This is a genomic window from Actinomadura macra NBRC 14102, from assembly GCF_001552215.1.
Taxonomy (GTDB): domain Bacteria; phylum Actinomycetota; class Actinomycetes; order Streptosporangiales; family Streptosporangiaceae; genus Spirillospora; species Spirillospora macra.
In genome coordinates this window covers 396204-453874 of record NZ_BCQT01000009.1, presented here as the reverse complement: position 1 = coordinate 453874, position 57671 = coordinate 396204, and the positions used below count along the sequence as shown (strand labels likewise).

The window sequence follows — 57671 nt, the reverse complement described above, 5'->3', positions numbered from 1 at the left end:
GCGGCGGCGGCGCGTCCGGGCGTCGCGGCCGTCGTCTCCCGAGGCGGGCGGCCGGATCTGGCGGGCCCTTCCCTGGCGCGGGTGCGGGCGCCGGTCCTGCTCATCGTGGGCGGGCGCGACACCGAGGTACTGGAACTGAACGAGCAGGCCAGGCGACGGCTGGACGGCCGCGCCGAACTCCACGTGATCTCCGGTGCGACCCACCTGTTCGAGGAGCCGGGCGCGCTGGAGGAGGTCACCATGCAGGCCGCCGAGTGGTTCAACCGGCACCTGCGGCAGGCGGCCCTGCGCTGACGAGGTTCGGAACCGTCCGCCTGGGCACCATGGGTCCATGACGGACGTCATCGTGGTGGGCGCGGGGCCGGCGGGCTCCGCCGTGGCTTGTCATCTCGCGCGCTCCGGCCTGGACGTGCTGATCTTGGAGAAGACGGCGTTCCCCCGCGAGAAGGTCTGCGGGGACGGCCTCACGCCGCGAGCCGTCCAGGAACTGGTGACGCTGGGCGTGGACGTCGAGGAGCCGGGCTGGTTCCGCACGTCCGGCCTCCGGCTGGTCGGCGCTGGCCGCCGCCTGGAGATCCCCTGGCCGGACGGCTCGCTCCCCTCCTACGGCCTGACCAGGACCCGCCGCGACCTCGACGAGCTGCTCGTCCGGCGGGCGGTGAAGGCCGGCGCCACGCTCCAGGAGGGCACCAAGGTCACCGGGCCCCTCCTGAACCGGGCGGGCCAGGTCGTGGGCGTCACCACCGCGGCAGGGGAGCAGCACGCCCGGCTGGTCGTCGCCGCGGACGGCGCGTCGTCCCGGCTGTCGGTGGCGCTCGGCCTGTACCCGCGCCGCGACCGTCCGATCGGCGTCGCGGCCCGCCGCTACTACCGCAGCCCCCGCCACGACGACGACCTCCTGGGGGTGTGGCTCGACCCGGCCCCCGCCGGCTACGGCTGGGTCTTCGGGATGGGGGACGGCACGTGCAACGTCGGTGTCGCCCTCCTCCGGACACCCCACGCCGACTACCGGCGGCTTCTCAGCCGCTGGCTGACGACGCTCCCGCCCGAGTGGGGTCTCACCGAGGAGAACGCGACGACGCCCGTCCGGGGCGCGGCGCTGCCCATGGGCTTCAGCCGCCAGCCGCACTACGTCCCCGGCCTGGTGCTGGTGGGCGACTCCGGCGGCATGGTCAACCCGTCCAGCGGCGAGGGCATCGCCTACGCCCTGGAGGCGGCGCGGCTGGCCGCCGAGACGATCGAGACCGCTCTGGCGCGCCCGACCGCCGGGCAGCGCGAGCGGGCCTTCCAGCGCTACCCGGCCGCGCTCAAGACCGCGAACGGCGGCCACTTCACGCTCGGCCGCGCCTTCGCGCGGGCCGTCGAGCATCCGCACGTCATGCGGCTGGCGACCCGGCACGGCCTGTCCCACCCCGCCCTGATGCGCGTCGCGATCAAGATCCTGGGCAACATCACCGACCCGGGGGGCCACCGCGCCCCCGACCGGCTGGCCGCCGCCCTCTCCAAGATCACCCCCGTCTCCTAGGCGGCGGGCCTCAGCCGAGGAGCTCCGCGGCCTTCTCCCCGATCATGATCGCCGGCGCGTTGGTGTTGCCGGTCGTCACCGTGGGCATGATCGAGGCGTCCGCGACCCGCAGCCCGTCCACACCGTGGACGCGCAGCTCCGGGTCGACCACCGCGTCGTCATCGACGCCCATCTTGCAGGTGCCGGCCTGATGGTGGTACGTGAGCACGGTCCGCCGGACGTAGTCGCGTAGACCCTCGTCCGTCGCGGCCAGCGGTCCGGGGTAGAGCTCCCGTGCGCCCCACGCGTTCTGCAGTGCCGTCCCCGCCACGATCTCCTGGCACAGCCGGACGGCCGCGCACAGCGCGTCGAGATCGGCCTCATGGGACAGCACCCGCGGGTCGATCAGCGGCTCGCTCTCCGGGGAGCGGCCGGACAGCCGGATCTCGCCCGTGGACTCCGGCCGTACCAGCCCGGCCATGAGCGAGAAACCGTGCGGGGGACCGTCCATCCACGGTTCGTAGAGCGGCACGCCGAAGTGCAGCGGCTGAAGGTCGGGCACCGGCAGCTCGGGCCGGCTCCGCCAGAACAGGTGGCTCTGGGTGTGGGGCAGGCCCCGCGACAGGGTGGGCGGACGGTTCGTCGAGGCGATCACCGGCACCAGCCAGTGGTCCTGGAGATTGCGGCCCACCCCCGGCAGATGGATGGCGTCGCCGCCGAGCGCGTCGGCATCCCCGATCCCCGAGCGCAGCAGCAGCGCCGGCGACCCGATGGCGCCCGCGCACAACACCACCAGGTCGGCGCGCGCGCTCTCCACCACCCCGTCGCGGTCCCACTCGACGCCCACGCACCGACGCCCCTCCAACAGCAGCCGCCTGACCTGCACGTCCGGGACGAGCGTCACCCCGCGCTCCAGCACCGGCGCCAGGTACGCGCGGGCCGTCGTGAGCCGCTGGTGGTCACGAATGGTGAACTGCATGAACGACACGCCGTCCTGGACGGTGCCGTTGTAGTCGGGGTTGAACGGCAGCCCCGCCTGCTGCGCCGCCTCCACGATCGAGCACTGGACCGGGTCCGCCTTGAAGCCCGCGAGGATGTCGAGCGTCCCGGGTTCGTCCGTCCCGAGCCCGTCGATCCTCTCGAAGAGCGGCCGCACGTCCCGCCAGGACCAGCCGGGGTTGCCGAGCGACGCCCAGTGATCGTAGTCGGCCGGATTGCCCCGGACCCAGATCATGGCGTTGAGGGCATGCGACCCGCCGACGACGCGGCCGCGCGGCAGGTGCAGCGTCCGGTCCTGCGCGTGAGACTGGGGAACGGTGCGGTACCCCCAGTCCAGGGGCGAGTCCCAGAGCTCGTGCATGCGCGCCGGATCGTCCACCGCCGGGACGTCGCGGTACGGCCCGGCCTCGACGACCAGCACCTTGTGACCGGCGTCCGCCAACCGCCGCGCGACGACCGAGCCGGCCGAGCCCGCGCCGACCACGATCACGTCCGCCTGCTGGTCGCTCATCCAAGGGCCTCCCGCTCTGATCCGCTGATTGGCGGTCAGCGTAGGCACGGACGCCCGGGATCCGGCCGGGCCGCCGCGTGTCGTGCCGCCACAGACAAGCATTGTTCAGACAGAGCCAAGAGAGCATGTCCAACCGATGATGTGCTCGACTGGCAAGCGACCGGCTCCCGGGGGCGAGGTGTCCCAGGAGCGATCCGAACCGACGAGAGGGCAACCATGAGCGAGGCGTCCGACATCATCAAGGCCCACTACGCGGCCTCCGACCGGGGCGACCTGGACGGCATGGTCGAGGCGTTCGCCGACGGCATCGAGTGGACCGAGATGGCCGGATTCCCCTATGCGGGCACCTACGTCGGCACCGACGCGATCAAGGCCGGCGTGTTCGGCCGCCTGGGCCAGGACTGGAAGGGCTTCCGCGCCGACGCCGAGGAGATCGTCGACGGCGAGGGCGGCACCGTGGTCGGGATCGGCCACTACTCGGGCACCTACCGTGAGACCGGACGGTCCATGCGCGTCCGCTTCGTCCACGTGTGGCGGGTCCAGGACGGCAAGGTCATCGGGTTCGAGCAGTTCTGCGACACGCACCTTGTCCGTGCGGCGATGGACTGAGACCCCTGGTGCGACCGGCCTCCGGCAGTGCAGTATGTGTGCGGGAGGCCGGGGATCTCACCTGGGAAAACACGCATGTCCATGCTCATCCGCACTACCGATCTGCCCGTCCGTGAACGCTTTGAGTTCTGGCGCAGCTCGGTCTCGGAAATGTTCGTTCCACTGCGCTCGGACACGTCCCGTCCGGACCGCTTCGACGGCCGCATGCGCGGCTGCGAACTGGGGGCACTGAAAGTGGCCGAGGTCGCGGCCACCTCCCACGTGGTGCGCCGGACCGGCGCCCAGATCGCCCAGTCCGATCCCGGCTACTACAAGCTCGGCGTCCAGCTCAGCGGCTACTGCCTGCTCACCCAGGACGGCCGCGAGGCCGCGCTCGTCCCCGGCGACTTCACGATCTACGACACGACCCGCCCCTACACGCTGGCGTTCGACGACTCCTACCGCCAGCTCGTCCTGATGGTCCCGCGCCGTCTCCTGCACCTTCCCGAGGAGGCCATCGCCGGGATCACGGCCACCCGGATCTCCGGCCGCCAGGGCGTGGGGGCGCTGCTGTCGCCGTTCCTCGTCCAACTCGCCCGGACCCTCGACGAGCTGGACGAACAGGGCGGCGTGCGCCTCGGCGACAACATCGTGGACCTGCTCGTGACGTTGCTCGCCGAGCGCCTGGACGTCTCGACCCCCACCCCCGACGCGAGCCGCCGCGCCCTGCTGATCCGCGTCCGCGCCTACATCGAGCGCCATCTCGACGACCCGGACCTGTCCCCGGACGGCATCGCCGCCGCGCATTTCGTCTCCTCGCGGCACCTGTACAAGCTCTTCCGCGAGGAGGGCACCACGGTCTCGATGTGGATCAAGCAGCGCCGGCTGGAGCACTGCCGCCGCGACCTGCGCGACCCCCTCCAGCTCAACCGCCCGGTCAGCGCGATAGGCGCCCGCTGGGGCTTCGTCGACGCCGCGCACTTCAGCCGCCTGTTCAAGGCCGCCTACGGCGCCAGCCCCCGCGAGTACCGGGTGACGATCACGGGGGAATGATCAGGCTCAGTCAACACCCGTACAGAGACAGACAAGACTCCCCAAGCCGGGCCCGCGAAGCTGGTGCCGCAGGCTAAAGGGAGGCCACCATGAGCACGAAAGCCCAGCTCTTCATCAACGGAGAGTGGACCGGGGCCGCCGACGGCGCCGAGTTCACCACGTCCGACCCCGCCACCGGGAAGATGCTCGGAGTCTGCGCCGAGGCCGGGCCACAGGACGTCGACAAGGCGGTCGATGCGGCCCGCGCAGCTTTGAACGACGCCTCCTGGGCTGCCATCCCGCCAAGCGCGCGCGCCCGCCTCCTCTGGCGAGTCGCCGACCTGATCGAGGAGCACGAGGCCGAGCTGGCCGAGTTGGAGACCCGCGACCAGGGCCAGCCCCTCGGCGTCGCGCACTCGGTGAGCGTCACCGGCGCCGCCGAGCATTTCCGCTACTTCGCCGGCTGGTGCACCAAGATCGAGGGCTCGGTGTCCCCGATCTCCTTCCCGGACACCCTGCACTACACCCGCCGCGAGCCGGTCGGCGTCTGCGCGTTGATCACCCCGTGGAACTTCCCGCTGATGATCGCCGCCTGGAAACTGGCCCCCGCCCTCGCCTGCGGCAACACGGTGATCATCAAGCCGGCCGAGCAGACCCCCCTCACCACCGTCAGGCTCGTCGAACTCTGCGAGCGTGCGGGCTTCCCGCCCGGCGTGGTCAACCTGCTCACCGGCGGCCCGTCCGCGGGCAAGGCCCTGGTCGCGCACCCCCACGTCGACAAGGTCTCCTTCACCGGCTCCAGCTCCGTCGGACGCGAGATCGTCAAGGCGTCCGCCGGCAACCTCAAGCGCGTCACCCTCGAACTCGGCGGCAAGGCCCCCAGCGTCATCGCCCGCGACGCCGACATCGACCTCGCCGTCGCAGGCAACCTGCAAGGCGCCCTCCTCAACAGCGGCCAGGTCTGCGCCGCCTACACCCGCCTCTACGTCGACCGCCGCCGCGCCGACGAGTTCACCGAGAAGCTCGCCGAGGCCGCCTCCGGCCTCCGCCTCGGCCCCGGCCTGGACCCCGAGACCCAGATCGGCCCCCTCGTATCCCTGGACCACCTCTCCCAGGTCGACTCCTACGTCCGCACCGGCGAGAAGCAGGGCGCCCAACTGGTCACCGGAGGCGAACGCGCCGACGGCCCCCTCGCCGACGGCTACTTCTACCGCCCCACCGTCTTCGGCGGCGTCACCGACGACATGACCATCGCCCGCGAGGAGATCTTCGGCCCCGTCCTGCCCGTCCTGGCCTACGACGACCCCGAGGAACTCGCCGCCCGCGCCAACGACACCGACTTCGGCCTGGCCGCCTCCCTCTGGACCAGCGACCTCGCCACCGCCCACCACCTGGCCGCCGAAATCCGCGCCGGCGCCGTCTTCGTCAACATGCTCCCCATCCCCGACGCCGCCGCCCCCTGGGGCGGCTATAAGTCCAGCGGCTGGGGCCGCGAGATGGGCCCCTACGCCATCGACGCCTACACCGAGGTCAAGGGAGTCTGGGTCCACCTGGGCACCTCCTGACGGGTCGCCCCCGTACCCGGTTCGCGCCCTCCGCACCGTTTCGCACTACCCACCGCGAACCGGGTACGCTTTCCCGGTCACGAGCACGCGGGCGCGTAGCTCAGGGGTAGAGCACTCGCCTTACAAGCGAGAAGTCGGCGGTTCGAAACCGTCCGCGCCCACCTGCGAAAGACCCCGTTCCCCGGTGTAGGGAGCGGGGTCTCTGTGTGTCTGGGGCGCCATGAGCTCGTGAGCGCGATGCCTTCGGCCGCCCGTCATCGTCGTGCGGGGCGGGGTTGTTGATGAGGAGATCCAGGTCCGGCTGAGCCTGTGGCGTGGTGCGCTGGGCGACGTTGCTGACGGTTGGTGAGGGATTACTCTGGCATATGCAGGTAAATACCTGCATAATGGACCCTGTGACCGCACAGCAGGACGTCCTCGATCTGGTGTTCAAGGCGTTGGCCGATCCGACCCGGCGCCTGCTCCTCGACCGGCTCCGTCAGCGGAACGGGCAGACGCTCACCGAGCTCTGCCGCAGCCTTGAGATGGCGCGCCAGTCGGCGACCCAGCACCTCGACCTGCTGGCGCAGGCCAACCTCGTCGTCGTTGTACGGCGAGGGCGGGAGCGCCTGCACTACCTCAATCCCGCCCCGATCCACGAGATCGGGGAGCGCTGGATCGCGGCGTACGACGCGCCGCGACTGGCAGCCCTGAGCACCATCCGAGACCGAGCAGAGGAGTACGCAATGAGCGAGACGACCACGACCATTCCGACGTACGTCTACGTCACCTACATCAAGGCGACCGCCGAGCAGGTGTGGAAGGCGCTCACCGACGCGGACCTGACCTCGCAGTACTGGCACCACGCCAACGTGTCCGACTGGCAGGTCGGCTCGTCCTGGGAGCACCGCCGTGTCGACGGTTCCGGCGCCATCGACGTTGTCGGCACCGTGCTTGAGGTGCAGGCACCGACCCGGCTCACCGTCACCTTCGAGGACTCCCCGCGCGAGGAGCGGGTCGACGGGCCATCGGTCGTCACCTTCCTGATCGAACCGTACGGTGACATCGTCCGGCTGACCGTGACCCACGAGAACCTGCCCAACGAGGAGATGCTGAACGGCATCTCGAGCGGCTGGCCGGCGGTGCTCGCCAACCTCAAGACGCTGCTGGAGACCGGGGCGGTCCTGCCGGTGGCGCCCTGGGAGGCGCCGGAGCAGTCATGAGCCGTGCCATCAGGACGGGTGCTCACGGGGGAGCGCTGAGTCGGGGCGAGACGAATCTTGCTTTGGCCACGCTGTTCTTGGGGATGTTCGTGCTGGGCAGCAGCGAACTGCTCGTGGTCGGGCTGCTCAACCTGATCGCCGCGGACCTTGAGGTCTCCATCCCCACGGCCGGTGTGCTGGTGACCGCGTACGCGTTGGGCCTGGCCATCGGCGGCCCGATCCTGACCGCACTGACGATCAAGGTGAACAAGCGGACGATCCTGGTCGGCACGGTCGTCCTGGTCATCCTCCTCACGCTGGTCCCGGTGCTGACCAGCAGCTTCGGCCTGTTCGTCGTGGTGCGTACCAGCATCGGGGCGCTGCACGGGCTGTTCGTCGCCGTCGGGTTCGTCCTGGCGATGTCGATCGTTCCGCCGGAGCGGATGGGGCGGGCGATCTCCGTGGTCGTCTCCGGCCTCTTCGTGTCGACCGCGTTCGGTGTGCCACTGGGCACGCTGGTCGGGCAGGTGCTGGGCTGGCGCGGCTCGTTCACCGCGGTCGCCGTGCTCGGTGTGGTGGCACTGATCGCCACGCTGGCCCTGATCCCGTCCATGCCCAGCACCGGCGGCGGCGCGGGGAGCCAGGCCAGGTACGCGTTCGCGCCGCGGGTGCTCGCCGCACTGGCCGTGAACGTCGTGGCGTTCGCGGCGGTCTACTCGGCGCTGACGTACATCGTGCCGTTTCTGGAGGACGTCACGGGCATCTCCGGCGCGCTGATCAGCTTGTTCCTCCTGGCCTACGGTGTGGCCACCGCGGTGGGCTCGTTCGCCGGTGGCCGGTTCGCCGATCAGAATGCCGCGCGCACCCTGATCGTCGGTGCCGTCGGCGTGGCGGTCTCCCTGCTGGTGCTCTACCTTGCCGGGACGATCGCCGTACTCGTGGCGCTGGCGCTGCTGGCTTTCGGCCTGTTCGCCATGGGCATGGTGCCCTCGATGCAGTACCGCGTGGTGAGCCTGGCCGGTCCGGGCGGGCAGCTGGCGTCCTCGCTGCCCGCCTCCGCGGCCAACGTGGGCATCGCGTTGGGCGCGTACTCCGGTGGTGTGGCGCTCGGCGCCTTCACCGCCTCGTCCGCGGTGATCACCGGTCTGGTCATCGCGGTGATCGCCATCCCGGTCGCCTGGGCGGCCAGCCTCCTGACGCCTCCGGTCATCGGGGAGGCGGCGGAGTCCGCGGTGGCGGATGCGATCCCCGAACGTACGTAATCATGAATCGATCACATGGAGAAAGCAAATGAGTGGCTTGCTGCTGGAGAATAAGAACGCCGTCATCTATGGCGGCGGGGGCGCTATCGGTGGCGCCATCGCGCGGGTGTTCGCGCGGGAAGGCGCGAGGGTCTTCATCGCCGGGCGGACGCAGGCGAAGCTGGACGCCGTGGCGCGTGATATCGCCGCCGCAAGTGGAACGGTCGAAACAGAGCTCGTCGACGTCTTCGATCAGCAGGCGGTCGAAAAGCACGCCGATGCGATCGCGGCGACGGCCGGCAGCATCGACATCGCTCTCAACGCCGTGAGCGTCGTACACGACCAGGGGACGGTGCTGGCGGACCTCTCGCTGGACGAGTTCATGCGGCCGATCGACGGTTTTCTGCGGACGCTTTTCATTACGAGCAAGGCTGTCGCACGGCACATGGGGCGCGGTCGTCCTGGCGTCATCCTGACCTTGTCCGAGCCGGGCGCCAAACTGGCTGTCGGCGGCATCTTGGGGCACGGCGTGAGCGCGGCCGGCAAGGAGGCGTTCTCGCGCCTTCTGGCCGCGGAACTGGCACCCGACGGCATCCGGGTCGTCGACATCCGTCCGCACGCTGTTGTCGATGCGCCGGCAGAGGGTTCCTACACCAAGGACGTCTTCCAACAGTTCGCGACAGCGGCCGGACAGTCGGTTCAGGAATTCCTCGACGAAGGGGGAATGGCGCAGGGGACACTTCTCAAGAGGCTGCCGACGCTCTCCGAGGTAGCGGAGACGGCCGCCTTCCTGGCTTCGGATCGTGCCGGAGCCATGACCGGGACAGTTGCCAATCTGTCCGGCGGCGCGCTTGTGGACTGAGTTTCGGGCCCTCCGTTCGCGAGCCTGAGTGGTCACTGGAGGGAGGCGATCGATGTGTCGGTTGCGATCGGTCGCTCCCCGCCGTGGCCTCGTTGTTCGCTCGGTACGCGCTTCGGCCGGTTTCCGTAGGATGGGAGCCCAGTGTTCGCGTGCCAATGCGGGAAGTGAGACGACTGTGCCGCCGCGCAACCAAGCGACGCCCCGCCCGGCCGGTCCCAGGGGCGGCTACCACGTGGAGGCACTGGCGAAGGGGCTGCGAATCCTCGGGCTCTTCTCCGAGCAGCGCCCCGCCATGAAGCTGACCGACATGGCCGCCGAGGCGGGGCTGCCGCTGCCGACCGCCTTCCGGATGGCGTCGACCTTGGCGACCGAGGGGTTCCTGGAGCTGTTGCCGGACGGTGCCTACCGGCCGGCGCCGAAGGTGCTGACGCTGGGCTTCTCCGCGTTGCGCGGCCTCGACATGGTGCAGCTCGCGGACGGCCCGTTGCGCAGGCTGGTCGGGACGACCGGGCAGACCGTGAACCTCGGCGTGCTGTCCGGCGACCATGTGCTCTACCTGGTCAGGCTGCGCAACAACGACCTGGTGACGGCCAACATCCAGGTGGGATCGCGGCTTCCGGCCGTCCGTACCTCGATGGGCAAGATGCTGCTCGCCCACCTGGACGGCGGTGAGCTCGAACGGCTCGTGACGGGCGAGTCGTTCGCCGGCTCGGCCGGGCCCAATGCGGTCATGTCATTGGACGAGCTGCGTCCCGCGCTGGCCGAGACACGCGGGCGGGGCTGGGCGGTGCAGGACGAGGAGCTGGCCTACGGGTTGCGGTCGGTGGCCGGGCCCGTCCGGGACGCGTCGGGGGCGGTGGTGGCCGCGGTGAACGTGGCCGTTCCCGCGACGCAGGTGCCCATGTCGCGGCTGCTGGGGGAGATACGGCCGCTCGTCCTGGAGACGTGCGGGGAGATCTCGCGGCTGCTCGGCCGGGGTTGAGCTCAGCGGGTTCTCTTGTGCAGGTTTCCACCCTGCATGATCACGGTCAGGTTCGCCGCGTCCTGGAGGAGGGCGATGTTCTGGGTGGGATCGCCGTGGACGACCAGCACATCGGCGAGGAACCCGGGGGCGAGGACGCCTAGTTCGTCGGCCATGTCCATGACCTCACCGCCCCGTTTGGTGGCGGCGACGAGCGCCTCGGCCGGGGTGTAGCCGAACAGGTCCACGAAGAGCTGCAGGTCGCGGGCGTTGCGACCGATGGGGGTCTGCGGGAAGCCGTAGTCGCCGCCGGGCAGGACGCGGATGCCCCGCCGCCGCATCTCGGGGTAGAGGGCGATCTGCGCCTCCAGCTGGGCGACCGATCCCATGCGCTCGGCGGTCGCGTGGTCGATGCCGAACTCGTGGGCCTCGTGCACGTTGGCCCACATGATTCCCACCGCGGGTGCGGTGAACAGTTCGTCCCGGTGCTCCTCCAGGAGGTCGAGCGCCTCCTCGTCGGCGTAGGAGCAGTGGTAGACCGAACGGAACCCGTTGCGGACGGCGAGCTTGATCGATTCGGGGTTCTGGGCGTGGCAGTTGAGCCAGACGCCGGCCTCCCGCGCCGCCGCGCCCGCCGCCGCGGCCTCCTCGGCGGTGTACTGGGTCTGCATCGACCCGCCGGGGACGAACACGTCGTCATTGCTCAACAGCAGCTTGACCGCGTCGAATCCGAGCGCGGCCTGCTCGGCGATGAAGCGCCGCAGACCGGTCGGGGTGATGTTCTCGGCGCCGTGCCGCACGGGGTTGTTGTCCCGCTCGAAGCTCGCGGCGCGCAGCCGAGGACCGGGGACCTTCCCGGACGCGATCGCGTCGCGGAGCTGGACCTCGACGTTGCCCGGGGTGAGCGAGCCGGCCGAGTAGGCGCTGGTGAAGCCGGCATCGAGGAGGATGCGGGCGTTGCGCTCGGCGAGCGCGAGATGCTCGTGCGCGGAGGGCGGACGCTGGAAGAACGACACGTCCACGGGTGGGTTGAAGCCGGGCTCCAGGTGCCCGACGGCCGAGGGGAACGTCAGGTGCGCATGCCCCTCGACCAGCCCCGGCATGACGGTGGACCCGGAGCAGTCGATGACCGTGGCGTCCTCGTCCCCGGGCGCGAGGGAGTGGCCGGGACGGACGGCGGCGATGCGGTCGCCGCGCACGACCACCTCGCCCGGGAAGGCGGGTCCGCCCGTCCCGTCGAACACCGACCCGCCGGTGAAGACGATCTCGCCCATGCCGCTGCTCCTTCGCTGACTTTGCTGCCGGACGCGGTTCGCGAACTGGAGCGACCGCGCGACCGGACGCGGACCTGCGCGGTCATGGCGCGTCCCCGGCGACGAACCGCTGGATGATGCGGCCGACGCCCTCCAGTTCGCTGACCAGGACCTCGCCCGGCCGGACGAACCGCTTGGGTGTGCGGGCGTTGCCGACCCCCGGGGGCGTGCCGGTGAAGATCAGGTCACCGGGGAACAGGCGGCAGACACGCGACAGTCGGACGAGGAGCTCGGGAACGTCGTAGATCATCGCGCTGGTGCGTGCGCTCTGCATCGTCTCGCCGGACAGGCTGCACGAGATCGCCAGGTCGGCAGGGTCGTCGAATTCGTCGGGAGTCACCAGCCACGGCCCGGTCGGGCCGAAACCGGGGAACGACTTGGCCAGGCTGAACTGCGGCTTGGAGCCGGCGAGCTGCGATGTCCGTTCGGACAGGTCCTGCCCCAGGGTGATGCCCGCGACGTGGTCCCAGGCGTTCTCGCGCCGGACGCGGCGGGTCTCCCGCGCGACCGCGACCACCGCCTCGACCTCCCAGTCCACGGTGTCGGACGGCAGTTCCACGTCGCTGACCGGCCCGGCCAGGCAGCTCGGGAACTTGGTGAACGTCACCGGCGCGGAGTCCGGCGGGTACCCCGCCTCGCGGGCGTGCTCGGTGTAGTTGATGCCGATCGCGAACACCTGGGCCGGACGCGGGACGGGCGGGCCGAGATCCTCGACGGCGAACGGCGTGCCGGTCGTGGCGTCCTGCGTTGCCGCCCAGCCGCGGAAGGCGTCCCATTCGCTGAAGACGGCCTGCGGGTCGGCCGGGAACCGGCCGCCGCTCGCCTCGGCGACGTCGACGGCCATCTCACCGTCGACCAGGACGAGCCGTCCTCTCAGGTTGGCGGTCCTCACCAGCCGACCCTTTCCGGCGCGGGTTCACCGTACGCGTCCGCCCAGGACACGACGGGGTTGCGCAGTGTGCCGACGCCCTCGATCTCGGCCTCCACGACGTCTCCGGGACGCAGATAGAAGTCGAAGGGGTCCGGCTGGACGGCCGCGACACCCGAGACGGTGCCGGTGGTGATGATGTCGCCCGCGCTGTAGGTCTGCGGCGAGTGGTAGGCGACCAGGTGGGGGATCGACACCCGCATCTGGCTCGTGTGCCCGGTCTGCCGGACCTCACCGTTCACCCGCAGCCGCATCGCCAGGTCCTGCATGTCGTCGATCTCGTCGGCGGTGACGATCCACGGGCCGATCGGGCAGAACGTGTCGATGGCCTTGCTGAAGGAGAAGACGCCGGACTCCATCTCGCGGCGCTGGATGTCGCGCGCGGTGACGTCGTTGAAGACGGTGAAGCCGGCGATGTGCTCCCGTGCCTCGTCCGGGCCGAAGAACTTGCCGGGCCTGCCGATGATGACGGCGAGCTCCAGTTCGTAGTCCAACTCCTGGGTGAGGTGCTCGGGGTGGACGATCGGGTCGTCCGGACCGATGATCGCGTCGACGTTCTGGAAGAACACGATGCCCTTGTGCACCGGGTGCGACCAGTTGACGGCCTGGAGTTCGTCGTGGTGGTCGGCGAAGTTGCCGGCGGTGTGGAAGAACTTCCTCGGCTGGATCGGCGCGCGCAGCCGGACGTCCGCCAGCCGCAGCCGCTCGCCGGTCTCGCCGGCCCGGCCCCCGCGCTCGAAGAAGGCCCGCGTGGACGGGACGTCCAGTTCGATGACGTCGTCCCCGTCGAGCCGGCCGACGCGGCCCGCGTCGAAGGTGATCAGCTTCACGGGTCAGGCCCCCACCATGTTGAAGCCGCCGTCGGCGAGCATGTAGGCGCCCGTGATGTGCGAGGCGTCCTCGGTGGCGAGGAACAGCGCGGTGCCCGCGACGGCCTCGGGCGGCGGGATGGTGCCGAGCGGCGTCTGCGCGATGAGCTTCTCGCGCCGCCCGGACCTCCAGTCCGCGCGCTCCAGCGTCGCGCCGGTCTCCATGAAACCGGGCGCGAACGTATTGACCCGGACGGTCGGCGCGAACGCGGCGGCGTAGGACTTGGTGATGCCGAGCAGCCCGTACTTGGCGGCGGCGTACTGTGGCGCCCGCGCGCTGCCGCGCACCACCACGGTCGAGCCGATGTTCACGATCGAGCCGTGCCCCTGCTCCAGCATCCGGGAGCCGAACTCGTGCGTCATCAGCAGGGTGCCCTTGACGTCCACGTCGATGACGCGGTCGAGTGACTCCTGGGTCAGCTCCCGCCACGACATCTGGTCGCTCGCCACGTCCCCGACATTGTTGACCAGCACGTCCAGCGCACCGGCGCGCTCGAACGCCTCGTCGGCCAGCCCGCGGATCGCGTCCCAGGACGAGATGTCGGCCTGGACGACGAACGCCTCGCCGCCCGCCTCGCGGACCCGTTCGGCGGTCCGTTCGGCGCCCTGCTTGGAGCTGTTGTAGTGCACGCCGACCCGGGCCCCCCTCCTGCGCGGCGCGGACGGCGATCTCGGCACCGAACCCGGTGCCGGCCCCCGTCACCAGCACCGTCCTGCCCGCGAACCGGGGAAAGATCCTCGGCTCGGTGTTCTGGCCCATGGGTTGTCTCCGATCGTTCAGACGAGCGTGCGGCCGCCGTCCACGTACATGATGTGGCCGGTCATGAACGCCGCGTGCGGCGAGGACAGGAACAGGATCGGGCCGACGACCTCCGCCGCCGTGCCCAGCCGTCCGGCGGGCACCTGCCGCACCAGCTCGTCGTGGACCCCGGGCTGCGCCAGGTAGGCCGCGGTGAGCGGCGTCTCGACGTATCCGGGCGCGACGGCGTTCACGGTGACGCCGTGGCAGGCCCACTCGGCGGCCATGACCCGCATCAGCTGGTTCATACCGCCCTTGGACGCGGCGTACGGGCCGTGCTTCCGGTGCGCCAGGTGCCCCGACACCGACGACAGGAAGACGATACGGCCGCGGCCGGCGCCGATCATGTGACGGCCGGCCTCCCGCGCCGCGCCGAACGCGGTGAACAGGTTGGTGCGCAGGACCCGTTCCCAGTCGGCCTCGGTGAACTCCAGCACGGGGCGCCGGTCGTTGACGCCGATGCAGTGCAGCAGGACGTCGAGCCCGCCCATCGTCTCGACGGCCTTCCGGACGACCGCGGGGCCGGTGTCCGGCTCGGTGAGGTCGGCGGTGATCGTGTGCGGTGGCGTGCCGTCCAGGCCCGAGGGCAGCGCGTCCAGCCGGTCGGGGTCCCGGTCCACGGCCGTGACGACCGCGCCTGCGCCGAGGTAGCCGCGGACGCACTCCGCGCCGATCCCGCCCGCTCCGAGTACGAGCACCCGGGCACCGTCCAGGCCCAGCCATGTGGCGCTTCCGTTGGGCCCCGCAGCGGTCGCCCGCGTCGGCTCCGTCACTATGCGGCCCTCGCCTCCTCGCAGTACTTTCACTAGATGAAAGCTGCTTTCAATAATGTCGGACCCGATCCGGGGCGTCAACCGAGCAGGCATCCTTCCGAGGACGTGGTGACCCGGCGCACGTCTTCACGCCCGATGAACTGGACGGTGACCGGCTGGCCGTCCACCGGTCGTTTGCTTCGTGCTGACCGTGGGCGTGGAGGTCGTTGTGACCAACATCTCACCAAATGTGGGCAGGTCAGCGGGCGTTTTACATGCCGTTCACATTTGGGCAACAGGTCGGAAACGGCCTGTTGGCAGCTTCTGGGGGAACCCACAAGGCCCTCCGGAGGGATCGACGTTGAGTTACAAGGCCGAGTACATCTGGATCGACGGCACCGAGCCCACCGCGCGGCTGCGGTCGAAGACGAGGATCCTGGCGGACGGCGCCGACCTGCCGGACTGGGGTTTCGACGGCTCCAGCACCAACCAGGCGCCGGGCGACAACTCGGACTGCGTGCTCAAGCCCGTGTTCTCGTGTCCCGACCCGATCCGGGGCGGTGACCACAAGCTGGTGCTGTGCGAGGTGTTCCTGGTGGACGGGACGCCCCACGAGACCAACAAGCGGGCCGAACTCCGTCCGATCGCCGAGAAGTACGAGGCGCAGGACTCCTGGTACGGGATCGAGCAGGAGTACACCTTCTTCAAGGACGGCCGCCCGCTGGGCTTCCCGGAGCGCGGCTTCCCGGCCCCGCAGGGCTTCTACTACTGCGGCGTGGGCGCCGATGAGGTCTTCGGACGCGAGATCGTCGAAGCGCACCTGGACGCCTGCGTCGAGGCCGGGCTGAAGATCTCCGGCATCAACGCCGAGGTCATGCCCGGACAGTGGGAGTTCCAGATCGGCCCCGCCGGGCCCCTGGAGGTCGGCGACCACATGTGGGTCGCGCGCTGGCTGCTCTACCGCATCGCCGAGGACTACGACGTCTCCGCCACCCTCGACCCCAAGCCGGTCGAGGGCGACTGGAACGGCGCGGGCGCGCACACCAACTTCTCCACCAAGGCGATGCGCGAGGGATACGACGCGATCATCACCGCGTGCGAGGCGCTCGCTTCGAAGGCGCAGGAGCACGTGGCGGGGTACGGCGCCGACATCGAGCGCCGGTTGACCGGCATGCACGAGACGGCGCCGTGGAGCGAGTTCAGCTACGGCGTGTCCGACCGCGGTGCCTCGGTGCGGATCCCCTGGCAGGTCGAGGTGGACAAGAAGGGCTACATCGAGGACCGCCGTCCGAACGCCAACGTCGACCCGTACGTGGTGGCCCGCCTGATCACGGACACCTGCTGCGAGGCGCTGGAGAAGGCCGGCCAGGTCTGACTCGCGCCGCGGGACCCCGGGGGTTTGTGGGACCCCGGGGTCCTTCGTGGCTGCGGGGGCGCACTGCGACGGACGTGGCCAAAGCTCAGCAAATCTTTCAGGTTGGGGGAGTTCCGCCCATCGGTGCCGGGTAGCACCTACTCGTTCGCACCGGGGGAGGGAACATGCCCGATACGCCATTCGGGCGGTACTCCGGCGGCCTGCCCGGCAGGCACGCCAGCCGCCCTGCGCCACGGCCCTTTGAGCGTTCGTTCCGGTGCCCCTCCACGGCGCGGCGGCGCCCGGTAGAGGCTCCGGCCAAGCGGTACCAGGACTTCGTCGCGCTGCACGAGGAGATTTCCGGAAGATCGGATCCGGCGCTGCGTCCGCTGTGGTGGACGGGCATGGCCTGCGCGCTGGTCGCGGCGGGCCTGGCGTTCGCCGTCGTGCTGGGAACACGCGGCCTGCTCGGCGCGCAGATCCCCGTGTTCGCCGGACGGCACACCGGCACGGGGGCCGCGGCGACGAGTTACGCGCTGTGCGCGATGGCGGGCACGATCCAGGCGACGGCGCTGATGCACCTGCTGCTGGCGACCGCGGCGCGGCCGGTCCGCGCGTTCGGCTGGATCGGCGGGACGGCGGTGGTGCTGGTCGCGGTGCTGCCCCTGACCCTGCACGGCCCGCCGGCCGCGGCGCTCGGCACGGCGGCGCTCAACCTGGCCGGTGGTGCGGGTGTGATCGCCCTGCTGGCCGCGGTGGTGGCCGCGTCGGGCGGCGGTCCGCGCGGCTGGCCGGAGGGACGGGTCAGGCGCGGCCGACCGTGATCGTCAGCGGGTCCGGGGCGGTCGTGGACACCACGCGGACGTGCCGGAGCCGCCGCCGCACGTGCACGTCCACCGGGTCGTGCGGGGCCAGCACGCGCAGCTCGCGGTGCATCCCGGAGAAGCCCAGGCAGAGGGAGACGTCCCAGGTGCCGCGGGGGAGCGGGTCGTCGATGAACGCCCGCGTCACCGGCACCCGGGCGGTGTAGCACAGGCCGCTGGGCCGCTCCTCCAGCATGGCGATGACCTGGTACGACTCGCGGGTGTGCCGTTCCAGGAGGTTCAGCGTCCCGGAGATCGGCATGGTGATCTGCTGGGCGTCGATGTGTCCTCTGACGGCGACCTCCTCCTCCCGCTCGTCCCAGCCGAGCCGGTCGGCGGTGGTGCACCCGCCGGCGTGGGGACGGCCGCCGACGTCGATCTCCAGGCCGCCCTCGACGCCGAAGTAGGCGGCGACGGTGATGGAGCCCGGCAGGAACCGGCGCTGCGGCGAGGTGTCCAGGTGCGGTGCGCGCTCACGGCCGAACGGCAGGACGGTGGCGCCCAGCGGATGCAGAATCGCCACGGACACGTCCCAGAGCCCGCCGGTCAGCGGATGCCCGTCTTCGAGGGACGCGACATCCACGAGCGTCTCGAACGCGACCGTTCCGTCTCCGGCGGTGACCGCCGCGGGCAGGCGCAGCAGGCCGCCGTTCTCGCGCTCGCGCAGGCGGAACTCGATCTGGGGGACGGTGCCGTCGCGGGTGATCCGGCCCGCCAGCCAGAGGGCGGACCCCGCCCAGCCCATCTCCGTCAGATAGGGATCTGGCATCGCATCCCCGTCTCGTCATCCCCGCCGTCAAAGGATCATTTCCCCGGGACGCGGTGATCGAACCGGCGGGGCTCAGGGCACCACGGTCACCGGCCAGCGGCCGGACCGGACGAGCCGGACCGCGACCGAGCCGATCAGGCGGTGCCCGGCCTGCGCGGACGCGCCGACGACGACGGCGTCCGCGCGGGTGTCGTCGGCGACGCGGGCGAGGACGGTGTACGGGTCGCCCGGCTCGGCCACCAGCTCGTACTCGACGGAGCCGCGCTCGGCGGCGGCCGCCTCCAGCAGGCGCCGCAGGTCGCCGGTGACCTCGTCGGCGGCCTCGCGCATGGCCGCGGCGCCGCCGGGGGTGAGCGCCGACAGCGCGGCGATCGGTGACACGTGGACGAGCACCAGCCGCGCGCCGCCGCGCCGGGCGAGGCCCCACGCGTAGGCGCCGGCGCGCATGGACGTCTCCGACCCGTCCACACCGGCGACGATCACCTTCGGCCCGTCGACGCCGTACTCGAACGTCATGGGGTCAGCGTAGCCAGGCCGTCAGGGATGGACGAAGCGGGCGACAAGGTCGTCCAGACCCAGCGAGCCGGTGGTGAGCGCACCGTACATCTCGTCGATCTCGCCGTAGCCGAGGGCGCGGGCGACGGCGAGGGAGTCGCCGCACGCCTCGACGGCGAGCAGGTCGACGCGCCGTCCGGCGAGGGCCTGGACGAGGCGGCGCCGCCCGGCCTCGGCAGCCTCCTCGGCGCGCCGCAGGGACAGGCACTGCTGGATGCGGACGCGCGCGGGCACGGTCACCGCGAACTCCAGCCAGTCCTCGGACGGGCGGCCCGCCGGGTCGGTGAGGATCTCCACGACGTTGCCGCTGCGGACCTGCACCGACATCGGTGCGAGGCGGCCGTTGACGACGGCGCCGATGCAGCGGTCGCCGAGGAACGGTTCGAGCGCGTACGCGAAGTCGAGCGCGGTCGCCCCGGCGGGCAACGCGACCGCCTCGCCGCGCGGGGTGAACGCGGCGATGTTCCCGGCGGCCAGATCGGCGCGCAGGCTCTCCAGGAAGTCCGCGGACGGCGCGTCGGACTGCCAGGCGAGCAGCCGGCTCAGCCAGACCAGGTCGCGGCGGCCCGCCACGGCGTCGACGGTGGCGGCGTCGTCGCCGGCGTCGCGGATGTGGGCGACGATGCCGTACTCGGCGACCGGGTGCATCGCGCGGCTGCGGACGATGACCTCGAACGGGTCGCCGTCCGGGCTGATCACCCGGGTGTGCAGCGACCGGTACATGTTGTCCTTGGGGGTGGCGATGAAGTCGCGGACCTGACCGGCGACGGGGTGCAGCGCGGCGTGCACCGCGCCGAGCGCGATGTAGCAGTCGCGTTCGGCGCCGTCGACGACCAGCAGGAGGCGCGCCGCCTCGCACGGCCGCAGCCCGGCGAGCCTCCCGCCGAACGACTGGTGCACCGCGTACAGGTGGGACGGCCTGATCCGCATCGTCGCCTGGACGCCGTGCTCGGCGAGGGAGCGGCGGAGCCGGAGCATGGCGGGGCCGAACGCGCGGCGGGCGTCGCGCAGCGCGGCCCGGACGGCGGACCCGGTGGCGGCGTGCGCGTCGGGAGAGCGCGCGGCGAAGGCCAGGTCGTCCATCTCCCGTTTGAGGACGTGGATGCCGAGCCGCTCGGCGAACGGGACGAGCAGCTCGTGCGACGCCTTGGCGTAGCGGGCCCATTTGTGGGGCGGCTGGTACCGCAGCGTGCGCAGGTTGTGCAGCCGGTCCGCGAGCTTGATCACCAGGACGCGCAGATCGTCGGCGGCCGACAGCACGATCTTGCGGAAGGTCTCGGCCTCGGCGCGTTCGCCCCAGCGGCCCCCGTCGAGCTTGGTCACACCGTCCACGAGTACGGCGATCTCCTCGCCGAAGTCGGCGCGGACCTCGCCGAGGGTGTAGGGGGTGTCCTCGACGGTGTCGTGCAGCAGGGCGGCGACGAGGGTCGTGGTGTCCATGCCCATGCCGGCGAGGATCATCGCGACGGCGAGCGGATGGGTGATGTAGGGGGCGCCGGACTTGCGGAGCTCGCCCCGGTGGAGCCGCTCGGCGACGGTGTACCCGCGCAGCAGTTCGGCCTGGTCGGCGCCCGGGTAGGCGGCGCGGTGCGCGGCCAGCAGCGGGGCGAGGGCGGCGCGGACGGGGTCGCGGCCGGCGGCGGTGCTCCGGCGGCGCAGCGGCAGCCGGAAGCGGCCGGGCGCCGGGGCCGTCGCGGCACCGCGGATCGCGGCGCCGGTGAGGGCGCCGGAGGCCGAGCCTGTGGAGTTCACCGGATCGAGGGTCGCCATCACGCACCCGCCTGACCACTTGCCCCGTCACGCCCGATGCTACGGGGTGTAGCTGACATTATGCGCGATGTCGTCGTCGCGATGTGAGAGCAGGGCGGGAACCGTGCGGAACGGATGCCGTGCGGTGTGCCGCGCCGGGGTCTTCCCCGTGTCAAGGGAAGTCCCAGACTCCTTTGAGGTCCCGTTCCCGTCGCGCTCACGGGTGTGTCGCCCCCGTGATCGATACGTCGCCGACCGTAATGTGGCGCACCGTCGAGCCAGGGTTTCAAGCCGCGCCGTCGGGGGCGGGCCGCGCGGGACGTCGGGGGGCAGTGCATGGCGGCGGACAGGGACGAGGGCCGGGACGGGACGGGGCGGCCGCGGCCGGGCCCGGTCCCGGGAGGCCGTCCCGGGACCGAGATCATCGGGGTCGGCCCATTCGGCCGTCCGGCGTCCCGGTTGGCCGTCGCGGTCGCCCGGGCGGGCGGGCTCGGGGTGCTCGACCTCGGCACCGACCGCGCGGCGGCGCTCGCCGCCCTCGCCGACGTCCGCCGCTGGTGGAAGGGGCCGTTCGGCGTTCGTGTTCCGGCGGGCTGCCGGGTCCGTCCGGCCGAGCTCCCGGACGCGGCGGGCACCGTGCTGGTCGACGCGCCCGCGCTGCGTTCCGACGACTCGCTGGACGTCGCCGGGTTCGCCCGGGGCCGCCGCCTGCTGATCGAGGTGGTCGGCCCGGACGAGGCGGCAGCGGTTCTGCCCGTCGCACAGGGCTTGGCCGGGGCGGGCAACATCGGGCTGATCGCGCGCGGCGGTGAGGCCGGCGGGCGGGTCGGGGAGATGTCGACGTTCGTGCTGCTCCAGCAACTGGCCGCCGATCCGGCCGTGGACGTCCCGGTATACGCGGCCGGGGGGATCGGCCCGGCCACCGCCGCCGCGGCGGTGGCCGGGGGCGCGGCGGGGGTCGTGCTGGACGTCCAGCTCGCGCTCGTCCGGGAGATGGACCTGCCCGCCGCCGTCGTCGCAGCGCTCACCACGATGGACGGGAGCGAGACGGCGGTCGTCGAGGGGCACCGCGTGTATGCGCGCCCAGACCTGCCGGGCACCGCGCCGGTGGAGACCCCGGCGGGGGCCCTGCCGGTGGCGGGCCTGCCGGTGGGGCAGGACGGCCCGCTCGCGGCGCTGCTCGCGGGCCGCCACAAGACCGCGGGCGGTGTGGTCCAGGCCGTCCGCGGGCAGATCGCCGAGCACATCAGGGCCGCCGTCCGCGCCGCGCCGCTCGCCCCACCCGGCGGTACCGCGGACGGGCCGTCCGGTGCCGGGCATCCGGTCGTGCAGGGGCCGATGACGCAGGTCAGCGATCGGCCGGAGTTCGCCACGGCGGTCGCGCGGGAGGGCGGGCTGCCGTTCCTGGCGCTCGCGCTCAAGGACGGCGACCAGGTGCGCGAGCTGCTGCGCGCGACGGCCGACCGGCTCGGCGAGCGACCCTTTGGCGTCGGCGTGCTCGGGTTCGCGCCGCCGGAGGTCCGCGAGGCGCAACTGGCCGCCGTGTGCGCGGCCGCACCCCCGTTCGCGGTGGTCGCGGGGGGCCGCCCGGCGCAGGCCGCGCCGCTGGAGGCGGCCGGGATCAGCACGTTCCTGCACGTCCCCTCGCCGGAGCTGCTGGAGCGATTCCTGGCCGAGGGCGCGCGCAAGTTCGTCTTCGAGGGCGCCGAGTGCGGCGGGCATGCCGGGCCGCGCGCGAGCTTCCCGCTGTGGGAGGCGCAGGTCGGGCGGCTGGCGGCGTTCGGCGGCGACCCGTCCGAGCTGGAGGTGATGTTCGCGGGAGGGATCCACGACGCGCGGTCCGCCGCGATGGTCGCGGCGCTCGCGGGACCGCTGGCCGAGCGCGGCGCCACCGTCCGGGTGCTGATGGGCACCGCGTACCTGTTCACCGCCGAGGCGGTCGAGGCGGGTGCGATCCTGCCGGGCTTCCAGGAGGCCGCGATCGAGTGCGAGGAGACGGCCCTGCTGGAGACGTCCCCGGGGCATGTGACGCGGTGTGCCCGCACCCCGTACGTCGTCGCGTTCGAGGAGGCGCGCCGCGAGCTGGTGGCCGTCGGGATGGCGCGGCGGGAGGTGTGGCGGCGGCTGGAGGAGCTCAACCTCGGGCGGCTGCGCATCGCCAGCAAGGGCCTGCGCCGCCGCCCGTCGAGCGCGGAGCCGCAGCCGGTGGAACCCGCTGTGCAGCGGGCCGAGGGGCTGTTCATGATGGGCCAGGCGGCGGCGTTGCGCTCGGCGCCGACCCGGGTCGCGGACCTGCACGAGGAGGTCACCGCCGGGGCGACCGCGCTGCTGGCGGCACGCGCCGCCGAGCTCGGCATCGCCGCCGACCGCCCGCCGCTCCCGGACGCGGCACGCCCCGCCGACATCGCGATCATCGGGATGGGCTGCGTGTTCCCGGGTGCCCGCGACGCCGGCGCGTTCTGGACCAACATCGTCCGCGGCGTCGACTCCGTCACCGAGGTCCCCGCGAGCCGCTGGGACACCGATCTCTACTTCGGCCCGGCCGCGGACGGCAGGACGCCGTCCAAGTGGGGCGGGTTCATCCCGGACGTCCCGTTCGACGCCCTCGCCTACGGCATCCCGCCGAACACGCTCGGCAGCGTCGAACCGGTCCAGCTCCTCGCACTGGAGGTCGCCTCGCGCGCACTGCGGGACGCCGGGTACGCCGACCGCCCGTTCGACCGCTCCCGGACCTCGGTGTTCTTCGGTGCCGAGGGCGGCGGCGAGCTCGCCGCCGCGTACGGCATCCGCGCGACCCTGCCGGCCTACCTCGGTGAGGTCCCGCCCGGACTGGACGAGCAGCTCCCGAGGCCCACCGAGGACACCTTCCCCGGCGTCCTCACCAACGTGATCGCCGGGCGGATCGCCAACCGGCTCGACCTCGGCGGCGCCGGCTACACCGTGGACGCCGCCTGCGCCGCGTCCCTCGCCGCGCTCGACGCCGCCTGCAAGGACCTCGCCGCGGGCGCGAGCGACATGGTGCTGTGCGGCGGCGCCGACCTGCACAACGGCATCCGGGACTACCTGATGTTCTCCTCCGTCCGCGCGCTGTCGCCGTCCGGCCGCTGCGCCGCGTTCGATGCGTCCGCCGACGGCATCGCGCTGGGCGAGGGCGTCGCGTGCGTCGCGCTCAAGCGCCTCGCGGACGCCGAGCGCGACGGCGACCGGATCTACGCGGTCGTCAAGTCCGTCGCCGGCTCCAGTGACGGCCGCTCCCTCGGTCTCACCGCCCCCCGCGCCGAGGGCCAGCGCCTCGCGCTGGACCGCGCGTACGAGCGGGCGGGGGTGTCCCCGTCCCGGGTCGGGCTGGTCGAGGCGCACGGTACCGGTACCGAGGTCGGCGACCGCACGGAACTGGCCACGCTCGCCTCGGTGTTCGCCGGCGCCGCGCCCGGCAGTGTCACCCTCGGCTCGGTCAAGTCGCAGATCGGGCACACCAAGTGCGCCGCCGGGCTCGCGGGCCTCATCAAGACCGCCTACGCCCTGCACACCGGCGTCCTGCCGGGCACGCTTCACCTGGACGACCCGAACCCGGCATGGGACCCCGCCGGCCCGTTCGCCTTCGGCCGGACGGCCCGCCCCTGGGCCGCCGCGCCCGGTGACCGGTACGCGGGGATCAGCGGCTTCGGCTTCGGCGGCGCGAACTTCCACGCCGTCCTGTCCGGGTACGACGGGGCGCCCGAGCCGCTCTCGGGATTGACCGACTGGCCCGCCGAGCTCTTCCTCATCCGCGGCGAGGACCAGGCCGCCGCCCGGACGGAGCTCGACCGGCTCCGCGACCTGTGGAACGGGCGGCGGGGCGACCTGCGCGCGGTGGCCCGCGCCTGCGCCTCCCATGAGGGTCCCGTGCAGGTCGCCTTCGTCGCCACCGGCCCGGACGACCTGGAGGACAGGTTCGACGCCGCCGCGGCGTTCCGTCCGGCGCCGGGGGTGTTCGTGGCTCCCGGCGAGACCGGACAGGCCGCCGGCGGCGCCGGGCAGGTCGCCTTCCTCTACCCGGGCCAGGGCAGCCAGCGGCCGGGGATGCTCGCCGACCTCTTCGTCGCCTTTCCCCGCCTCCAACGCCTCCTGCGGCTCGCGGGCGGCAGGCACGCCCCGGTGATGTTCCCGCCCGCCGCGTTCACCCCCGAGGAGTCGCGCCGGCAGCGGGACGCGCTGACCGACACCCGCGCCGCGCAGCCCGCCCTCGGGATCGCCGGGCTGGCCGTCCACCGGCTGCTCACCGCCGTCGGCGTCCATCCCGACCTCGCCGCGGGCCACAGCTACGGCGAGCTGACCGCCCTGTGCGCCGCCGGCGTCTTCGACGAGGCGGACCTGGTGGAGCTGAGCACCGTCCGCGCCGAGGCGATCCTGTCGGCGGCGGGCCCGGAACCGGGCGCGATGGCGGCCGTCACCGCGTCGCTGCGGGAGGTCCGCGAGGTGCTCTCGGGTATCTCGGAGGTCGCCATCGCCAACCACAACGCGCCCCGCCAGGTGGTCGTCTCCGGTACCGCCGCCGGTCTCGACCGCGCCGTGGCCGTCCTGGCCGAGCGCGGCCTGACCGCCGAGCGTCTCCCGGTCGCCTGCGCGTTCCACAGCCCCCTCGTCGCAGCGGCCTCCGCGGGTCTGCGCACCGCTCTCACGGGCCGCGACCTGCGTTCGCCCGCCTACCCCGTCTGGTCGAACACGACCGCCGCGCCGTACGAGACGGACCCCGCCGAACTGGTCGACGGTCTCGCCGGGCAGCTCGCGGCGCCCGTCCGTTTCGTCGAGCAGATCGAGGCGATGTACGCCGCCGGCGCCCGCATCTTCGTCGAGGCCGGCCCCGGCCGCGTGCTGACCGGGCTCGTCGGCGCGATCCTCGGCGACCGCCCGCACACGGCCGTGAGCTGTGACGTCCCTGGCGAGGACGGGCTGTCACGCTTCCTGCTCGCCCTGGCCGAGCTGGCCGCCGCCGGGGTCCCGGTCGACCCGCTGCCCCTGTTCGCGGGCCGCGACACCGCAGCCGCGTCGCCGGCCCCCGGCTGGCTGGTGAACGGCCATCTCGTCCGCACCGCCGACGGCGGCTACCCGGCGGGCGCGCTGCGGCCCGCCCGGCGCGTCACAGGAGGAACGATGAGCGACCGTCCCCGCGGCTCCGAGGCCGCGGTGCTGGAGTACCTGCGCGCGGGGCGCGAGCTGATCGCCGCGCAGCGGGAGGTGATCCTCCGCCATCTCGGCACGGCGGGCACGGGGCCGTCCCGCCCGTCCATCGCACCGGGGCCGCCGATCCCGCCCGTCCCCTCCCCGCGTCCGGTCCTCAAGGGGGAGACGGTGGAGGCACTGCCCGACCGGGATCCCAAGCCCGAGCCGGTGCCCGCACCGGAGGCGGTTCCCGTACCGGAGGCGGTGCCCGATCCTCGGCCCGTGGCCGACGTCCGCGCGTGCGTCCTCGCGGTGATCAGCACCCGCACCGGTTACCCGGAGGCCATGCTGAAGGACGACCTGGACCTGGAGGCCGATCTCTCCATCGACTCCATCAAGCGCACCATCATCACCGGGGAGCTGGCCGACCGCGTCGGCCTCAGGATCGAGGACACCGTTCTGGAACGGCTCGCCCGCCTCACCACCGTCGGCGAGATCGTCACCTGGCTCCGCGACCGCCTGACCTCCCGCCCGGCTCTCCACCAGGCTCCACCGGAGGCGCCCCCCGCCCCCCGCGCGCCCGTCCCGTCGCGTCCGGTCAGCAGCCCCGGGACCCACGTGGGCACCTCAGCTCTCTCGGGGGCCGGCCCGGCGGCGTTCCCCCCGCACCTCCAGGCGCCCGTGCTGCGGCAGGTCGTGCGCGCCGTGCCGCTGGACGTGCTGCCGGTACCCGGCGAGTCCGGTACGGCGTTCGCCGGGTACCGGTTCCTGATCGTGGACGACGGCTGCGGCATCGCGCTGGAGCTGGCCGACATGCTGGAACGGCACGGAGCGCAGGTGCGGACGCCGCTGGACGTGGACGGATCGTGCGACGGGCTCGTCCACCTGGCGGCGCTGCGGCCCGGCGCCGCGCCGGTCCTGCCCGAGGCGTACGGGGGGATCCGGAACGCGCTGGCCGGGGGGTTGCGCCTGCTGGTCGTCGCGACCGGGTCCGGCGGTGACTTCGGACGGCGGTTCGGCGGCGGGGGCATCGGCGACCCGGCGCCGGGCGCCGGGCTCCGGGGGCTGGCGCGGACGGTGGCGCAGGAGTGTCCTGACGTGCTCGTCCGGGCGATCGACGTCGACACCAAGGACACGCCGCGGGCGATAGCGCAGCGCATCCTGGCGGAGATGCTGCACCCGGAGGCCCCGGTTGCGGTGGGCCACGAGGGCGACCTGCGCAGGAGCCTGTCGGTGGTGTCGTCCGAACTCACCGGAGAACCCGCCGTGGACCTCGGACGGGACGCGGTGGTGCTCCTCACCGGAGGAGCCCGGGGAATCACGGCACGGGTGGCGCGCGCGCTGGCCAAGACGAACGGCTGCCACATCGAGGTCATGGGGCGTACACCGGAGCCGGAAGGCGAGCCGTCCTTCCCTGATGCCGAGGGCGAGGCCGGGCTGCGCAGAGCTCTCGTCGCGCAGGGCGGCCGGCCCCCGTCCGAGATCGAGGCGACGATCCGGCGTCTGCTGGCGGAGCGGGAGGTCCGGCGGAACCTGGAGGCGCTGCGCGAGGACGCGGCATCCGTGCGCTACCACGCGGGCGACGTCCGGGACGGGCAGGCGGTCCGGGACGTGGTCGAACGCGTGTACCGGCGGCACGGCCGCCTGGACGGGGTCGTGCACGGCGCGGGCCTCATCGAGGACCGGCTCGTCAGGGACAAGGACCCCGAGTCGTTCGAGCGGGTGTACCGGACGAAGGTGGACGGCGCGTGTGCGCTCGCGACCGCCGTCCGCCCCGATCTGAAGTTCTTCGTCGTGTTCGGCAGCGTCGCGGGTGTGCACGGCAACCGCGGGCAGGCCGACTACGCGGCGGCCAACGACGCCTGCGACACGCTGGCCCGGGTATGGCGGACGCGGCTGAAAGGGCGGGTCCTGGTCGCCGACTGGGGGCCGTGGGCGGGCGGCGGGATGGTGTCGCCCGAGCTGGCGCGTGAGTACGCGCGGCGCGGCATCGGGCTGATCGAGCCGGACGCCGGCGTGGCGGCGCTGCTGCGGGAGCTCGCGCACGGCGACGAGACGCAGGTCGTGTTCACCGGGACGGTCCGGTGACCGACGCCGCAGAGCCGATCGCGATCGTCGGCGCCGGCGCGGTGTTCCCCGGCGCCGGGTCCGCGGCCGAGCTGTGGCGCAACGTCCTGGACGGGTTCGACGCGATCACCGAGGTGCCCCCCGGGCGATGGGACCCCGCGCTCTACTACGATCCCGGCGCGTATGGGCGGGCACCGGAGAGCGACCGGTTCTACTGCCGGCGCGGCGGGTTCGTCGACGGGCTGGCCACGTTCGATCCGGCGAGGTTCGGCATCATGCCGGCGTCGGTGCCGGGGATGGAGCCCGACCAGCTCCTCGCGCTGCGGACGGCCGGGGAGGCCATCGAGGACGCGGGCGGCGAGGAGCGGCTGCCCGACCGGTCGAGGATCGGCGTGGTGATCGGCCGCGGCGGCTACATCACGCCGGGCGTCGCGCGGTTCGACCAGCGGGTCCGGACGTCCCACCAGCTCGCGGGGCTGCTCGCCGAGCTGGTGCCCGACCTTGACCGGGACCGGCTGGAGGAGATCCGGCGCGCGTTCTGCGAACGGCTCGGACCGGACGGGCCGGACGCCTCGATCGGCCTGGTCCCGAGCTTCGCCGCGTCCCGGATCGCCAACCGTTTCGATCTGCGCGGCCCTGCCTACACGGTGGACGCGGCGTGCGCGTCCTCGCTGCTGGCGGTCGAGCACGCGGTGCGGGCGCTGCGGAGCGGGCAGGCGGACGCGATGCTGGCGGGGGCCGTCCACCACGCCCACCACGCGACGGTCTGGAGCGTGTTCAGCCAGCTGCGGGCGCTGAGCCCGACCGAGACGATCCGGCCGTTCGACCGGCGGGCGGACGGGACGCTGCTGGCGGAGGGCACGGGAGTCGTGCTGCTCAAGCGGCTGTCCGACGCGCTGCGGGCCGGGGACCGGATCCACGCGGTGGTCCTCGGCGCCGGGTCCTCCAGCGACGGCCGCGCCGCCGGGATCATGAGCCCGCTGGTGGACGGGCAGGTACTGGCGGTCGAGCGGGCGTGGCGCGACGCGGGCCTGGACCCGGCGGCGCCGGGCATGGTGGGGCTGGTCGAGGCGCACGGCACCGCGACCCCGGCCGGTGACGCGGCGGAGCTGGCGACCCTGCGGCGCGTCTTCGGCACCGGCGGCCCGCCGATCGGGCTCGGCACGGTCAAGTCGATGATCGGGCATGCGATGCCTGCCGCCGGGATCGCCGGGCTGATCAAGGCCGCGTTCGCGCTGCGCGACGGCGTCCTCCCGCCGACGCTGCACGTGGACGATCCGCACCCGGCTTTGGAGGGCGGCCGGCTGCGCCCCGTCCGGGAGGCGGCGGAGTGGGAGCCCGCACCGGGCGCGCCGCGCAGGGCCGTGGTGAACGCCTTCGGGTTCGGCGGCGCCAACGCGCACGTGATCCTCCAGGAGCCGCCCGCCACGCGGGTGCGGCGCGTGCGGCGGCTCCGGCCGCCCGACTCCGAGGAGGGGGTGCTGCGGCTGGCGGCCCGCACGACCGGCGATCTGTCGGTGCTGCTGGCCGCCCCCGACGAGGATCTGCTCGCGCGGGTGTCCGCCGACGTCCCGGACCTGCCGTGCCGCCTGGCGATCGTCGGCCCGACCCCGCGCCGGCTGGACCTCGCGCGTGCCGTCGTGCAGCGCGGCACGGCCTGGCGGGGACGGAGCGACGTCTGGTTCGCGCCCCGGCCGCTGCTGGCCGGGGGCGGCCGGCTGGCGTTCCTGTTCCCCGGCTTCGAGCCCGCCTTCGACCCCCGCGTGGACGACGTCGCCCGGCACTTCGGGCTGCCGGGGTTCGCGCCGTCCGGCCGCACCGACCTGCCGGGCCGCGCCGCCGACGTGATGGCCGTCGGGCGGCTGCTGGCCGCCGCGCTCGCCGAAGTGGGCGTCGAGCCGGACGTCGCGGCCGGGCACAGCTTCGGCGAGTGGACCGCGATGGCCGTCACCGGACTGTACGACGGGGACGCGTTGGAGGCGTTCATCCGGGGCCTCGACGGCGCCGCCGTGAACGTCCCGGACGTCGTCTACGCGGCGCTGGGCTGCGGCGCGGGCCGCGCCCACGAGGCCATCGGCGGGCGGCCCGGCGTGTTCGTCAGCCATGACAACTGCCCGCATCAGTCGGTGGTGTGCGGCCCCGCCGAGGAGGTCCGCGAGATCCTCGGCCGGCTCGCCGCCGAGGGCGTGCTCGGCGGCGAGCTCCCGTTCCGGTCGGGCTTCCACACCCCGGCGGCCGAGGTGTACCGCGATCAGGTGCAGGGCTCCTTCGAGGTGCTGGCGATCCGCGAGTCCCACGTCCCGCTGTGGTCGGCGACGACGGTCGCCCCGTTCCCCACGTCGCCCGCGGAGGTCCGCGACCTCGTCATCCGGCACCTCCTGGAGCCCGTGCGGTTCAGCGAGCTGATCGAAGAGCTGTACGGGACGGCGCATGCGCGCGTGTTCGTGCAGGTCGGCCCCGGGAGCCTCACCGGCTTCGTCGGCGACCGGCTCGGCGACCGCGAGCATCTCGCGATGGCCGTCAACGTGCCGAAGCGGGACGGGATGGCCCAGCTGCGCCGCGTCGTGGCCGCGCTGTGGGCCGAGGGCTACGGGGCGTCGCCGGCGCCTCCGCAGGCCGCCGGCGGCATCCCGCTCGATCTCGGGACGCCGCTGGTGCGGCTGGACGGCGCGGTGCCGCCGCTCTCCCTCGCCCCCGGCCCCGGCGAGGGGGCCGGTGTCCCGTCGCTCCCCGCGGACGATCCGGTCCTGGCCGAGCTGGAGGCGCTGCTCAACGACGCCACGGCCGGCGCGCAGACCGTCCTGGAAGCGCTGGGGAGTGGTGGCGCTCACGCGCCCGCGGAGGAGGGCGCCGCGCCCGCCGAGGGGCTCCCGCCCGAGACGGGAGAGCTGGTCGTCTCCCGGGTGTTCTCGCTGGAGGCGATGCCCTACCTCGCCGACCATTGCGTCATCCCGCAGCCCTCCGGCTGGCCCGACATGACGGACCGGTTCCCGGTCGTCCCGCTCACGACGCTGCTGGAGGTGATGGCCGACACCGCCCGCGAGCTGCTGCCCGACACGCGGGTCGTCGGCTTCGCGAACGTCCGCGCCGTCCGGTGGATCGTGGCGGCGCCGCCGACCGGCGCCGACATCCGCGCCTCCCTCGTCGAGGGCACCGGCCCGCGCAGGGTGAAGGTCGTCATCCCGGGCCACGCGGACGGGACGGTCCTGCTGGACGACGCCTACCCGCCACCACCGCCCCCCGACCGCACGCCCCTGACCGCCGAAGGGCCGCCCGTCGTCACCGCCGACCGGCTGTACGAGGAACGCTGGATGTTCCACGGCCCGCTCTTCCGCGGCGTCACCGAGATCATCGCCCTCGCGGAGGACGGTGTGCGCGGCGCCCTCACCGCGCTGCCCACGCCCGGGGCACTTCTCGACAGCGCCGGCCAGTTGTGCGGGCACTGGATACAGGTCTATGGCGAGAACAACCACATCGTCTTTCCCGTCGGCATCGACCGGGTCTCCTTGTACGGGCCCTTGCCTGCCGATGGGGAGCGCCTGGAGACGACCGTCTGGAACCAGTCCCTCACTGAGACCACCATGCGCTGCGACGCCGAGATGGTCCGTTCCGACGGAACTCTCTGGGCACGCATCGACGGATGGACGACGCACCGCTTCTACACCGACGAAGCCGTCTGGCGTATGAGGTTCACACCGGAGCTGTCGGGAACGGGGGAGCCGCAAGAAGGCGGCTGGTGCCTGGCCCGCAGGCGCTGGGACGGTGCCGCGTCCCGCGACCTGCTGATGCGGCAATACCTCCAGGCCGCCGAACGCGCCGAGTACGAAGCGCTTCCGTCGTTCGCGCAGGGCCCGTGGCTCCTCGGCCGGATCGCCGCCAAGGACGCCGTCAGGGACCATCTCTGGCGTGCCGGTCACGGCCCGTTGTTCCCCGCGGAGCTGACCGTCCGGGACAACCGGGCGCACCGGCCCGTGGTGACCGGACCCTTCGACAGGCCGCTGACGCTGTCGGTCGCCTGCGACGCGGAACTGGGCGTCGCGATCGTCCGTTCCGGACGCGAGCCGGCGGGCATCGGCCTCGCCCTGGACGACGTGAACGGGCAGGTCCGCGCGGCGAAGCAGGCCGTCCTTCAGTCGATGCCCGTCAGCCCGGACCGTCCCGAACTGGTCGTGACCGCGGCCGAACCCGACCGGCTCCTGATCGCCGGCAACGGGACCGTCATCACCGTGCGGACGCGCGACCTGGACGGGCACGTCATCGCCTGGACCGCCGCGTCGGGCGGCACCGATATGGAGGAGAGCAGAGCATGACCGAGGTCATGACGGAGTTCGTTCGAATTCTGACGGACGTGGTGGGGGAGGACTTCCTGCTGGACGTGGAGATCGGCCCGGAGACCACGCTCAGCCGGGAACTGGCCCTGGAGAGCATCGAGTTCGTGGCGCTCATCGAGCGGCTCCGGCAGCGCTACACCGAAGTGGACTTCCCCGCGTTCCTGGCCGGCATGGGGCTGGATCAGATCGTGGACCTGACGGTCGGTGACGTGGTCTCCCACATCGAGTCGTTCCCGCGAAGCGGCGCCCATGCCTGAGATCACCGCGCGCGGCGTCCGCTTCCACGTGCAGACGATGGACCCGGACGTCCCGCCAGTCGCGAGCCCGCCGGTCATGGTGTTCGTTCACGGGCTCGTCATGGACAACCTGTCGAGCTTCTACTACACGATCGCCGGGCCCATGGCGGCGGCCGGAGCGCGTTGCGTCCTGTACGACCAGCGCGGGCACGGACGAACGGAGCGGCCGCCCACCGGATACGGACCCGCCGACGCGGTCGCGGACCTGTTCGCCATCCTCGACGAACTCGGCCATCGCGCTCCGGTGTTCCTGGTCGCGCACAGCTGGGGAGGCGTGGTGGCGCTCAACGCGGCTCTGGCCGACCCCTCCCGCATCGCCGGACTCGTGCTGATCGAGGGATGCGGCCCGTCCGAGCACCCCGGCCAATGGACGGAGAAGCTCCTGAACTCGCTCGGGAGGATCTCGCTCGTCCTGGAGCACGATCGGCCGGCCGAACGGCGCCTGGCCTTCGGCTGGCGTCGCGACAGCAAGGCCGCCGCCAACGGCGACGCCCTCGTCAACGGAACGACCCTTCTGGACGATGTCGCCGTGGCCGCCCCCGTCCGGATCGCCGACCTGTCCACCATCGCCTGCCCGCTGCTCGCCATCTACGGGCAGCATTCGGACGTGGTCGACGCCGGTCTGCTGTTGCGTTCCGTCCCGGGCTGCACCCTGCACATCATGGCGGGCCACGCCCACACCATCCTGCGGGAGGGGACGGCCGAACTCCTGGAGGTCCTGCTCCCGTGGATGGCACGCCACGCGGGCACCAGCGCACCCGTCGTGGAGGGGGCGCGATGAACGCCCGCCGCATCCACGTCCCGCCCCTGCTCGGCGACACGAGCGTCCGGCGTGCGAAGCAGCCCCCACGCCGGTTCCTGTTCGCCGTCCCGCCGCTCGCCGGCCACGTCAACCCGACCGTCGCCGTGGCGGCCGAGCTCACCCGCCGGGGTCACAAGGTCGCCTGGACGGGCTACCGCCCCGCGCTCGAACCACTGCTGCACCCGGGATCGCGGATCTACAGCGCGGTGGACCGGGACTTCGCCTCGCGCCTGCCCGGGCTCCAGGACGTCTGGTTGGGGCTGCGCGGCCACGCCACGGTCCGGTTCCTGTGGGAGGAGTTCGCGGTTCCGCTCGGGCACGCGATGATGCCGGGCGTCCTGAACGCCGTCGACCGCTTCCGGCCGGACGCCGTCGTCTGCGACCAGATCACTCTCGCCGGTCCCGTCGCGGCCCGGCTCCGCGAGATCCCGTGGGCGAGTTCGGTGGCCGCGTGCACCGAGGTCGTCCGCCCGCTCGCGGGGACCCCGAAGGTCGAGCAGTGGGTGCGCGACCGGCTCACCGGGTTCCAGGCCGAGCACGGCATCGAGGACCCGCTGGACCTGCGTTTCTCCGACCATCTCGTCCTGGTGTTCTCCACCGGCGCCCTCGTGGGCGACACCTCGATCTTTCCCGACCACTTCGCCTTCGTCGGCCCCGCCCTCGGCCGCCCAGCCGGGAGCACCTTCCCCTGGGAGTGGCTGGACGGCCGGCCCGCCGTCCTCGTGTCGCTGGGCACGCTCAACGGGCCGTCCGGCGAGCGCTTCTTCGGCATCGCCGCCGAGGCCGTCCGCGACCTGGACGTTCAGGCGGTCCTGGTGGCCCCGCCCGCCCTCGCCGCGCGTGCCGGCCTCTCCGATCCGCCGGCGAACGTTCTGGTGCGCAACCACGTCCCGCAGCTCGATCTCCTCAAGCGGCTCTCCGCCGTCATCTGTCACGGCGGGCACAACACCGTCTGCGAGACCCTCGCGCAGGGGCTTCCGCTGGTGGTCGCGCCGATCCGGGACGACCAGCCGGTCATCGCCCGCCAGGTCGAGGCCGCCGGCGCCGGGATCGCCGTGCGCTTCTCCCGCGTCCGGCCGGAGGAACTGCGTGCCGCGCTCACCACCGTCCTCGCCGACGGTCCCCACCGCGCCGCCGCCCGCCGGGTCCGCGACTCCTTCGCCGCTGCCGGCGGCGCCACCGAAGCCGCGGACCGCCTGGAGAAGCTGACGTGATTCCGCTGCCCGGGCTCCCGGAGGACGGAAGCGCGTTCGGTGTGGCGGCGGCCCCCGAGATACGCCTGGCGGCCTACAACTTCGAGCGGGTGTTCGGCTCCGCGCCGACGGCGGTCCTGCGCGTCCCGGCGTCCCTGCCGCTGCTGGACGGCTTGGCGGTGCCGGTCCCCTGGGGCGCGGTCGTCGCGGCGAGCCGCACCGGGGACGGCTCGGTGTCCCTCTTCTCGGTGAACCAGCACCGCACGGCCACCGTCGCCGAAGGCCCCGCGTGGGCGGGGGAGGCGATCGCCGTTCTGCGGGCCCATTCCGATCCCGTCCCCGGGACGCGGCTCCTGCTGGAACGCGAACTCCCGGAGGCACTGGGCCTCTTCACCGGGAACGAGATGATCAACGCGACCGCGAGGGTCCTGCGGGCCGTCCACGGACCGGCCGCACGACCGTGCGCCGCGCCGCAGGCCCGTCCGGCCCACGCGCTCCTCACGACGCCGGACGGCGGCGAGCACCTGCCGTGCGACCTGGCGGCCGCCGGCCTCCGGCTCCTGATCATCGCTCTCGCCGCAGGCCGCGTCCCGCCGCCCCTCCAGGTCGCGCCGGAACACGCGGCCGCGGCCTTGCGGGCGGCCCGCCCGGCGGATCTCGGTCCGCTGCTCACCGAGGCCCACCAGCACGGCGACCAGGTATCCGATCTGGCCGTGAAGACCGCGCTCGCCGCCGGTGCCCTGGGAGGCCGCGCGCTCGGTACCTGCGTCGTCGCACTGGCGCCCGCGTCTGCCATTCCGCGCATCCGCGCCGAGGTCACCACGGGTCTCACGCCCCATCTGCCACGTCCTCCCCGCTACCTGACTGCCGCCTGATCCCCGACGATCACCACAGACCGGTAGGGGGCAGTAACGTCATGTGGCATGAAGGTTGCATTCGTCGGTGACGTTCACGGGTGCGTGGTGCATGCGCTGGGAGCGGTGGTGCTGCTGCAAAGGCACCGGCAGATCCAGCTCGACGCCGTCGTTCAAGTGGGGGACCTGGGGGCGTATCCGTCGCCTGGCCGGTGGGACGATTCGAGCCGCCAGTTCGGTGCGGGGCATCCCGCACAGAGCGACTTCTTCCGGCTCCTGGACCGGGCGCCGCGGGTGGCCGAGAGCATCCAGCGCGCGCTGGAGGAGGTCCCGCCCGTCCTGTTCCTCAGCGGCAATCACGAGGATCACGACTGGCTCGCCTGGCTGCACGAGACGAGCGGCGCCGCGGTGACGCCGGTGGATCCGCTCAGCGCCTACCATCACGTCGCCTGCGGGCACGTCGCGGACGTGGGCGGGCTGCGGACGGCCTTCCTCGGGATGATCGAGTCGCCCGGGGTCATGGACTTCGACGCGGACGCCTACGACGCGCTGATGGCCGCCGAGCCCGGGAGCATCGACGTCCTGGTCACCCATGAGGGGCCGCACGGGATGTCGAACGACCGGCACGGGAAGGCCCAGGGGTCGGCGAAGCTGTCCCGGCTCATCGAGCGGCTCCAGCCGCCCGTGCACATCGGCGGCCACTACCACCACGAGAACGGGCCGCGCAGTTATGGGCGGACCGCCTCCTACGCGCTCGGTCAGCTGGTGGAGCCGAAGGTCAGCAGGTGGGACCCGGTGCGGGACAACCCTCAGCAGCAGGTGATGCGCGGCAGCGTCGGCCTGCTCGACACCGCGACCCTGGACTTCGAGTTCGTCCACGACGATTGGCTCGCCGACGTCAGCGGCGACGAGCTGGACCTGGCCGGCCTCCTCACGGGGGATTCGCCCCGGCCGACGACACCCTGACCTGCCGGCGATGTGGACCGTGACCAATTCCCCGGCCCGCTGCGCGCCGATTGATAGGCGTAACTAATCGGGAAATTAGGCAATTAAAAGCTGAACCCGATTGGTCGGGCCCCTCGTACCCCTGGTCGTACGGAGGGCGCACAGAGACCGCGATCTCCGACTTTCCCAGAGACCAGGGAGAAGAAATGTCCGCAAGCGCGTTCCCGGCACGCCGAATCGCCACCGCCGCCGCCATGGTGGGCGCCGCCGGAGTGATCGGGCTCGGAATGGCCTCGTCCGCCGATGCCGCCGCACCCGCCAAGGTCACCGTGAAGGTCACGCAGAAGGGCAACTACACCGCCACGGTTTGCGTCGGCGACATCCTTGAGGCCCGGTGCACCGAGAACATCGCCAAGGGCCAGACCAAGACGTTCACGGTTGCTCCCCCGAAGGGCACCGCGGTCAGCGTCAGCGTGATCGTCAAGGGTGGCGGCTCCGCCGACAAGTCGGTGGTCAGCAACAAGACCCAGCTCAAGTTCGAGACGGCCGGCAGCAAGGCCAAGCCGGTCGTGAAGCAGGTCTGATCCGCCAGGGCTGAACACCGATCCGATACCCGGTCCCGCAATTGCCCCGCGGTTGCGGGGCCGGCTTTCCCTCGTCCCGCCGGCACTTTCGTCCCGGGACATCTTCATCGTCGAGATCAACCAGTAGTGAAGCGTCCACCATAGGACGCGAGAACTCTGTGAAGGCGGCGGGCGCCGCTCAACGCGGCCTTCTGGACGGCCTCGGCTATCGCCCGGGTCAGAAAATGGCAGATCCAGGTGACCATAAATGTGCCGATAATCAGGATCGGCGCCCAATTCCAGGTCAAATGCAGGACGATTCGCTCCAGCGCCGCCTGCGGGGCGACCACCGGTTCCCAGCTGTTGAGGCGGGCCCACCTGCCAAGGAAGATCCCGACCGCGCAGAGCGCGTGCGCCGCCACGGCGACCCGCCCCTGATACGCGCCCAGCCCGATTCTGGCGAGGTGGCGGAGCGCGGCTCCGAGCGCCAGATAGTAGGCGAGGAAACCCGACCCGACGAGCACCGCGTAGACCGGCAGGACGGCCGTCACCACCGGCCCGCCCTGGTCGGACTGCACGATGTCGTTGCGGAGATGCACGAGGTCGGTGACCACGTAGGGCGCGTTGGGCAGGAACAGCGCGAACAGCACCAGCCCGGACCACCACAGCGGCGACCGCGACAGGGTCCGTCCCCGGAAGAGCATCCAGGCCAGGCCCACGGGGATCCATGCCAGCAGAAGGTTCCACCCCATCCACCAGGCGTCGCGGCGGAGGACGCCGGTGAGGTTCGGGGCAATCTGCTCCAAGAGGCTCATGGGGTCAATACTGCATGGCGGGATCGCTTTCTCCCCTACGCCGTCCGGATCACTCGGTGAGAGGGAGGGACTTGGCGACCTCGACGAGATCCTCCACGCTGATCTCGCGCGGGCCGATCACGCCGAAGACGCGTGTCGGCGTCCGGACGGTGACCGAGTGCGCGAGTCCGGTGGTCCAGCGGGGGCGCAGGTCATGGTCCCCGTCGGTCCACGTCCCGTCGTGATACACGGCCTGGGCCGCGACGTCCCCGAGGTTGATGGGAACGCCCGGACGGTTCTCCGTGGCGAGCAACTGCGCGTCCGGCTCGGTCGTGACGTGCACGACGAGCGGGTTCGACCAGTCGGCGAGGGCCCAGCCCTTGGTATGCACCAACCTGGTCTGTTCAGCCGGTCCGAGGAAGCCCGCCGCGGCCTCGCCGTCGATCTGGCGCCGGAAACGGAAGCCGGGTGGCAGCCACTTCGGCTCGACCTGGGTGCTCGAATGCGTCGACAATGCATCCCCCTTCACGTATGGCGCCGCCCGACCGCCGGGGCGGCGGCATTCATGCCATGCGCGGGGGAGCGTGAAGTCCCGGCTGTGCCGTGGCCAGGACCCACTTCAGGTCGCGCGGATGTTCAGGGTGAGCACTGGTCGGCTCAGCCCTTCACCGGCGACCCCTGCCAAGCGTCGACTGGTTCGGGTGGGGGAGTGATCAGAGCATGCCGGGGGAGGCGGGCGCAAGCCCTCCGCCGCCCCGGAGGCGGGTTGGTGCGGTCCCATCGCGGTGACGGTGAGCGACGGCCCGTCGGTCGGTCCACCTGAGAGGGGGTGCACCACCGGGTTCCGATTGGTCCAGATCGAGATGGCCTAGACCGGCCAGATGGATGTTCCAATGCGTATGGTCGGCGGTCGGAGGTCCTAGAGCTTCGGGGTGAAAGGACGGCGGTGGGCGGGGTCGTCGGGCTCGGTCAGCCCGCGCAGGGCCGTCTCGATCAGTTCGATCCCCTGGAGGAGGGCGACGAGGCGGGCGCCCTCGCGCCGGTACGTCTCCAGGACGGCCTCGATCCCGTGCGGTGGGACGACGTCGCCGAGATCGACGCGGGCGGTGCGGAACCCCTCGCGGGCGGCCTCGACGGAGGCGGTCACATGATGCCGGGCCATCCGGGCGAGGATGATCGGGTAGCGGCGCAGCACACCGTAGCGGCGGTACTCGGGCGGGACGAGCTCGAGCAGCCACGCCATGGCGGTGTCCTCGAAGCGGTCGGTGCCCGGTGGGTGCACCTGCGCGGGCCAGCCGGGCGGTACGTAGGCGCTCACTCGCTCAGGATAACCCCGATTCGAACCTATGTTCGATACAAATCGGACAAAATCACTCCGCGGTCGGCGGCGGGGACGCGGCCCCGTTACGCCGGATGCGGATCTTGCCGGAGTCCAGGTCGTCGCGGCGCGACGCCCCGGACCCGGCCTGCTCGTGATCGTCCTGCCGCAGGATCTTCTCGCGCTGCTGCTCTTCCTGCTTGACCTTCTTGGAGCCTTCGAACGCGGAGGCGAGGTCCTCGAACATGCCGCCGCCGAAGCCGGCGCCGGTCTCGCCGTCGCCGCGGATGGCGCCCATCAGGGTCGATTTCCCCGTCCCGTCGCGGGGCCACTCGACGATCTCCTGCTCGGCCGGCTCGGGTTTGTTGCCCATGGCGCGGCCCTTGACGCGCTTGCGGCGGCGAAAGGGTGACTTCACACACTCTCCAACGCGATGAGTCTCCAGATTGATCCCGGCGGACGTTCAGGTTCCGAACGACCACCGGGTGGGAGAGCCGGTGAAATCTCCCTGGCGCAACCCGAACGCCCGCTGCGGCCGTACCGCTACGGTCGCGTTCACCACGGGGTCCAGGAAGTCCACACGATAGCCGGTGGAGTACTTGGCATTGACCAGGTCGATGAACCGCTGCAAAGCCTTCTGTTCGGTGACGACCTCGGCGGTCCCCTCGATGACCACCGGTTCCTCGGCCTCCTCCGTGGTCACCACGACGTTGGGGTTGGCCCGGAGATTCACCATCTTGCGGGACGGCACGCTGCTGCTGAACATCAGAGCCTCCCCGGACCACGCACCCCACACCGGCATCGCGTGCGGACGGCCGTCCGGCCGCACCGTGCACAGCCAGAAATTGCGGGCGGCGCGCAGCCGCTCCAACGCCCAGGACCACGGGAGCAGCCCGCTGCCCTCCTCAGGGCCCAAGGTGCCGTAGCCCGGCATGTGCGGGCGGTCCGCGGTGGGCGTACCCAATCCGGAAGGCGCCGACCCCAGGGCGGCGGGTGCCAGACTCAACCGCCTGGGCGTCGCACCTGGTGCGCTGGGCTGCGCATTCGATGCGGCGGGACTCGGTGCGGGCTTCGGTATCGCTTCAGTGGGCCTCGTTCCCGCTTCGGCGCCGGAAGCCGACATGGCGTTCTCCCCTCGATCGGGCTCTCCCCGGCATATCGTTTCAGACCGTGGCGCCCGACGGTAACGCTCGGTGGCTCGGCGGGAGCGGCTCGGCGCGGTAGCCTGCGGGACGTGCGCCTATCCCATGTCATCGCGGCCTTGGACGAGCTGTACCCGTCCGCGTGGGCGGAGTCCTGGGACGCCGTGGGGCTGGTGTGCGGGGACCCCGACCAGGAGGTCGGCCGAGTGCTGTTCGCGGTCGATCCGGTGGCGGCCGTCCTGGACGAGGCGCTGGAGTGGGACGCCGACCTGCTGGTCACCCACCACCCCCTGCTGCTGCGCGGGGTGCACTCGGTCGCCGCGACCACCCCCAAGGGGAGGCTGATCCACCGGATGATCCGGGACGGAGTGGCGCTGTACACCGCGCACACCAACGCCGACCGCGCCGACCCGGGAGTGTCGGACGCGCTGGCCCGGGCGGTCGGCCTCACCGGCGACCTGCGTCCGATGGTCCCCGCCGAGGACGACCCCCGCCGCGGCCTCGGCCGCATCGGGGACCTGGCCGAGCCGGTGACCTTGCGGGAGTTCACCAGGCGGGTCGCCGGCGGGCTGCCGTCCACCGCCTGGGGCGTCCGGGCCGCGGGCGATCCCGGCCGCGCCGTCCGCACGGTCGCGGTGTGCGGCGGCGCGGGGGACTCACTGCTCGACACGGCGCGCGCGGCCGGCGCCGACGTCTACCTCACCGCGGACCTGCGCCACCACCCCGCGTCGGAGTTCACCGAGCAGGACGGTCCGGCACTGGTGGACGCCGCGCACTGGGCGACCGAGTGGCCCTGGCTGGCCGACGCGGAGCGGCGACTGGTCGGGGCATCGAAGGAAGCGGGCAAGTTGGAGACCCGGGTGTCCACGCTCGTCACCGACGCGTGGCGCCTGCATTTCGAAGGAGCAATGTGAAAGCCGCACCGCAAGCCCAGCTTCGCCTGATCGACTTGCAGGACCTCGACAGCTCGCTGGACCGGCTGGCGCACCGCCGCCGCACGCTGCCCGAGCTGGCCGGGATCGAACGGCTGGAGGGCCGTCTCACCGAGTTGCGCGATGCGATCGTGGCCGCCGAGACCGAGGTCGGGGACCTGGAGCGGGAGCAGCGCAAGGCCGAGCAGGACGTCGACCAGGTCCGCAGCCGGGCCGACCGCGACCGGGGGCGGCTCGACTCCGGGCAGGTGACCTCCGCGAAGGACCTCAGCGGACTGCAGGCGGAGATCGCCTCGCTCCAGCGCCGCCAGTCCGACCTGGAGGAGGTCGTCCTGGAGATCATGGAACGCACCGAGGAGGCGGAGGGCAAGGTCGCCGCCCTGCGCGCCGACCAGACCGCCGCGCAGGAGGAGTTGGCCGAGCTCGTCAAGTCCCGCGACACGGCCCAGCAGGAGATCGACGAAGAGGCCGGGACGACGAGCACCGCCCGCACCGCCGTCGGCAAGGACATCCCCGAGGACGTCCTCGCGCTCTATGAGAAGCTGCGCGGCCAGTTCGGCGGCGTCGGCGCGGCCAAACTGTTCCGCGGTGCCTGCCAGGGGTGCCACCTCGCGCTGAACACCGTCGACCTGAACCGGATCCGGGCCGCCGCCGAGGACGAGATCGTTCGCTGCGAGGAGTGCCGCCGCATCCTCGTCCGCACCCCCGAGTCGGGGCTGTGACCGCGCGGAGGCTGATCGTCGAGGCTGACGGGGGGTCCCGGGGCAACCCGGGGCCCGCCGGGTACGGGGCCCTCGTCCGCGACGCCGTCACCGGCGAGGTGCTCGCCGAGGTGGCCGAGTCGATCGGCCTCGCCACCAACAACGTGGCCGAGTACCGGGGCCTGATCGCCGGCCTGGCCGCCGCCGCGGCGATCGACCCCGCCGCCCGCGTCGAGGTGCGGATGGACTCCAAGCTCGTCGTCGAGCAGATGGCGGGGCGCTGGAAGATCAAGCACCCCGACATGATCCCGCTGGCCCTCCAGGCCCGGGAGGTGGCGGAGCGTCTGGGCTCGGTCGGCTATCAGTGGATCCCGCGCAACCGCAACGCGCACGCCGACCGGCTCGCCAACGAGGCCATGGACGCCGCCGCCCGCGGCGAGCCGTGGACCCGCAAGGTCGAGGAGGCGCCGGGGGAGCCCGAACCGCCCCCGGGCCCACCCTCCTCCACCCCGACGACCACGCTGCTCCTGAGGCACGGCGAGACGCCCCTGTCCGCGGAGAAGCGCTTCGCCGGGACGAGCGACGTCCCGCTCACCGCCACCGGGCTCGCCCAGGCCCGCGCCGCCGCGCTCGCCCTCAAGGACCGCGGGATCGACGCCATCGTCACCTCGCCCCTGTCGCGCTGCCGCGACACCGCCGCCGAGGTCGCCGCCACCGTCGGGCTGGGCGTCCGCGTCGAGGACGGCTTCCGCGAGACCGACTTCGGCGCCTGGGAGGGCCTCACCTTCGGCGAGGCCGGCGAACGCCATCCCGCCGAGCTGCGGGAGTGGCTGCGGGACCCGGACGTCGCGCCCCCGGGCGGAGAGAGCTTCACCGCCGTCTCCCGCCGCGTCACCACCGCCCTGGACAAGCTGAAGGTCCGCCACCGCCAGCGGACGGTCCTGGTCGTCTCACACGTCACGCCCATCAAGCTCCTGGTCAAGCACGCCCTGGGTGCCCCCATGGCGGCCCTGTACCGGATGCACCTGGACGTGGCGTCACTGTCGGCCGTCGACTGGTACGCCGACGGTCCCGCGACCCTCCGCCATTTCAACGACGTGCATCACCTGGACCGCTAGGCAGCCCGTCGAGGAACGCGCCGATCGCGGAGGCCACCTCCGCCGGCGCTTCCTCGGCCATGTGGTGGCCGGAGTCGACGGGATGGCCGCGAAGGTCGGCTGCCCAGTTCCGCCATATGTCGAGGGGGTCGCCGTACAGGTCCTCCAGATCGTCCCTGAGGGACCACAGGACCAGCGTCGGGCACCGGACGCGGCGGCCCGCGGCGCGGTCGGCCTCGTCGTGCCGGCGATCGATGCCGAGCCCCGCCCGGTAGTCCTCCAGCATCCCGTGCACGGTCGCCGGGTCGTGGATCGCCTCCTGGAAGTCGGCCCACGCCTCGGGCGCCATGTGCTCGCCGGTGGTGGAGTACCAGGCGTCCGGGTCGGCGTTGATCACGCGCTCCGCGGGCTTGGCGGTCTGGCCGAAGAACCACCAGTGCCACCACGCCGCGGCGAAGCGGGCGTCGCAGCGTTCCAGGTGCTCCACCACCGGAAGGCCGTCCATCGCCACGAGCGCGCTCACCGCGTCCGGATGGTCCATGGCGGTCCTGAAGGCCGCCAGCGCGCCGCGGTCGTGGCCCGCCACCGCGAAGGAGGTGTGGCCGAGAGCGCGCATGAGGGCGACGAGGTCGCCGGCCATGGCGCGCTTGGAGTACGGCGTGTGCTCGGCGTCGGTGGGCGGTTTGGAGGACTTTCCGTAGCCGCGCAGGTCCGGGCACACCACGCTGTACCGCCCGGCGAGCAGCGGCGCGACCTTGTGCCAGGTGGCGTGCGTGCGGGGATGACCGTGCAGCAGGAGCACCGGCGATCCCGACCCCCCGTGCCGCACCCGCAGCTCGGCCTCGCCCGTATCGATCCGCTCCAGCGTGAAACCCTCGAAGAACATCCTCCGGGCACTACCCCGAAGAAGATCGTCCAACCGGCGTGCTCGCGTGACCCGCTACCCTTGGATCACGGCGGACGAGCCGGCCGGACGGCCGCGTCGGGGAGCGATCCCCGTCGAGGAAAGTCCGGGCTCCACAGGGCGTGGTGGTCGGTAACGCCGACCCGGGGCGACCCGCGGGACAGTGCCACAGAAAGCAAACCGCCGCCGGTCCGCCGGCGGTAAGGGTGAAACGGTGAGGTAAGAGCTCACCAGCGCCCACGGTGACGTGGGCGGCTAGGTAAACCCCACCTGGAGCAAGGTCAAGAAGGGGTCTCGCGAGAGGCCCCGCGCAGGTGTCCGAGGGCGGCCCGCCCGAGCCTGCGGGTAGACCGCTGGAGGCCGCCGGCAACGGCGGCCCGAGATGGATGGCCGTCACCCGCCGCTCCGGCGGCGGGAACAGAACCCGGCTTACAGGCCGACTCGTCCGCCGCCACCCGCCCACCTGTCACCCAGGTGCGGGAATTTCGTCCCGCGCGCATCACCGGGGGACGGAGACGCTGGATCCGAACTCGTAGGTGCTGTTTTGGCCGGGGGAAAGCACGGCGAGACGATGGCCGCGGCAGCCCGGCGCGTTGTAGACGATGATCGGGGTGTCGGTGCCGTTCTCGACGATCAGGGGGAGGAGATCGCTGTTGTAGCAGCCTCGCTGTGTCAGGTCGTTCTCATATCCCGGAGCACTCCTGGGTGGTGGGGATGGTGAGGTTGTCGACCGACTCGTGGAGGCCGTCCCATGCTGTTCTCGTGTCGGGCGAGTGGTGGTGCGGGGCGCGGAACCAGTCGATGTAAAGGGAGACCTCGTCCAGGTCCCAGCGGAGCCGGTAGAGCGTGAGGGCCGCCGGGTCGGGGGTGCGGCCGGTGGACGTGGTGTACAGGTCCAGGTCCTCGGGGGTCTGCACGACTGACCACAGGTCCCGTTCGGGGAGTGCGACGCCGACCGTGTCCCAATCGATGAGCAGGTAGCGGCCGTCCTGTTCCAGGAGGTTGCCCGGGTGCGGCTCGCCGTGGGTGAGGACGGGTGGGGCACCGCTGTTCCGGACGTCCCGGGCCAGGTGGTCGAACTCCTCCAACCGGCGGCGGAGGAGGGGAGCACGGTCTGCGATGAGGGATCGCGCGGGGTCGGCGAAGGGGCCGTTCGTCCAGGTGAGTGTGCCGTCCAAGGCCCTGTTCAGGAGGGCCCGCAACGGCAGGTCGACATCGAGGACCGGCGCCGCGGCCGGAGGCGCTTGGCGGTGCAGTCCGGCGAGCAGGTCCAGGACGGCCGCACGTTGGCCGGGGGTCCGAGGCCGGTCGACGTCGCCCGCCTTGCCGTCCATGAACGGGAAAACGGCGAGCGCGTGGCGGGCGCCGAGCGGGCGGAGGGTCTCGCCCTCGGTGGTCCGCAGGGGCGCCAGGACGAAGTCCAGATCCGCGTCCTCGCGCAGGGACGCGGCGGTGTCCATGGCCGCGCGGAGGCCCCGCAGGGCGCCTCGGACGTCCGGTCCGCCCTTGAGCGCGAGGTCGGCGACGGTGACGAACCACCGCCGCCCGTCCTCGGCCGTCGCGACCCAGTGGTGGTCGCCGAAGCCGACCGGGGCGTACGCCAGCGCGGTAGCGCGGACGTCCCACTCGGCCAGGATCCGCAGCACGTCGCGTTCGTCGAGGTCATCAGGCTGGGACTGCATCGTGATCAAGCTAGGCGATCTCCGCCGGCGCCGCACCCGAATATCTCCCGCGTCGGCCTTGGCGGAGCCGGGCCAGGCTGCCGCGGGAGGACGGTGTGGACCGGTGTTCCTGCTGCTCGCTCCGGTGCCTGCGGGACGGGACGGGCGCCAAAAACGGGCGCCAGGATCACGTGGTGTGGAACATGGCAGGTTCGGGTCACATGACACAAAGGATTTGAAACGGCGCGCCTAACGTCCAAGGTAGAGCTGATCTACTGGTCGGCGGTGACGGCGGGGCACGTGACCGGCCCCGCGGAGAGGGGCGCCGGTGTTCATCGTGAGCATGGTGGCGATAGCGCTCGTCGGATTGTTGGCGTCACTGGTCTACCTGGTGGACTTCGCGCGGGCCAGCCGCCGCGACGCGTTGTTCCACCCGGCGTCCGACCGGCGCGCGCGGAGAGCACGCCGGGTGACGGGGATGTACACGCGTGGTAGCGATTTCTTCGAGGGGAACGACGAGGTCAGCGGCGACGAGCTGGTGGGCCGCTGAGGCGCGGGCCGTCCGGCGGGGGACGGCCCGCGCCTCAGTGTCGTCGATGCGGCGCCGGTCAAGGGCGCCGGGCCGGGGCGGCCGGGTGAGCGCCGCTAGGTGAGGGACGTCCGCGTCCCGCCGCCGTCCGGGGCCTCGTCGGGGACGGGGACGAAGGTCCCGGCGGCACGGTCCAGGATCTGCACGTTGGCGGACTGCAGGTCCAGGTAGAGGCCGACCAGCTCGATCTCGCCGGCCTTCACCCGGTCGTGGAGCCAGGGGTAGGTGAGCAGGTTGTCGAGCTGCTGCATCACGTTGATCTTGCAGAGGCGGGTCAGCGGCGCCTCCCCGGTCGGCTCGGTCGCGAGGAAGCGGGCCAGGCTGTGATTGCCGTGCTTGAGCCAGCGCGACAGCCCGTGCAGGTGTTCGACCTCGGTGCCGCCGGCGAGCAGTGCCGCCATGGCGCCGCAGTTGGAGTGGCCGCAGACCGTGATCGTGCGGATGTCGAGGACGTTGGTGGCGTACTCGACGGTGGCGGCGACGGAGTCGTCGAAGGTGCGCGACCCGTGCCGGGGGACGAGGTTGCCGACGTTGCGGTTGATGAACAGGTCGCCGGGGCCGCTCGCGGTGATGATGTTGGGCACCACACGCGAGTCGACGCAGGTGATGAACAGATGCTCCGGCTTCTGCTCCATCGCCAGCTCGGCCATGATCGGCCGGACGAGCCGGGCGGTGCGGCCGTGGTACTCACGGACGCCCGCCAGGAGCAGCGCGCTGGGGGATACCTCGGGCCCGTCGAGCTCGGCCTCGGAACGTCGACGCCGGTTCCCCCAGGGCGCCCACCAACGTGTCTGCGGCGGCGACTTGCGCGGCGAGGACAATTCACCTGTCACCGCTCTTTCATACCAAGTCTCGTGAACCTCGTCGATGTCGACCCGGCCACCCTGACGTTCGTGGGCGGCCCGCCACTCGTGGATCGCCTCGAACGCGGCGTGGTCCATGAAGTCCACGTTGAGGTCCAGGTCGACGGACGCGCCCGCCGGGACGTCCTGGAGCAGGCGGGTCACCTTCGGGACGCCGAGGAAGGTCAGCGTGCCCTCCACGACGACGTGGCAACGGGGCGGCGCCGGGGCGTCACCCGGTACGGGGACGAGCTGCTCGGCGCGGACCGACAGCCGGGTGAGCCGCCGCAGCGCCATCACGGCCATGATCCCGATGCCGAGCAGGACGCCTTCGCCGAGCCCGAGCATCACCACGCCGACGAGGGTGGCGAAGTAGGCGGGCGCCTCGCGATGGTGGCGCAGGTCGCGGACGCGGGCGGTGTCCATCAGCCGCACGCCCAGCACCATCAGCAGTGCCGCGAGCGCGGACAGCGGGACCTGCTCGATGATGGGCCCGCACGACAGGGCCAGCACGAGCACCCAGACCCCGTGCATGACGGTGGACGCGCGGGTGCGGGCGCCGGCCTCCAGGTTGGCGGTGCTCCGGACGATCACCCCCGCGACCGGCAGGCCGCCGAGGAAGCCCGAGACGGCGTTCGCGGCGCCCTGGCCGATCAGCTCACGGTCGAGGTCGGCGCGCGGCACGCCGGCCGGCCGCCTGCGGTCGATGGCGACGCTGCACAGCAGCGACTCGACGGCCGCGACGAGCCCGATGGCCACGACGGCGCCGACGATGCCGTGCAGCGACCCGTGCGGCAGGACGGGGGCGTGCCACCCGTCCAGCAGCGAGTCGGGAAGGTCGACACGGCGTGCGTTCCAGCCGAGCGACCAGGCGGTCAGGGTGGCGAGGGCGATGGCGGGGAGCGGACCGGGGACAAGGCGCAGCGCCGTCCCGAACCGGCCCTCGCCGCGGGGTAGCCGGGACCAGCCGAACAGGACGAGCACGGTCAGCCCGCCGAGCAGCGCCGGATGGGTCTGCGGGTGCAGGATCTGGCCGGGCAGCTCGCGGAGGTTGGCGATCGCGGACTGCTGCGGGCTTCCGCCGAGCACCACGTGCACCTGGGCGAGGACGAGGACGACGCCGACTCCGGCGAGCATCCCGTGGACGACGGCGGGGGACACGGCGAGGGCGGTGCGGGCGACCCGGCTGGCACCGAGGGCGAGCTGGAGCAGCCCGCCGAGCAGTGTGATCGTGCAGGTGGCGCGCCAGCCGTAGGTCTGGACGGTTTGGGCCACGATCACGGTCAGACCGGCCGCGGGGCCGCTCACCTGCAGCGGTGATCCGCCGACCAGTCCGGCGACGATCCCACCGGCGATGGCGGCGATCAGCCCCGCGGCGATCGGTGCTCCGGAGGCGACCGCGATGCCGAGTGACAGCGGGATCGCGACGAGGAACACGACGAAGGAGGCGAGCAGGTCTCGCCGGAAGGTGAATACGTTGGGTGGCGTGGGAGTCACCTAACGTATTAAATCTTGTTCACTTCGTCACACAAAGGGCCGCGAGAGACACGGCAGCCCATGTGTGTGGCGTTCCAGACGACGGGTCCTCGGACGGCTCCCCAGGTGGCGAGACGGCGGCGTGTCAGCGGCGGTAGTCGCGGTGACTCTGCCAGTCGTCGGGCTGCTGGCGCGACCCGTACGGGCCGGTGTCGCCGCCGGGCGAGGTGCCCTGCGGGTAGCCGTCCTGGGTGTAGCCCTCCTGCTGAGATCCGGGGAACCCCGGGTTGTACGCCTGGGTGGAGTTGGGGTCGCCGTAGCCGCCCTGCGTGTTCCCGTTCGGGTCCTGCGGTGTGGCGAGCGGGTCGGAGCCGCCGTTGTAGCTGCTTCCGCTGAAGTCGCCGTAGCCGCCCGTCCCACCGGAACCGGTGTCGCCGAAGCCTCCTCCGTAGGACGATCCGCCGCCGGTGCTGAGCGGGTCGTCGTAGCGGGGGGACTCGCCGTAGGCGGGTGCGGTCGGATACCCCTCGGATTGCGGCTGGCCGTACCCGGGTGCCGAACCGAGGCCGGAGTCGTAGCCGGACGTCCCGCCCGGGGATGTGCCACCGGACGACCACGGGCCGGTACCGGTGCTGCCGGCGGCGCCGCCGGTGCCGAACGAGCCGGTGCCGAGCGGGTCGCTCAGCGGGTCGTTCAGCGAGCCGTAGCCGCCGTCACCCTGCCCGCCGCCCGACGTCCGCTGCCGGTCGGTCTGGATGCGCTGGAGCAGCTCGTCCACGGTCGGGAGCTTGTGGTTGTCGGTGTCGGATCCGGCGGCACCACCGTGGGCGGCCGGGGCCGCCGGCGCGGGCGGGACCGCCGAGGAGGGAGGCCCGGAGGGCACGGCGGGTTCGGATGGGCCCGGTAGCCCGCCGGTCGTCTCGCCGAAGCCGCGCATCGGGTCGTCGGTGCGGCCCAGGGGCAGCCCGAGCGGGTCCGACGCGCGGGAGTCGCCGCTCTGCGGCGACGGGTAGGCGTCCGGACGGCCCACGGGCGGAGGCGCGGCGGCGGCTGCGGGACGGGTGCCGAGGGGGTCGGAGCCGTAGTCGCCGTAGGACGGCTCGGGGGAGCCATACTGGGGCTGTTCGGGGACGCCGAACGGGGACTGCTCGCCGTAGCCCTGCTGTTCCGGCCCGCCATAGGACGGTTCGGGCGTGCCGTAGGGCGTCTGCTCTGCGGATCCGTAGGAGTGCTGCGGCTCCTGACCGCCGTACACGGGCTGGTCGGGTGCGCCGGGGACGCCATAGGGGGCCTGCGGGCCGGTGCCACCCGCCATACCGAACTCGGCAGGGATCGGGTCGCTGGCGGTCGAGCCGGGGTCGCCGAACGGGGAGCCGCCCTGTTGGAAGCCCACCTGCTGGAAGTCGCCCTGCTGGAAGTCGCCGGGAGACTGCGGCATCTGCTGCGGGCCGGTCCCGGACGGGCCGCCGGGGATGCCCGGGGTGCCGAGGCCGTTGAGGATCGAGCCGTCCGCGCCGAGCGTGACCGGCTGGGTCAGGCCAGGCTGCTCGACCGGCTGGACGGATTGCTGCTCGTGGCCCTGCGGCTGGCCCTGCGGTTGCGGCGGTGCCTGCGCGTGCAGCGGGTCGGCGGCGAGGTCGGCCTCCGTGCGCTCCCCTTCCTGGTCGTGCTGCCAGGGGAACTTGGGCTTGTCGAAGGTGATCGTCGCCCAGTAGTCGTCGTCTTCCATCTCGTCGGACGCCTGGCCGCCCGGCGCGGGCGGCGGCGGGGCCGACGGGGGAGCGGTGGGGGCGGCGAGCGGGCCGCCGGCGACGCGGCGGTCGTAGGCGGGGTCGGCGGCGCCGGGGCCGTACGAGGCGTCGTCGTAGCCGCTGTCGTACCCGCTGTCATAGCCGCCGTCGTAACCGGTCTCGTAGCCGTCCTCGGGTCCGGCCGCGCCGGCCTGCTGCGGCGGGGCGGCCCGGCGGCCGCGCGGTTGCTGCGGCTGCTCGTCGGCCATCCAGTCGTCGTCGTCGCGTCCTGCCCTGCTGGCCCGCAGACCCAGGGCCACGAGGACGACCACGAGGACCACGACCACAATGAGGCCGAAGACCACGATGTAAGAAGTCATGCCACCACCCAATGCCTTGGCCCTGCGAGAGTCGCAAGCGCGGACCGCGCGTTCGTCCCGTTCGTCGCCGACGGCCGGATCCCCTCGGGCCTAGCCCGATTCTGTCCGACCGCTATGACCGTTGTCACACCTTTCGCGCACATTTACCCTCACCCGACGCATCCCGATCGGTGCCTTCCCACCGACCCGTACGCGCCTGCCAGCTCCAGCCCCCGAGGGGTCCGCCCTGACCTTGTGCCTCAGGCTCCACGGTCAACGCGCCTGCTTGCCGCCGAAGTTCCCGGTGATCCGTCCTCGTCCCACCGTGTGCTTCGCGATGGCGCCGAGCGAGTCCTTGAGCTTGGCGCCGTTCCTGAACGGCGCCGGATCGTCCAGCGCGTAGATGGTGAACCTGTACCGATGCCGTTCTCCCTTGGGCGGGCACGGCGGCGTGTACCCCGCCTTGTCGTCTGTGGTCAGCCCCTCGACGGCGCCGTTGATGCTGGCACCCTCGACGAGCTCGTTGATCGTCCCGTCGATGCCCGCGATCACCCAGTGGACGCGGGCGCCGTTGTCGGCGTCCGGGTCGTCCATGACGATCGCGAACGACCGGGTCGCCGGAGGTGTCGGCGCCCCCGACCACCGCAGTGGCGGGGTCTTGCCCTGCCCGCCAGCGTACGTCGTGCAGCCGTAGCGCGTGGGCAAGTCGCGGCCATCACGCCAGACCGGGCTGGTCACGGTGAACCATTCCGACAGTTCGGCGCTCTCGTTCTGGGGCCGGCCGATCAGCCCGCAGCCGCTCAGGGCGGTGGCGAGCACGAGGGTGCCCGCCGCGGCCAGGATCGGACGCCGGTCTCTGCTCATCATCGTCGATACGCTCCCGCGCGAGATCGTACGCCGCGCTCCGCCGGATTCGCTCGCATCCCGCGGCGCGCGCCCCGCAGGCGGCGCCCCCTTCCTCGTCCGGCCCAACCATAGAGGCTCGGCGGGGGTGGAACGGGCCTTTCGTTTGCGGGCCGCCCCGCGCCTTCCGGGATCGGCGGTGTGAGGTTGGTCATGCGTGTTTCATCCTGTTGTGTCCGGAAAAATGGCAAGGAGTGGTGAAGTTCCCAGCGAAGGTGGCGGCGCGGTTTGCCGGTATGACAAATTTTGTCGTTCTTCCAGGGGTATTGGCTGGCGTTGGGCACGGTCCATCGGGTAGCTTGTGAATGTCTTCACAAGCCGACCGTGAACATTGGAGGCCGCAATGGCCAGGACCGCCGAGGGGACCCCTGGCGCTCCCCACATCCTCATCGTGGGTGGCGGCTATGTGGGCATGTACACCGCCCTCCGCCTACAGAAGAAGCTCCGCACCGAGCTGCGCAGGGGCGAGGTCAAGGTCACCGTCGTGGACCCGAACTCGTACATGACGTACCAGCCGTTCCTCCCCGAGGCCGCCGCCGGGAACATCTCCCCGCGCCACGTCGTCGTCCCGCTGCGCCGGGTGCTGCCGAAGTGCACCGTCCGCAAGGCGCGGGTGACCGAACTGAACCACGACGAGGGCTGGGCCATCGTCCAGCCGCTGGCGGGGCCGCCGGAGCGGATCTCCTACGACTACCTGGTCATGGCCGCCGGCGCGGTGCCGCGGCTGCTGCCGATCCCCGGGCTGGCCGAGAACGGCATCAGCCTCAAGACCGTCGGCGAGGCCATCCACCTGCGCAACCACGTACTGGAGCAGCTGGAGATCGCCGAGTCGACGGACGACGTCGAGCTGCGCCGCAAGGCTCTGACCTTCGTGTTCGTCGGCGGCGGGTTCGCCGGCGTCGAGGCGGTCGCGGAGCTGGAGGACATGTCGCGCGACGCCACCAAGTACATGCGCAAGGTCACCCCGCAGGACCTGCGCTTCATGCTGGTCGAGGCCAGCGACCGGATCCTGCCCGAGGTCGGCCCCGACATGGGCAAGTGGACCGCCGAGCAGCTGCGCGGCCGCGGCATCGACGTGAAGATGAAGACGCTGCTGCGGTCGGCGGTGGACGGGCAGATCGAACTGTCGGACGGCAGCAGCTTCCCGGCCGGGACGCTGGTGTGGAACGCGGGCGTCAAGCCGTCCCCCGTCGTCCGGCACGGCGACCTCCCGGTGGACGAGCGGGGCCGCGTCAAGGGCACCGAGTACCTGACGATCGAAGGGCTGGTGCGGGCCTTCACCGCCGGCGACAACGCCGCGATCCCGGACCTCACCCAGGACGGCATGTTCTGCCCGCCGAACGCCCAGCACGCGGTGCGGCAGGCCAAGCTGCTCGGCGACAACATCGTCCGGTCACTGCGGGGCAAGACCCTCAAGCCCTACGTCCACGGCAACCTCGGCGCCGTCGCCGGCCTCGGCCTGCACAAGGGCGTGGCGAATCCGATGGGCTTCAAGCTCAAGGGCTGGCCCGCGTGGTTCTTCCACCGCAGCTACCACGGTGCGATGGTCCCGACCTTCAACCGCAAGCTGCGCGTCATCGCGGACTGGACGCTCGCGCTGTTCCTCAAGCGCGAGACGGTCTCGCTCGCCACCATCGAGCAGCCGCGCGCCGACTTCGAGCTGGCGGCCCTCGACGACGCGAAGGCCAAGCGGGGGGCGAAGGAGACCGCGGCCTGACCCGGCCCGACCTCCGTCCTGCTCGTCGCCTCACCACGGCGCCCCGGCGATCTTCGCCGGGGCGCCTGCTCGTCCCCCCACCACAGCGCCGCCGGCACGGCCGGGGTCATGGAGAATCGACCTGTGCGGATCAGGATGCTGGGCCCCCTGGAGGTGCTTGCGGACGGCCGCCCCGTCGAGATCGGGGGCGCGCGGCTGCGGGCCCTGCTGACGCTGTTCGCGCTCGACCCCGGCGCGGTCGTGCCGACCGAGCGGATCATCGACGCCCTCTGGGAGGACGACGTCCCGAAGGGCGCGCCCAACGCGCTGCAGTCCCTCGTCTCGCGGCTGCGCGCCGCGATCGGGCGGGACACGGTGGAGTCCCGGCAGGGCGCCTACCGGCTCGTCCTGCCGCGCGAGGCCGTGGATGCGCACGACTTCGAGGCGCGGGTGTCGGTGGCGCGGCGTGCGGCCGGTCCCGCCGCACGGTCGGCGGGGCTTCGCGACGCCCTGGCGTTGTGGCGCGGCCCGGCGCTCGCCGACGCCGCCGGACGCCGGTTCGCCACCGCGCCCGCCGCGCGCCTGGACGCGCTGCGCCGCGCCGCGTTGGAGGAACGGCTCGACGCCGACCTCGCGCTCGGCCGGCACACGGAGGTGCTGCCCGAGCTCCAGGCCCTCGCGGCGGAGGACCCGCTACGCGAGCAGGTCGCCGCGCTGCAGATGCGCGCCCTCTACGCTGGGGGCCACCAGGCCGAGGCACTCGCCGCGTACGAGGAGGCCAAGCGCGCCCTGGCGGAGACCCTCGGCGTTGATCCGTCCCCCGATCTGGAGGCCGTCTACCTGGCCGTCCTGCGGCAGGACCCGGCGCTGCGCCCGGACGCCCGCGCCCCCGTGCCCGAGGAGGACCCCGGGCCGGCCTCCGGGCCGGCGCCGCGGAGTCCCGCGGGTCCGCCGCTGGAGGGGCGGAACGGGAACCTGCGGGCGCGCCTCACCAGTTTCATCGGCCGCGACACCGACCTCAAGCGGGTCGGTGACCTGCTGACGGAGGCACGGCTGGTCACGCTCACCGGGCCGGGCGGCGCGGGCAAGACACGGCTTTCCTTGGAGTCCGGCGAGCGTTACTCCGAGGGGATGCCGGACGGGGCGTGGCTCGTGGAGCTGGCACCGGTCACCGACCCGGCCGAGGTCCCCGCCGCGGTCCTCAGCGCACTCGGGCTCCGCGAGATGACGCTGCTGGCGGCCGGTCCCGGGCGGATGGCGGTGCCGGACGCCTCCGAACCGCTGGAGCGCCTCGTCTCGGCACTGGCCGGCAGGCGGTTGCTGCTCGTCCTGGACAACTGCGAGCACCTGCTGGACGCCGCCGCGCGGCTCGCCGACCAGGTGCTCGCCACCTGCCCCGGCGTGCGGATCCTCGCCACGAGCCGGGAGCCGCTCGGGATCACCGGCGAGACCCTCTGGCCGGTCGAGCCGCTGGAGCCGCCGCCGCTCTCGGCGGGCCCGGAGGCGGCGCTGGCGTGCCCCGCGGTCCGGCTGTTCGCCGACCGCGCCGTCGCCGTGTCCCCTGACTTCGCGGTCACGGGAGCCAACGTCGCGTGGGTCACGCAGATCTGCCGGGCGCTCGACGGGATGCCCCTCGCCATCGAGCTGGCCGCGGCCCGGCTCCGGGCGATGACCCCGGCGCAGATCGCGATCCGGCTGGACGACCGGTTCCGGTTGCTCAGCGCGGGCAGCCGCATCGCCCTGCCCCGCCACAAGACGCTCCGTGCCGTCGTCGAGTGGAGCTGGGACCTGCTGGACGATCCGGAGCGCGCGCTGTGGCGCCGGCTCGCCGTCTTCCCCGGCGGCGCGACCCTGGAGGGCGCCGAGGAGGTGTGCGCGGGCCCAGGCCTCGACCGCGCCGACGTTCTGGACGTGCTGGCCGCGCTCGTCGACAAGTCGCTGGTGATCGTGACCGGCGCGGACGGCGAACCCCGCTACCGGATGCTGGAGACGCTCCGGGCGTACGGGCTGGAGCGGCTCGTCCAGGCGGGGGAGGAGGACGCGACGCGGCGCGCCCACGCCGTCTATTTCGTCGGCTTGGCCGAGGCCGCCGAGCCGCATCTGTTCCGCGCGGAGCAGCTCGTCTGGCTGCGGCGGCTGTCGGCCGAGCACGACAACTGCTCCGCCGGGCTGCGCTGGGCCATCTCCGCCGGGGACGCGCCGCTCGCCCTGCGGTTCTGCGCGGCGCTCGGCTGGTACTGGTTCCTGCACGGTCAGCTCGGCGACGGCGCCGACAACGTCGAGGAGATCCTCGCGCTCCCGGGCGTCCCCGACGACCACACCACCGCCGTGGCCCTCGCGCTCGCCGCGATGACCTCCATCGACAGCAACGAGAGCGGCCGGGTCGCCTCCTGGATGGAGCGCGTCCAGGCGATCTGCGCCGGCCTGGAGGACGGCGCGTGGCACCCCGCGCTGCGGCTGATCCTCACCACCGTGGAGATCCACGCCGAAGGCTGGAACCCGTCCTCGAATCTCGCGATCGACGCTCTCCTGGACGACCCGGACCCGTGGGTCCGCGGCCTCGCGAACTTCATGCGCGGGCAGGTATCCCAGAACTTCGGCCGGATCGAGCTGATCGAGGACGCCTTCGACCGGGCGCTCGCCGGGTTCCGCGAGGCCGGGGACCGCTGGGGCCTGTCGTTCACCTACACCGCGCAGGGCGAGATCCTCGGCCGGCGCGGCGAGCACCGGGCCGCGATCGCGCTCTTTGAGGAGGGGCTCCGGCTGACCACCGAGCTCGGCGGCGGCAACGGGTCGTTCCTGCACGTGACGATGAAGCTGGCGAACGAGCTGGACCTGATCGGCGAACGGGACCGGGCCGAGGCCCTGCTGCTGGACGCCCTCCGCGACCCCGAAGGGCCGCGGCGGCCGGAGGACGCCGCCGCGCTGCACTACCAGCTCGGTGAGCTCGCCCGCCGCTCCGGCGACCACGCGGAGGCCCTGCGCGGGCTGGGCCAGGCCGAAGAACTCGTCACCGACCTGCCGGGTCCGCCGCAGTTCCGCTCGATGGTGCTGTGCTCCCGGGCCCAGCTGGATCTCGCGATGGGCGCCATGGACGAGGCCCGCGCCCGGCTGGAGGAGGCGCTGCGCGGCGGCGTGCGGGCCCATGACCTCCCGATCGTGGCCTACGTGCTGAGCGGTTACGCGGAGCTGGCGCGCTTGGACGGCGAACCCGAGCGCGCCGCCCTGCTGCTCGGCACCGCCGACGGCCTCCGCGGTTCCCGCGACCTCTCGCTGCCCGACGTCCTCGCCATCGAGGACGCCGTCCGCGCAGAGCTCGGCGGGGCGGCCTTCACCGCCGCCTACGAGCGCGGTCTGACCAGGATCTTCGCCGACGTTCTGGAGGAGTTCGGGCTGTCCCACCTGGCCGCGGAGTCCCCGGTCCGCCGGCTGGACGAAAGACCCCGGCAGACCGGGGACGACGAGGGCGGCGGCCCGGACAGGGCGACGGCCCGGCCACCGTGAGCGGTGGACGGGCCGTCCGGGGCGCCGTGTTCCGGCGCCGTGGTCAGGCGCGCTGCTTGAACGCGCGGAGCGACAGCGGCGCGAACACCAGGGAGATCCCGATGCCCCACGCCAGCGCGATCAGGGCGTGGTTCAGGACGGGACCGCCGACCAGCAGCCCGCGCATGGCCTCGACCAGCTGGGTCACCGGGCTGTTGTTCATCACCCAGGCGAGCCAACCGGGGATGCCCTCGGTCGAGCGGATGAACGCGGTGCTGAGGAAGCTCAGCGGAAAGATCACCACAAAGCCGAAGATCTGCACCTTCTCCGGTTCGCTGACCTTCATCGCGATAAACACCGACGTCCACGAGAACATGACGGCGAACGTCAGCAGCAGCACGAACGCGGTGAGCAGCGCGAAGACGTTCGTCTCGATCCGGAAGCCGATGGCGAAGCCCACCGCCAGCAGGATCAGCATCGACCACGCCTGCTTGACGGTGTCGGCGAGGATCCGGCCGGCGAGCGGCGCGCTGCGCGAGATCGGCAGGCTCCGGAACCGGTCGAAGACGCCCTTCGTGATGTCGGTGTTCAACCCGAAACCGGTGCTCATCCCGGCGAACAGAGCGTTCTGCGCGATGATGCCGGGGATGACGATCGGCAGGTAGGCGCTGACGCTGCCTTCCATCGCCGGGCCGAACACGTAGGCGAACAGCAGCACGAACATGATGGGCTGGATGGACAGATCCAGCAGTTCCATCGGGTTGTGCTTGATCTGCACCAGGTTGCGCCAGGCGAGGGTGAGCGTGTTGCGCAGGGCGGTGCCCGGCGCGACCCGCTTGGACAGGTCCTGCGGCGCGAAGGTCGCGGTGGTCATGCCGACGCCCCTTCCTTGTCGGTGGCCTGCTTGTCGGCGGACCGGGCGAGTTCGCCGGCTTCGGCGTCGATGTCGTCGGTGTGGTGGCCGGTGAGGGCGAAGAACACCTCGTCCAGGCTGGACTTGCGGAGCGACAGCTCGCCGACGGTGACGCCGGCGTCGTCCAGCCGGCGGACGACGGCGGGCATCAGCTCCGGGTCGGTGATCGGCGCGGAGACCAGCCCGTCGCGCAGTTCCGGCTCGGCCTCGGTCAGCTCGCCGACGATCCGGGACACGGTGTCCGCGTCCGCCTCCTTGATCGGCCTGACCTCCAGCACCTGCCCACCGACCTGTGCCTTCAGCATGTCGGATGTGCCGTGCGCGATGACCTCGCCGCGGTCGATGACGATGATGTCGTCGGCCAGCTGGTCGGCCTCCTCCAGGTACTGCGTGGTCAGCAGCACCGTGACGCCGTCGTCGGTCAGGCCGCGCACGATGTCCCACAGACCGTTGCGGCTGCGCGGGTCGAGGCCGGTGGTCGGCTCGTCCAGGAACAGGATCTGCGGGCGCCCGACGAGGCTCGCCGCCAGGTCGAGACGGCGG

Annotated in this window: 46 protein-coding genes, 1 tRNA gene and 1 other RNA gene (2 of these 48 cut by a window edge); 27 read left to right on the top strand and 21 right to left on the bottom strand. The window is 72.4% G+C overall.

Going from position 1 to position 57671, the window contains the following annotated elements:
• Window positions 1–294 carry the 3' portion of a dienelactone hydrolase family protein gene (locus tag AMA02S_RS15870; protein WP_067458471.1) on the top strand. 363 nt of this gene lie to the left of the window's left edge, so the window shows 294 of its 657 coding nt (coding positions 364–657); the start codon falls outside the window, past its left edge; its stop codon occupies window positions 292–294.
• 37 nt (window positions 295–331) lie between these two features.
• Window positions 332–1525 (top strand): geranylgeranyl reductase family protein, encoded by a 1194-nt coding sequence (locus tag AMA02S_RS15865; protein ID WP_067458468.1) that lies wholly within the window; start codon window positions 332–334, stop codon window positions 1523–1525.
• 10 nt (window positions 1526–1535) lie between these two features.
• Here the strand turns inward: AMA02S_RS15865 and AMA02S_RS15860 are convergent, their stop codons facing one another.
• Window positions 1536–3014 (bottom strand): GMC family oxidoreductase, encoded by a 1479-nt coding sequence (locus AMA02S_RS15860; protein WP_067458464.1) that lies wholly within the window; start codon window positions 3012–3014, stop codon window positions 1536–1538.
• A gap of 216 nt (window positions 3015–3230) precedes the next feature.
• Between AMA02S_RS15860 and AMA02S_RS15855 the strand changes: the two genes are divergently transcribed.
• The 8 genes from AMA02S_RS15855 to AMA02S_RS15820 all read left to right on the top strand — a co-directional run bounded on the left by AMA02S_RS15855 (window position 3231) and on the right by AMA02S_RS15820 (window position 10465).
• Window positions 3231–3623 (top strand): nuclear transport factor 2 family protein, encoded by a 393-nt coding sequence (locus AMA02S_RS15855; RefSeq protein WP_067458460.1) that lies wholly within the window; start codon window positions 3231–3233, stop codon window positions 3621–3623.
• A gap of 75 nt (window positions 3624–3698) precedes the next feature.
• A complete protein-coding gene (locus AMA02S_RS15850) occupies window positions 3699–4655 on the top strand; it encodes an AraC-like ligand-binding domain-containing protein (protein WP_084265189.1) in 957 nt (318 codons plus the stop codon).
• Window positions 4656–4744: 89 nt separating this feature from the next.
• Window positions 4745–6199 (top strand): aldehyde dehydrogenase family protein, encoded by a 1455-nt coding sequence (locus AMA02S_RS15845; RefSeq protein WP_067458457.1) that lies wholly within the window; start codon window positions 4745–4747, stop codon window positions 6197–6199.
• A gap of 89 nt (window positions 6200–6288) precedes the next feature.
• Window positions 6289–6360: transfer RNA gene (locus AMA02S_RS15840), tRNA-Val, on the top strand.
• 234 nt (window positions 6361–6594) lie between these two features.
• Entirely contained in the window at window positions 6595–7401 is an 807-nt protein-coding gene (locus tag AMA02S_RS15835; protein WP_245667570.1) for an ArsR/SmtB family transcription factor, read from the top strand.
• 62 nt (window positions 7402–7463) lie between these two features.
• Window positions 7464–8642 carry an MFS transporter gene (locus tag AMA02S_RS15830; protein ID WP_218004980.1) on the top strand — a complete coding sequence of 393 codons (1179 nt, stop codon included), beginning with the start codon at window positions 7464–7466 and terminating at the stop codon, window positions 8640–8642.
• A gap of 28 nt (window positions 8643–8670) precedes the next feature.
• Window positions 8671–9483 (top strand): SDR family NAD(P)-dependent oxidoreductase, encoded by an 813-nt coding sequence (locus tag AMA02S_RS15825; protein ID WP_084265188.1) that lies wholly within the window; start codon window positions 8671–8673, stop codon window positions 9481–9483.
• 175 nt (window positions 9484–9658) lie between these two features.
• On the top strand, window positions 9659–10465 hold the full coding sequence (locus tag AMA02S_RS15820) for an IclR family transcriptional regulator (RefSeq protein ID WP_067458448.1): 807 nt from the start codon (window positions 9659–9661) through the stop codon (window positions 10463–10465).
• Window positions 10466–10467: 2 nt separating this feature from the next.
• Here the strand turns inward: AMA02S_RS15820 and AMA02S_RS15815 are convergent, their stop codons facing one another.
• The 5 genes from AMA02S_RS15815 to AMA02S_RS15795 all read right to left on the bottom strand — a co-directional run bounded on the left by AMA02S_RS15815 (window position 10468) and on the right by AMA02S_RS15795 (window position 15126).
• On the bottom strand, window positions 10468–11718 hold the full coding sequence (locus tag AMA02S_RS15815; RefSeq protein WP_067458445.1) for an amidohydrolase family protein: 1251 nt from the start codon (window positions 11716–11718) through the stop codon (window positions 10468–10470).
• 82 nt (window positions 11719–11800) lie between these two features.
• Window positions 11801–12649, bottom strand: a complete 849-nt coding sequence (locus AMA02S_RS15810; protein WP_067458442.1) for a fumarylacetoacetate hydrolase family protein — start codon at window positions 12647–12649, stop codon at window positions 11801–11803.
• A complete protein-coding gene (locus AMA02S_RS15805) occupies window positions 12646–13515 on the bottom strand; it encodes a fumarylacetoacetate hydrolase family protein (RefSeq protein ID WP_067458439.1) in 870 nt (289 codons plus the stop codon). Before AMA02S_RS15805 ends, AMA02S_RS15810 begins: the two co-directional genes overlap by 4 nt.
• Before the next feature lie 3 nt (window positions 13516–13518).
• Window positions 13519–14232, bottom strand: a complete 714-nt coding sequence (locus AMA02S_RS15800) for an SDR family NAD(P)-dependent oxidoreductase (protein ID WP_281181882.1) — start codon at window positions 14230–14232, stop codon at window positions 13519–13521.
• Between the two features lie 99 nt (window positions 14233–14331).
• On the bottom strand, window positions 14332–15126 hold the full coding sequence (locus AMA02S_RS15795; RefSeq protein WP_218004978.1) for an SDR family NAD(P)-dependent oxidoreductase: 795 nt from the start codon (window positions 15124–15126) through the stop codon (window positions 14332–14334).
• Between the two features lie 340 nt (window positions 15127–15466).
• Here AMA02S_RS15795 and glnII point away from each other — a divergent pair, with 340 nt between their 5' ends.
• Together glnII and AMA02S_RS15785 are read left to right on the top strand one after the other, a co-directional pair.
• Entirely contained in the window at window positions 15467–16480 is a 1014-nt protein-coding gene (glnII, locus tag AMA02S_RS15790) for a glutamine synthetase (RefSeq protein ID WP_067458437.1), read from the top strand.
• 164 nt (window positions 16481–16644) lie between these two features.
• Window positions 16645–17283 (top strand): hypothetical protein, encoded by a 639-nt coding sequence (locus tag AMA02S_RS15785; RefSeq protein WP_157430603.1) that lies wholly within the window; start codon window positions 16645–16647, stop codon window positions 17281–17283.
• On the opposite strand, the gene AMA02S_RS15780 is transcribed toward AMA02S_RS15785, so the two are convergent.
• The 3 genes from AMA02S_RS15780 to AMA02S_RS15770 all read right to left on the bottom strand — a co-directional run bounded on the left by AMA02S_RS15780 (window position 17264) and on the right by AMA02S_RS15770 (window position 20398).
• On the bottom strand, window positions 17264–18091 hold the full coding sequence (locus AMA02S_RS15780) for a hypothetical protein (protein WP_067458432.1): 828 nt from the start codon (window positions 18089–18091) through the stop codon (window positions 17264–17266). The genes AMA02S_RS15785 and AMA02S_RS15780 overlap by 20 nt on opposite strands.
• A 72-nt stretch (window positions 18092–18163) precedes the next feature.
• Entirely contained in the window at window positions 18164–18607 is a 444-nt protein-coding gene (locus AMA02S_RS15775) for a universal stress protein (RefSeq protein ID WP_067458429.1), read from the bottom strand.
• Window positions 18608–18628: 21 nt separating this feature from the next.
• Window positions 18629–20398, bottom strand: coding sequence for a RelA/SpoT family protein (locus tag AMA02S_RS15770; protein ID WP_245667569.1), 1770 nt, complete (start codon window positions 20396–20398; stop codon window positions 18629–18631).
• Window positions 20399–20731: 333 nt separating this feature from the next.
• Here AMA02S_RS15770 and AMA02S_RS15765 point away from each other — a divergent pair, with 333 nt between their 5' ends.
• The 8 genes from AMA02S_RS15765 to AMA02S_RS15730 all read left to right on the top strand — a co-directional run bounded on the left by AMA02S_RS15765 (window position 20732) and on the right by AMA02S_RS15730 (window position 36609).
• Entirely contained in the window at window positions 20732–27625 is a 6894-nt protein-coding gene (locus tag AMA02S_RS15765) for a type I polyketide synthase (RefSeq protein WP_084265186.1), read from the top strand.
• A complete protein-coding gene (locus AMA02S_RS15760) occupies window positions 27622–31914 on the top strand; it encodes a type I polyketide synthase (protein WP_067458426.1) in 4293 nt (1430 codons plus the stop codon). Before AMA02S_RS15765 ends, AMA02S_RS15760 begins: the two co-directional genes overlap by 4 nt.
• Window positions 31911–32192, top strand: coding sequence for a phosphopantetheine-binding protein (locus AMA02S_RS15755; RefSeq protein ID WP_067458424.1), 282 nt, complete (start codon window positions 31911–31913; stop codon window positions 32190–32192). Before AMA02S_RS15760 ends, AMA02S_RS15755 begins: the two co-directional genes overlap by 4 nt.
• Entirely contained in the window at window positions 32185–33012 is an 828-nt protein-coding gene (locus tag AMA02S_RS15750; RefSeq protein WP_067458421.1) for an alpha/beta fold hydrolase, read from the top strand. The genes AMA02S_RS15755 and AMA02S_RS15750 overlap by 8 nt, the downstream gene beginning before the upstream one ends.
• Window positions 33009–34247 (top strand): glycosyltransferase, encoded by a 1239-nt coding sequence (locus tag AMA02S_RS15745; RefSeq protein WP_084265185.1) that lies wholly within the window; start codon window positions 33009–33011, stop codon window positions 34245–34247. The genes AMA02S_RS15750 and AMA02S_RS15745 overlap by 4 nt, the downstream gene beginning before the upstream one ends.
• Window positions 34244–35101 carry a hypothetical protein gene (locus tag AMA02S_RS15740; RefSeq protein ID WP_067458418.1) on the top strand — a complete coding sequence of 286 codons (858 nt, stop codon included), beginning with the start codon at window positions 34244–34246 and terminating at the stop codon, window positions 35099–35101. The genes AMA02S_RS15745 and AMA02S_RS15740 overlap by 4 nt, the downstream gene beginning before the upstream one ends.
• Before the next feature lie 48 nt (window positions 35102–35149).
• Complete coding sequence (locus AMA02S_RS15735; RefSeq protein ID WP_084265184.1) at window positions 35150–36046, top strand: metallophosphoesterase family protein; 897 nt, start codon at window positions 35150–35152, stop codon at window positions 36044–36046.
• 185 nt (window positions 36047–36231) lie between these two features.
• On the top strand, window positions 36232–36609 hold the full coding sequence (locus AMA02S_RS15730) for a hypothetical protein (protein WP_067458411.1): 378 nt from the start codon (window positions 36232–36234) through the stop codon (window positions 36607–36609).
• Window positions 36610–36725: 116 nt separating this feature from the next.
• Here AMA02S_RS15730 and AMA02S_RS15725 read toward each other — a convergent pair whose 3' ends face one another.
• From AMA02S_RS15725 to AMA02S_RS15705, 5 genes are all read right to left on the bottom strand, one after another.
• Window positions 36726–37403 (bottom strand): DUF1361 domain-containing protein, encoded by a 678-nt coding sequence (locus AMA02S_RS15725; RefSeq protein ID WP_067458408.1) that lies wholly within the window; start codon window positions 37401–37403, stop codon window positions 36726–36728.
• Window positions 37404–37452: 49 nt separating this feature from the next.
• On the bottom strand, window positions 37453–37896 hold the full coding sequence (locus AMA02S_RS15720; RefSeq protein WP_067458405.1) for a hypothetical protein: 444 nt from the start codon (window positions 37894–37896) through the stop codon (window positions 37453–37455).
• A 405-nt stretch (window positions 37897–38301) separates the two neighbouring features.
• Window positions 38302–38700 (bottom strand): hypothetical protein, encoded by a 399-nt coding sequence (locus AMA02S_RS15715; RefSeq protein ID WP_067458402.1) that lies wholly within the window; start codon window positions 38698–38700, stop codon window positions 38302–38304.
• A 52-nt stretch (window positions 38701–38752) separates the two neighbouring features.
• The gene (locus tag AMA02S_RS15710) at window positions 38753–39118 is read right to left on the bottom strand and encodes a DUF6191 domain-containing protein (protein WP_067458399.1); all 366 of its coding nucleotides are present in this window, start codon (window positions 39116–39118) and stop codon (window positions 38753–38755) included.
• 45 nt (window positions 39119–39163) lie between these two features.
• Window positions 39164–39634 (bottom strand): pyridoxamine 5'-phosphate oxidase family protein, encoded by a 471-nt coding sequence (locus tag AMA02S_RS15705; protein WP_067458396.1) that lies wholly within the window; start codon window positions 39632–39634, stop codon window positions 39164–39166.
• Window positions 39635–39934: 300 nt separating this feature from the next.
• Between AMA02S_RS15705 and AMA02S_RS15700 the strand changes: the two genes are divergently transcribed.
• From AMA02S_RS15700 to AMA02S_RS15690, 3 genes are read left to right on the top strand one after another with little or no spacing between them, the layout of a single operon-like run.
• On the top strand, window positions 39935–40756 hold the full coding sequence (locus AMA02S_RS15700) for a Nif3-like dinuclear metal center hexameric protein (RefSeq protein ID WP_067458392.1): 822 nt from the start codon (window positions 39935–39937) through the stop codon (window positions 40754–40756).
• The gene (locus AMA02S_RS15695) at window positions 40753–41496 is read left to right on the top strand and encodes a zinc ribbon domain-containing protein (protein ID WP_067458389.1); all 744 of its coding nucleotides are present in this window, start codon (window positions 40753–40755) and stop codon (window positions 41494–41496) included. Before AMA02S_RS15700 ends, AMA02S_RS15695 begins: the two co-directional genes overlap by 4 nt.
• On the top strand, window positions 41493–42593 hold the full coding sequence (locus AMA02S_RS15690) for a bifunctional RNase H/acid phosphatase (protein WP_067458387.1): 1101 nt from the start codon (window positions 41493–41495) through the stop codon (window positions 42591–42593). Before AMA02S_RS15695 ends, AMA02S_RS15690 begins: the two co-directional genes overlap by 4 nt.
• Here the strand turns inward: AMA02S_RS15690 and AMA02S_RS15685 are convergent.
• Complete coding sequence (locus tag AMA02S_RS15685) at window positions 42565–43458, bottom strand: alpha/beta fold hydrolase (protein WP_067458384.1); 894 nt, start codon at window positions 43456–43458, stop codon at window positions 42565–42567. The two genes, AMA02S_RS15690 and AMA02S_RS15685, sit on opposite strands and share 29 nt — an antisense overlap.
• A gap of 75 nt (window positions 43459–43533) precedes the next feature.
• Here AMA02S_RS15685 and rnpB point away from each other — a divergent pair.
• An RNA gene (gene rnpB, locus AMA02S_RS15680) (RNase P RNA component class A) lies at window positions 43534–43924 on the top strand.
• 235 nt (window positions 43925–44159) lie between these two features.
• On the opposite strand, the gene AMA02S_RS15675 is transcribed toward rnpB, so the two are convergent.
• Window positions 44160–45158 carry a phosphotransferase enzyme family protein gene (locus tag AMA02S_RS15675; RefSeq protein WP_174550961.1) on the bottom strand — a complete coding sequence of 333 codons (999 nt, stop codon included), beginning with the start codon at window positions 45156–45158 and terminating at the stop codon, window positions 44160–44162.
• Between the two features lie 307 nt (window positions 45159–45465).
• Here AMA02S_RS15675 and AMA02S_RS15670 point away from each other — a divergent pair, with 307 nt between their 5' ends.
• A complete protein-coding gene (locus tag AMA02S_RS15670) occupies window positions 45466–45687 on the top strand; it encodes a hypothetical protein (protein WP_245667568.1) in 222 nt (73 codons plus the stop codon).
• A 95-nt stretch (window positions 45688–45782) separates the two neighbouring features.
• On the opposite strand, the gene AMA02S_RS15665 is transcribed toward AMA02S_RS15670, so the two are convergent.
• The 3 genes from AMA02S_RS15665 to AMA02S_RS15655 all read right to left on the bottom strand — a co-directional run bounded on the left by AMA02S_RS15665 (window position 45783) and on the right by AMA02S_RS15655 (window position 51000).
• Complete coding sequence (locus AMA02S_RS15665; RefSeq protein ID WP_067458381.1) at window positions 45783–48065, bottom strand: SulP family inorganic anion transporter; 2283 nt, start codon at window positions 48063–48065, stop codon at window positions 45783–45785.
• A gap of 124 nt (window positions 48066–48189) precedes the next feature.
• Window positions 48190–50154, bottom strand: coding sequence for a hypothetical protein (locus AMA02S_RS15660; RefSeq protein WP_157430602.1), 1965 nt, complete (start codon window positions 50152–50154; stop codon window positions 48190–48192).
• A gap of 252 nt (window positions 50155–50406) precedes the next feature.
• Window positions 50407–51000 carry a YbhB/YbcL family Raf kinase inhibitor-like protein gene (locus tag AMA02S_RS15655; RefSeq protein WP_245667567.1) on the bottom strand — a complete coding sequence of 198 codons (594 nt, stop codon included), beginning with the start codon at window positions 50998–51000 and terminating at the stop codon, window positions 50407–50409.
• Window positions 51001–51379: 379 nt separating this feature from the next.
• Between AMA02S_RS15655 and AMA02S_RS15650 the strand changes: the two genes are divergently transcribed.
• Both AMA02S_RS15650 and AMA02S_RS15645 read left to right on the top strand, forming a co-directional pair.
• Window positions 51380–52753 (top strand): NAD(P)/FAD-dependent oxidoreductase, encoded by a 1374-nt coding sequence (locus AMA02S_RS15650; protein WP_067458375.1) that lies wholly within the window; start codon window positions 51380–51382, stop codon window positions 52751–52753.
• A 123-nt stretch (window positions 52754–52876) separates the two neighbouring features.
• Window positions 52877–56236, top strand: a complete 3360-nt coding sequence (locus tag AMA02S_RS15645) for an AfsR/SARP family transcriptional regulator (RefSeq protein WP_067458372.1) — start codon at window positions 52877–52879, stop codon at window positions 56234–56236.
• Between the two features lie 43 nt (window positions 56237–56279).
• On the opposite strand, the gene AMA02S_RS15640 is transcribed toward AMA02S_RS15645, so the two are convergent.
• Together AMA02S_RS15640 and AMA02S_RS15635 are read right to left on the bottom strand one after the other, a co-directional pair.
• Window positions 56280–57089 carry an ABC transporter permease gene (locus AMA02S_RS15640; RefSeq protein WP_067458369.1) on the bottom strand — a complete coding sequence of 270 codons (810 nt, stop codon included), beginning with the start codon at window positions 57087–57089 and terminating at the stop codon, window positions 56280–56282.
• Window positions 57086–57671, bottom strand: the 3' portion of a protein-coding gene (locus AMA02S_RS15635) for an ATP-binding cassette domain-containing protein (RefSeq protein ID WP_067458366.1). The gene runs 422 nt beyond the window's last position; the window shows 586 of its 1008 coding nt (coding positions 423–1008); its start codon lies beyond the right edge, outside the window — the gene reads right to left on this strand; its stop codon occupies window positions 57086–57088. The genes AMA02S_RS15640 and AMA02S_RS15635 overlap by 4 nt, the downstream gene beginning before the upstream one ends.

Excerpts from the sequence above, each read along its gene's own strand:
- AMA02S_RS15765 (WP_084265186.1), top strand. The coding sequence starts at position 20,732 with ATGGCGGCGGACAGGGACGAGGGCCGGGACGGGACGGGGCGGCCGCGG.
- AMA02S_RS15655 (WP_245667567.1), bottom strand. The coding sequence starts at position 51,000 with ATGATGAGCAGAGACCGGCGTCCGATCCTGGCCGCGGCGGGCACCCTC.
- AMA02S_RS15845 (WP_067458457.1), top strand. The coding sequence starts at position 4,745 with ATGAGCACGAAAGCCCAGCTCTTCATCAACGGAGAGTGGACCGGGGCC.
- AMA02S_RS15705 (WP_067458396.1), bottom strand. The coding sequence starts at position 39,634 with ATGCCGGGCTACGGCACCTTGGGCCCTGAGGAGGGCAGCGGGCTGCTC.
- AMA02S_RS15860 (WP_067458464.1), bottom strand. The coding sequence starts at position 3,014 with ATGAGCGACCAGCAGGCGGACGTGATCGTGGTCGGCGCGGGCTCGGCC.
- AMA02S_RS15735 (WP_084265184.1), top strand. The coding sequence starts at position 35,150 with ATGAAGGTTGCATTCGTCGGTGACGTTCACGGGTGCGTGGTGCATGCG.
- AMA02S_RS15745 (WP_084265185.1), top strand. The coding sequence starts at position 33,009 with ATGAACGCCCGCCGCATCCACGTCCCGCCCCTGCTCGGCGACACGAGC.
- AMA02S_RS15725 (WP_067458408.1), bottom strand. The coding sequence starts at position 37,403 with ATGAGCCTCTTGGAGCAGATTGCCCCGAACCTCACCGGCGTCCTCCGC.
- AMA02S_RS15660 (WP_157430602.1), bottom strand. The coding sequence starts at position 50,154 with ATGACTTCTTACATCGTGGTCTTCGGCCTCATTGTGGTCGTGGTCCTC.
- AMA02S_RS15675 (WP_174550961.1), bottom strand. The coding sequence starts at position 45,158 with ATGCAGTCCCAGCCTGATGACCTCGACGAACGCGACGTGCTGCGGATC.
- AMA02S_RS15785 (WP_157430603.1), top strand. The coding sequence starts at position 16,645 with ATGCCCGATACGCCATTCGGGCGGTACTCCGGCGGCCTGCCCGGCAGG.
- AMA02S_RS15730 (WP_067458411.1), top strand. The coding sequence starts at position 36,232 with ATGTCCGCAAGCGCGTTCCCGGCACGCCGAATCGCCACCGCCGCCGCC.
- AMA02S_RS15775 (WP_067458429.1), bottom strand. The coding sequence starts at position 18,607 with ATGACGTTCGAGTACGGCGTCGACGGGCCGAAGGTGATCGTCGCCGGT.
- AMA02S_RS15640 (WP_067458369.1), bottom strand. The coding sequence starts at position 57,089 with ATGACCACCGCGACCTTCGCGCCGCAGGACCTGTCCAAGCGGGTCGCG.
- AMA02S_RS15685 (WP_067458384.1), bottom strand. The coding sequence starts at position 43,458 with ATGTTCTTCGAGGGTTTCACGCTGGAGCGGATCGATACGGGCGAGGCC.
- AMA02S_RS15650 (WP_067458375.1), top strand. The coding sequence starts at position 51,380 with ATGGCCAGGACCGCCGAGGGGACCCCTGGCGCTCCCCACATCCTCATC.
- AMA02S_RS15780 (WP_067458432.1), bottom strand. The coding sequence starts at position 18,091 with ATGCCAGATCCCTATCTGACGGAGATGGGCTGGGCGGGGTCCGCCCTC.
- AMA02S_RS15750 (WP_067458421.1), top strand. The coding sequence starts at position 32,185 with ATGCCTGAGATCACCGCGCGCGGCGTCCGCTTCCACGTGCAGACGATG.
- AMA02S_RS15825 (WP_084265188.1), top strand. The coding sequence starts at position 8,671 with ATGAGTGGCTTGCTGCTGGAGAATAAGAACGCCGTCATCTATGGCGGC.
- AMA02S_RS15850 (WP_084265189.1), top strand. The coding sequence starts at position 3,699 with ATGTCCATGCTCATCCGCACTACCGATCTGCCCGTCCGTGAACGCTTT.
- AMA02S_RS15865 (WP_067458468.1), top strand. The coding sequence starts at position 332 with ATGACGGACGTCATCGTGGTGGGCGCGGGGCCGGCGGGCTCCGCCGTG.
- AMA02S_RS15755 (WP_067458424.1), top strand. The coding sequence starts at position 31,911 with ATGACCGAGGTCATGACGGAGTTCGTTCGAATTCTGACGGACGTGGTG.
- AMA02S_RS15855 (WP_067458460.1), top strand. The coding sequence starts at position 3,231 with ATGAGCGAGGCGTCCGACATCATCAAGGCCCACTACGCGGCCTCCGAC.
- AMA02S_RS15815 (WP_067458445.1), bottom strand. The coding sequence starts at position 11,718 with ATGGGCGAGATCGTCTTCACCGGCGGGTCGGTGTTCGACGGGACGGGC.